The sequence below is a fragment of the Streptomyces sp. M41 genome, assembly GCF_043673425.1.
GTDB lineage: Bacteria > Actinomycetota > Actinomycetes > Streptomycetales > Streptomycetaceae > Streptomyces.
In genome coordinates, this window is record NZ_JBIMKE010000004.1 from 114460 (window position 1) to 171563 (window position 57104).

Below are 57104 nucleotides of genomic sequence, written 5' to 3' on the forward strand. Positions count from 1 at the left end.
CTTGGCGGCGATCTTGGCGATCGGGAAGCCGGTCGCCTTGGAGGCGAGCGCCGACGACCGCGACACGCGCGGGTTCATCTCGATGACGATCACACGACCGTCCTCGGGGTTCACCGCGAACTGGATGTTGCAGCCGCCGGTGTCGACGCCGACCTCGCGGATGACGGCGATGCCGATGTCGCGCAGGACCTGGTACTCGCGGTCGGTGAGCGTCATCGCGGGCGCGACGGTGATCGAGTCACCGGTGTGCACGCCCATCGGGTCGAAGTTCTCGATGGAGCAGACGACCACGACGTTGTCGTGCTTGTCGCGCATCAGCTCCAGCTCGTACTCCTTCCAGCCGAGGATGGACTCCTCCAGGAGCACCTCGGTGGTGGGCGAGAGCGTGAGGCCCTGACCGGCGATGCGGCGCAGCTCCTCCTCGTCGTGCGCGAAGCCGGAGCCGGCGCCGCCCATGGTGAAGGAGGGGCGGACGACGACCGGGTAGCCGCCGAGCGTCTCGACGCCCGCGAGGACGTCCTCCATGGAGTGGCAGATGACCGAGCGGGCGGACTCACCGTGGCCGATCTTCTGGCGTACGGCCTCGACGACCTCCTTGAAGAGGTCGCGGTCCTCGCCCTTGTTGATGGCCTCGACATTGGCGCCGATCAGTTCGACGCCGTACTTCTCGAGCGTCCCCGCCTCGTGCAGCGAGATGGCCGTGTTGAGGGCCGTCTGGCCGCCCAGGGTGGGCAGCAGCGCGTCGGGGCGCTCCTTGGCGATGATCTTCTCGACGAACTCGGGGGTGATCGGCTCGACGTAGGTGGCGTCGGCGATCTCCGGGTCGGTCATGATCGTCGCCGGGTTGGAGTTCACGAGGATGACCCTGAGGCCCTCGGACTTGAGGACCCGGCACGCCTGGGTGCCGGAGTAGTCGAACTCGGCGGCCTGGCCGATGACGATCGGGCCGGAGCCGATGACCAGGACGGACTGGATATCGGTGCGCTTAGGCACGCTGGCCCTCCATCAGGGATACGAAGCGGTCGAACAGGTAGGCGGCGTCGTGCGGGCCGGCTGCCGCTTCGGGGTGGTACTGGACGCTGAAGGCCGGCTTGTCGAGGAGCTGGAGCCCTTCCACCACGTTGTCGTTCAGGCAGACGTGGGAGACCTCGGCGCGGCCGAAGGGGGTGTCGGAGACCTTGTCGGTCGGGGCGTCGACGGCGAAGCCGTGGTTGTGCGCGGTGACCTCGACCTTGCCGGTCGTGCGGTCCTGCACGGGCTGGTTGATGCCGCGGTGGCCGTACTTCAGCTTGTAGGTGCCGAAGCCGAGCGCGCGGCCCAGGATCTGGTTGCCGAAGCAGATGCCGAAGAGCGGGGTGCCGCGCTCCAGGACCGCCTGCATCACGGAGACCGGGTGGTCGGCGGTGGCCGGGTCGCCGGGGCCGTTGGAGAAGAACACACCGTCCGGGTTCACGGCGAAGACGTCCTCGGCGCTCGCCGTCGCGGGCAGCACATGCACCTCGATGCCGCGCTCGGCCATGCGGTGCGGGGTCATGCCCTTGATGCCGAGGTCGACGGCGGCGACGGTGAACTTCTTCTCGCCGATCGCCGGGACGACGTACGCCTCCTTGGTGGCGACCTCGGCGGAGAGGTCGGCGCCCTTCATCTCGGGGGCCTGGCGGACCTCGGCGAGCATGGTGCCCTCGTCGGGCAGGGCGTTGCCGGAGAAGATGCCGACGCGCATGGCGCCGCGCTCGCGCAGATGGCGGGTGAGGGCGCGGGTGTCGATGCCGGAGATTCCGACGACGCCCTGGGCGCGCAGCTCGTCGTCCAGGGAGCGCCGGGAGCGCCAGTTGGACGGCACGCGCGCGGGGTCGCGCACGACGTAGCCGGCGACCCAGATCTGCTTGCTCTCCGGGTCCTCGTCGTTGACGCCGGTGTTGCCGACGTGCGGGGCGGTCATCACGACGACCTGGCGGTGGTACGACGGGTCGGTGAGGGTCTCCTGGTAGCCGGTCATGCCGGTGGAGAACACGGCCTCGCCGAAGGTCACCCCCACGGCCCCGTAGGCACGGCCGCGGAAGATGCGGCCGTCCTCCAGGACGAGTACGGCGGGAGCCGCCTTGTGCCTCTGGGAGGCGGTCCCCTGGATGGAGGTCGTCATCGTTCGGCGCCTTCCGTGCTGTTGGTGTTGATCATGGAGTTAATGACGTCGACCCACTCGTTGTGCTCCGCCGCGTGGTCGGAGCGGAAGCCGGAGTCGATCAGCCGTTCGCCGTGCGCCCAGGTCACGACGAGCAGTCCGCCCTCGGTCAGGACCTTGCCGGCGATGCCCTTGTCGAGCCGGGCCTCGCGCAGCCGGCCGGCCGGGACGAAGAAGTCGGCCGCGCCGGGGCGTACGACGTCCAGTCCCGCGTCCGTCAGCGTGAGCTCGACCCGGCTGCGGGTGCCGAGGCCGTGGGCCACGATGCGGTCCAGCCACTGACCTGCCGTGGTGGAGCCGTGGTAGCGACCGCTCATGCTCAGTCTGGCGGGGCCGGGGTCGTCCGGCGCGCTGGGCAGCTCGGGCAGGTCGCCCTGGAGGGTGCCGCGCCACTTCCAGCCCTCGCGCATCAGCCAGTAGACGAGCGCGACGAAGAGAGCGAGTCCGACGACCCAGCCGATGCGCGCGGCCCAGTCGGTCACGTCGGCCGACTTCTGTTCGGCCGCGAGTCCGGTTCCGGCTGCGAGCAGTGTTGCAGGTGTCACGTGAGCTTCCCGTCGACGAGCGTGGCCTTGCCCCGGAGCCACGTGTGCGTGACACGGCCCGGCAGCTCACGCCCCTCGTACGGAGTGTTGCGGCTGCGCGAGGCGAAGCCCGCGGGGTCCACGGACCCACGGTATTCCGTGTCGACGAGCGTGAGGTTGGCGGGCTCACCAGCCGAGACGGGACGGCCGTGGCCCTTCGCCTGCCCGATCTCGGCGGGCTTGGAGGACATCCGCTCGGCGACCCCGGTCCAGGTGAGGAGCCCGGTGTCCACCATCGTCTCCTGGACCACTGACAACGCGGTCTCCAGGCCGACCATGCCCATGGCGGCGGCGGCCCACTCGCAGTCCTTGTCCTCGTGCGGGTGCGGGGCGTGGTCGGTGGCGACGATGTCGATGGTGCCGTCGGCGAGAGCCTCGCGCAGCGCCATCACGTCACGCTCGGTGCGCAGCGGCGGGTTCACCTTGTAGACCGGGTTGTAGGTGCGCACCATCATGTCGGTGAGGAGCAGGTGGTGCGGGGTGACCTCGGCGGTGACGTCGATGCCGCGGGACTTGGCCCAGCGCACGATCTCCACCGAGCCGGCGGTCGACAGGTGGCAGATGTGGACGCGCGAGCCGACGTGCTCGGCGAGCAGCACGTCCCGGGCGATGATCGACTCCTCGGCCACCGCGGGCCAGCCGCCGAGACCCAGCTCGGCGGAGACGACACCCTCGTTCATCTGGGCGCCCTCGGTCAGCCGCGGCTCCTGCGCGTGCTGGGCGACGACACCGCCGAAGGCCTTCACGTACTCCAGGGCGCGGCGCATGATCACGGCGTCGTCCACGCACTTGCCGTCGTCGGAGAAGACGGTGACGCCGGCGGCCGACTCGTGCATGGCGCCCAGCTCGGCGAGCTTCTTGCCCTCCAGGCCGACGGTGACGGCGCCGATGGGCTGCACGTCGCAGTAGCCGCCTTCCTGGCCGAGCCGGTAGACCTGCTCGACCACGCCGGCGGTGTCGGCGACCGGGAAGGTGTTGGCCATGGCGAAGACGGCCGTGAAACCGCCGGAGGCAGCCGCGCGCGTGCCGGTCAGCACGGTCTCGGAGTCCTCGCGTCCGGGCTCGCGCAGGTGGGTGTGCAGGTCCACGAGCCCCGGCAGGAGCACCTTGCCGGCCGCCTCGACGACCTGGGCGCCCTCGGCGCTCAGACCGGTACCGACCTCGGCGATGGTCCCGCCGTCGATCAGCACGTCCTGCGGCTCGCCGCCGAGCACCTTCGCACCACGGATCAGGATCTTGCTCATCTGCTTACTTCTCCTCGGTACGGGATTCAGAGGCGGGCGCGGAGCGCCTCGTTGCAAGGGCGGTGGTGGGCGACGGGTGGGCGGCGGCCGGTTCGTTTCCGCCGAGCAGCAGGTACAGAACGGCCATCCGGATGGAGACTCCGTTTGCGACCTGCTCGATCGCGGTGCAGCGTTCCGAGTCGGCGACCTCGGCGGTGATCTCCATGCCCCGCACCATCGGGCCGGGGTGCATCACGATCGCGTGCTCGGGCATCCGGGCCATACGGTCGCCGTCGAGGCCGTAGCGCCGCGAGTACTCACGTTCGGTCGGGAAGAAGGCGGCGTTCATGCGCTCGCGCTGCACGCGCAGCATCATCACCGCGTCGGACTTGGGAAGGACTGCGTCGAGGTCGTACGACACCTCGCAGGGCCAGGTCTCCACGCCGACCGGCACCAGGGTGGGCGGCGCGACCAGGGTGACCTCGGCGCCCAGGGTGTGCAGCAGGTCGACGTTGGAGCGGGCGACCCGGCTGTGCAGGACGTCGCCGACGAGCGTGATGCGCCGCCCCGCGAGGTCCTGCCCGAGCCCGGCGTCCCGGCCCACGAGCCGGCGGCGCATCGTGAAGGCGTCCAACAGGGCCTGGGTGGGGTGCTGGTGGGTGCCGTCGCCGGCGTTGATGACGGCGGCGTCGATCCAGCCGGAGTTGGCGAGGCGGTACGGCGCTCCGGAGGCACCGTGCCGGATGACGACGGCGTCGACGCCCATGGCCTCCAGGGTCTGGGCGGTGTCCTTCAGGGACTCCCCCTTGGACACGCTCGACCCCTTGGCCGAGAAGTTGATCACATCCGCGGACAGCCGCTTCTCGGCCGCCTCGAAGGAGATCCGCGTGCGGGTGGAGTCCTCGAAGAAGAGGTTCACCACCGTGCGACCGCGCAGGGTCGGCAGCTTCTTGATCGGCCGGTCGGCGACCCTGGCCATCTCCTCGGCGGTGTCGAGGATCAGGACGGCGTCGTCGCGGGTGAGGTCGGCGGCCGAGATGAGATGACGCTGCATCTGTCAGGCTCCGTAAGGCAGTTCAGTCAGGAGAATTCGGGTGGCACGCGCGCGTGGAAGCGCGCCGAGCGGGCGCACGGCAGCGCCGCACACCTGCCGCGTGCTACTGGGGCTGCTTCGCACCGAGCAGCACGGTGTCGCGACCGTCCTCCTCGGCGAGCTGGACCTTGACCGTCTCCCGCAACGACGTGGGGAGGTTCTTGCCGACGTAGTCGGCACGGATGGGCAGTTCGCGGTGGCCGCGGTCGACGAGGACCGCGAGCTGGACCGCGCGCGGACGCCCGATGTCGTTCAGGGCGTCGAGGGCGGCACGGATGGTGCGGCCGGAGAAGAGGACGTCGTCGACGAGGACGACCAGGCGGCCGTCGATGCCGTCGCCGGGGATCTCCGTGCGGGCCAGCGCACGCGGCGGGTGCATGCGCAGGTCGTCGCGGTACATGGTGATGTCGAGCGAGCCGACCGGGATCTTCCGCTCGGTGATCTGCTCGAGCTTGGCGGCGAGCCGCTGGGCGAGGAAGACGCCGCGGGTCGGAATACCGAGGAGCACCACGTCGTCGGCGCCCTTGGCGCGCTCGACGATCTCGTGGGCGATGCGGGTCAACACCCGCGCGATGTCAGGGCCTTCGAGAACGGGCCGGGCATCGGACGCTTGCGTGTCCTGTTGCCTGTCCATACGAAAGGGACCTCCTTCTCCGCCTCACGGGACGGACCTTAAAGGACGTCTGGTTTGCGCCATCCACCGTAGCAGGCCGAGGAGACCCCTCCGTTCACCCCCTTGGCCTAATCGGCCACCGATAGCACGGAAGCGTCGGTGTGGACCATTCGGCTTGACGCACCAGAGTCACGCTGCGTAACCTCACAGTGAGTTACCAGCCGCGCGGCCTGGAACCCAAAATCCAGTCGCGTCGACACAGTGTCCGGGGAGCTATATGTCCAGCGAATACGCCAAACAGCTCGGGGCCAAGCTCCGGGCCATCCGCACCCAGCAGGGCCTTTCCCTCCACGGTGTCGAGGAGAAGTCCCAGGGTCGCTGGAAGGCCGTGGTGGTCGGTTCGTACGAGCGCGGTGACCGTGCCGTGACCGTGCAGCGCCTAGCCGAGCTGGCGGATTTCTACGGCGTTCCGGTGCAGGAACTGCTGCCGGGCACCACGCCGGGCGGGGCCGCCGAGCCGCCGCCGAAGCTGGTCCTCGACCTGGAGCGACTGGCCCACGTGCCGGCCGAGAAGGCGGGACCCCTCCAGCGGTACGCGGCGACGATCCAGTCGCAGCGCGGTGACTACAACGGCAAGGTGCTCTCGATCCGCCAGGACGACCTGCGCACACTCGCCGTCATCTACGACCAGTCGCCCTCGGTCCTCACCGAGCAGCTGATCAGCTGGGGTGTGCTGGACGCCGACGCGCGTCGTGCGGTCACCCACGCCGAGGAGAGCTGAGCGCTCACCGCGAGTCGACCCACTCCGCAGAAACGTGCCGCCGGGGTGGCCGGAACTTTACGGTTCCGGCCACCCCGGCGGCGTTCTGCGGGCCTGGTGGGGCCCCGATGGGCCCCTGTGGCCCACATACGCCGGAGGGCCCGCAGCGTGGATGCTGCGGGCCCTCCGGCGATTTCCAGGACTCAGGACTCAGGCCTCAGGAACAACTCAGGCCTCAGGAACTCAGGCTTCCTCGCGTCGCAGCGAGGGCTTGAGGTCCTTGAGCCGGCCGAGCAGGCCGTTGACGAACGCGGGCGACTCGTCCGTGGAGAACTCCTTCGCCACTTGCACCATCTCGTCGAGAACGACCGCGTCCGGGGTCTCGTCGACCCAGATCAGTTCGTACGCGCCGAGACGCAGGATGTTGCGGTCCACGACCGGCATCCGGTCTAGCGTCCAACCGACGGAGTACTGCGCGATCAGCTCGTCGATGCGCTTCGCGTGCCCCGCGTAGCCCTCGACCAGCTGCATCGTGTACTCGCTCACCGGCGGCTGCCGGGTGTCGGTCCGGGAGAGCCGGATCCAGTCCGCGAGGACCGTCAGGACGTCGGCGCCGCGCTGGTCTGCCTCGAAGAGGATCTGGAAGGCGCGCTTGCGGGCCGTGTTGCGGGCAGCCACGGTTAGCTGTTCACCCGGCCGAGGTAGTCGCTCGTACGGGTGTCGACCTTGATCTTCTCACCGGTGGTGATGAAGAGCGGGACCTGGATCTGATGACCGGTCTCCAGGGTGGCGGGCTTGGTGCCGCCGGTGGAGCGGTCGCCCTGGACGCCCGGCTCGGTCTCCTGGATGACGAGCTCGACGGCGGCCGGCAGCTCGACGAAGAGCACCTCGCCCTCGTGCTGCGCGACGGTGGCGGTGAAGCCCTCGATCAGGAAGTTGGCGGCGTCGCCGACGGCCTTGCGGTCGACCATGAGCTGGTCGTAGGTCTCCATGTCCATGAAGACGAAGTAGTCGCCGTCCATGTAGGAGAACTGCATGTCGCGCTTGTCGACAGTGGCCGTCTCGACCTTGACGCCGGCGTTGAAGGTCTTGTCGACCACCTTGCCGGACAGCACGTTCTTGAGCTTGGTGCGCACGAAGGCCGGGCCCTTGCCGGGCTTGACGTGCTGGAACTCGACGACGGACCAGAGCTGGCCGCCTTCGAGCTTGAGCACCATGCCGTTCTTGAGGTCGTTCGTGGAAGCCACGGTTGCGGAATCTCCTGGACTGACGTGGACGACCCCGGCGCACGCGCGTAGCCGATGAGCTAGAGCGCGAGCAGCTCCTTGGTCGTGATGGTGAGTAGCTCGGGTCCGCCGTCCGCCTCGGGGCGGACGACGAGCGTGTCATCGATCCGGACGCCGCCCCGGCCCGGGAGGTGGACCCCCGGTTCGACGGTGACCGGCACGCAAGCGTCCAGTTTACCCATGGCCGCGGGACCCAACTGAGGGTCCTCGTCGATTTCGAGCCCGACGCCATGACCGGTGAGGGCCGGCAGCCCCTCGTGGTACCCGGCGGAATCCAGCACCTGACGTGCGGCACGGTCCACGTCGCGGTAGGCGACGCCGGGCGCCAGGGACTCCCGTCCGGCGCGCTGAGCGGCGAAGACGAGGTCGTACAACTCGATCTGCCAGTCGGCGGGAGAGGTGCCGATGACGAATGTACGGCCGATCTCGCAGCGGTAGCCGCGATACGTGGCCCCCAGACAGACGGAGAGGAAGTCGCCCTCCTCGACCCGGCGGTCGGTGGGCCGGTGGGCTCGTCGGCCGGCGTTCGGGCCGGTGGCGACGGACGTACGGAAGGCGGGGCCGTCGGCGCCGTGATCGACCAGGCGTCGTTCGAGCTCCAGTGCGAGGTGACGTTCCGTGCGGCCGACGAGGATGGATTCGAGGAGTTCCCCGAGGGCCTGGTCGGCGATCTCGGCACCGATCCTGAGGCAGGAGATCTCCTCCTCGTCCTTGACCACCCGGAGCTGCTCCACGGCTCCGCCGAGGTCGGACAGACGCAGGAGCGGGACGACCGAGCGGATGGCTCTGTGACGGGCCACGGTCAGGTGGTGTTCCTCCACGGCGAGGCAGGCCCCGCCCTGAGCGGCGGCGAGGTCGGCGGCGGCGACGGCGGGGTCTCCGGCGCCGGGGAGGGCGTGGATCCGCAGGCTCTCGTCCGGGCGGCCCTCACCGGGCCGGTCGTCGGGCGGGCTGGTGCACACGAGCAGGTCTTCGGTCTTGCCGAGAAGCAGCACGGAGCCCTGCGGGGCGGCGCCCGCGAGGTAGCGGACGTTGGCGGGGCGGGAGATCAGCGCGGTGGCGCTGCCGCCGGCTTGGCAGCGGTCCCTCAGCCGGGATCGGCGGGTGGCGTACGCCTCTGACATGACCCGAGCGTATGAGCTCCGCGGGGTTGGCGCCGGTTGAGGGCGGCTGAGTGGGCGGTGGGGTGAGGCGGGGCCGGGTTGGGGGTGGGGGTGGGGTTGTGTTTCGGGTGCGGGTGCGTGGGGCTCGTCGCGCAGTTCCCCGCGCCCCTTGGGGCGTATGCGTGGGCGGCGGCCTGGTTGTGAGGGTGGGTGCGGGTGCGTGGGGGTTGAGCGCGCAGTTCCCCGCGCCCCCGAAGGCGTGGGCGCGAGCGGTGCCCTGGCAGTGAGGGTGGGTTGGGGGTGGTGTGCCGGGCGCGGGTACGTGGGGGCTCATCGCGCAGTTCCCCGCGCCCCTTGGGGCGTATGCGTGGGCGGGGGCCTGGTTGTGAGGGTGGGTGCGGGTGCGTGGGGGTTGAGCGCGCAGTTCCCCGCGCCCCTTAGGGCGTGTGCGTGGGCGGTGTCCGAGTTGGGGCTCCTCGTGTCACCTGCGTGGGCCGGTGCCGCTCGTCACCAGGTCGGTGGGCTGGCGATTGATCTTGCCAGTACGTCGTCCAGGAGCTGGGCCGTCTGAGGGACGTCCAGTTGGGAGTTGTCGATGATCGGGAGGCCGGAGCCGTACCAGCCGGCCATGCGGCCGTGGATGCGGGCGACCTCCTCGTCGGTGAGGCGGCGGTTGCCGGTGCGTTCGGCGTTGCGCTCCAGGACGATCTCCAGGCCCGGGAGCAGGACGACGGGGAGGAGGCCGGGGCCCACGTGGCGCTTCCAGCCGCCGAGGCCCACGACCGGGCGGTCGGGGAAGACCGCGTCGTCGAGGATGCACGAGATGCCGTTGGCCAGGAAGTTGCGCGCGGCGAAGCCGCAGGTGCGGCGGGCCAGGCGGTACTGGGCCTCGGAGTGGTCGTTCCACCCGGACTGGGGGTCGGCGAAGCCCGAACGGACCCACTCGCGCACGTCGTCGAGGCTGATGTGGGCCGTGGGGACCCGGCGATGGTCGGCCCAGTACTTGGCGACGCTCGTTTTGCCGGCGCCGGCCGGTCCGATGAGCAGCACCGCGAGGGTGGTGGTCGTCGGGTCGGGGGCCGCGGCGGCGGGCGGGGTGCTCGGTACGGCGACGGGGCCGCCGGGCGGGAGCGGGACGTGGCCCGTGGTCTCGGGGGCGGGCGGCCCCGAGGCGGGGTGCGTCGCGGGCGGGACCGGGCCGGGGCCGGGGGGTGCGAAGCCCGGTGCTGGAGGTGGCGGCGGGGCGGTGCCCGGGTGCGGGGGAGGTCCCTGGTGCTGGTGCTGGGCAGGCGCCTGGTGCTGGGGTGGCCCCTGGTGTGCGGCGGAGCCGTGCTGTGGGGCAGGTTGCTGGGGCGTGCCCGGGTGGTGCTGTCCCGGGTGTTGTGCGGCCGGTGACCAACCGTGCCCCGACTGGTGGGGCGGCGGCAGCGGAGACCCCACTGCATGCTGCATCCGGTGCCACTCCGTCTCGTCTTACTGGGCCATTGTCGCTGGCAGCAGGGCACGAACCCCACGCGCTACCGAACGGTACCGCCCCCGGCCGCCGTTTGGTGAACGGCCGGAGGCGGCCTTAAGTGCCCATCGCCACAGGCGAATCGGACGGAAGGGTGTTTCGGCGGACTTACTGGCCGACTTCGCCGTACGCGGCGAGAAGGACGGCCGGGTCCGGACCCTCCAGGACGGTCGGCTTGGCCAGGCCGTCCAGGACGATGAAGCGCAGCAGGTCGCCGCGGGACTTCTTGTCCACCTTCATGGTCTGCAGCAGCTTGGGCCACTGGTCGTAGCGGTAGTGCAGCGGCAGTCCGACCGACTGAAGGATCGCGCGGTGGCGGTCGGCCGTGGCGTCGTCCAACCGTCCCGCCAGCCGTCCCAGTTCGGCGGCGAAGTGCATGCCCACCGAGACCGCGGCGCCGTGCCGCCACTTGTAGCGCTCGTTCTTCTCGATGGCGTGGCCCAGGGTGTGGCCATAGTTGAGGATCTCCCTCAGGCCCGACTCCTTCAGGTCCGAGGAGACGACCTCCGCCTTGACCCGGATGGAGCGCTCGATCAGCTCGGCGGTGTGCGGGCCAGCGGGGGTGCGGGCGGCCTCGGGGTCGGACTCGATGAGCTCCAGGATCGCCGGGTCGGCGATGAAGCCGGCCTTGATGACCTCGGCGAGCCCGGAGACGTAGTCGTTGACCGGGAGGGAGTCCAGGGCTGCCAGGTCGCAGAGCACGCCGGCCGGCGGATGGAAGGCGCCGACGAGGTTCTTGCCCTCGGCGGTGTTGATGCCGGTCTTGCCGCCGACGGCCGCGTCGACCATGGCGAGCACGGTGGTCGGGACGGCGATCCAGCGCACCCCGCGCAGCCAGGTGGCGGCCACGAACCCGGCCAGGTCCGTGGTCGCGCCGCCGCCGACACCGACGATGACGTCGGAGCGGGTGAAGCCGGACTGGCCGAGCGCCTTCCAGCAGTACGCGGCCACCTCGGCGGTCTTGGCCTCCTCGGCGTTCGGCACCTGGACGGCGACCGTCTCGTAGCCCTGCTCGGCCAGGTCGGCACGGAGCGCCTCGCCGGTCTCGGCCAGCGCCTCGGGGTGGATGACGGCGACGCGCTTGACCCTGTCCCCGATCAACCCGCCCAGCTCGCCCAGGAGCTGACGGCCCACCAGGACCTCGTACGGGTCGGTGCCCGGGGTTCCGCCGACCTGGATCCGGGTGACTGCCTCGCTCATGCTTCCTTCAACTCCAGTGCGTCCAGGGCTACTTCGGTGACCTCTTCGGGCGTACGGCCGTCGGTGGCGACCACGACCGTGGCGACCTCCTCGTACAGATACCGGCGGGCCTCCATCAGCTCGCGCCACTGCTTGCGCGGGTTGACCGCGAGCAGCGGACGGGCCGCGTTCAGGCCCGTGCGCTTGACCGCTTCCTCGACGTCCATCGACAGATACGCCACCCGCTGCCCGGCGAGCAGCGCCCGCGTGTCGGCGTCGAGGATCGCGCCGCCACCGAGCGCGAGGATGCCGTCGTGCTGGGCCAGCGCACGGTGCACGGCCGCCTTCTCGATCGTCCGGAAGGCAGGCTCGCCCTCGTCGACGAAGATGTCGGCGATGGTCCTGCCCTGCTCGGCGACGATGTCGTCGTCGGTGTCCCGGTAGGAGACCCCGAGCCGCTCCGCCAGCAGCTGCCCGACCGTGGACTTGCCCACGCCCATCGGGCCGACCAGGACGACCAGCGGCCCGCTCATCGGATGGCGAGGTTGTCGAGGTACGAGGTCACGTTCCGGCGGGTCTCGGCCACCGAGTCGCCGCCGAACTTCTCCGCCACCGCGTCCGCGAGCACCAGGGCCACCATGGCCTCGGCCACGATGCCGGCGGCCGGGACCGCGGACACGTCGGAGCGCTGGTGGTGCGCGGCGGCGGCCTCGCCGGTGGTGACGTCCACGGTCTGAAGGGCGCGCGGCACGGTCGCGATCGGCTTCATCGCGGCGCGGACCCGCAGCAGCTCACCGGTGGTCAGGCCGCCCTCGGTACCGCCGGAACGGCCGGAGGTGCGCCGGATGCCCTCATCGGTCCTGACGATCTCGTCGTGCGCCTTGGACCCCGGGATCCGCGCCAGCTCGAAGCCGTCGCCGATCTCGACGCCCTTGATCGCCTGGATGCCCATGAGCGCGCCGGCGAGACGGGCGTCCAGCTTGCGGTCCCAGTGCACGTGCGAGCCCAGGCCGACGGGGACGCCGTACGCCAGGATCTCGACCACGCCACCGAGGGTGTCGCCGTCCTTGTGGGCCTGGTCGATCTCGGCGACCATCGCCTTCGACGCGTCCGCGTCCAGGCAGCGCACGGGGTCCGCGTCCAGCTTCTCGACGTCGGCCGGCGTCGGGTACACGCCCTGCGGCGCCTTCGCCGAAGCCAGCTCGACGACATGGCTGACGATCTCGATCCCGGTCGTCTCCTTCAGGTACGACCGCGCCACCGCGCCCAGCGCCACCCGGGCCGCCGTCTCGCGGGCCGAGGCGCGCTCCAGGATGGGCCGCGCCTCGTCGAAGCCGTACTTCTGCATGCCTGCGAGGTCGGCGTGGCCGGGACGGGGCCGGGTCAGTGGTGCGTTACGGGCGAGCCCCGCGAGGATCTCCGGGTCGACCGGGTCGGCGGCCATGACCTGCTCCCACTTCGGCCACTCGGTGTTCCCCACCATGATCGCGACCGGCGAGCCCAGGCTGAGTCCGTGCCGGACGCCGCCGAGGAAGGTGACCTGGTCCTGCTCGAACTTCATCCGCGCACCGCGGCCATAACCGAGCCGCCGCCTGGCCAGGTGGTCCGCCACCATCTGAGTGGTGATCGGCACGCCGGCGGGAAGGCCCTCCAGCGTCGCGACGAGTGCGGGGCCATGGGACTCCCCCGCGGTCAGCCAGCGCAACCTGCTCAACGGTGCTCCTCGATGCTCGCGCCCTGGTACTGCACTGCGTACGCGCGTCCTCGCGTACGGCGACGGCGCGACCAGGTGCGCGGCCCCGGCCCGCCACCTCCGATCCTCCCACGTCCAGGGCGGCTGCCCGGCCGCCGGTCCATCTGGCGGACGCCGGATGGACAGCCGTGGACCTCGGGAGGGATCAGGCGGGACCGCTGCCCTGCCTCTGCGGCGGGGCGTAGGAGCCGAGGAAGTCCGCGCCGCTCGGCCCGCTCGGCTGCTGCGCCGGCTGCTGGGCCGGCTGCTGGGGAGCGTACGGACCGAGGTAGTCGGCTCCCCTCCCCTGCGCGGGCTGCGTCGCCACGGTGACCGTCTGCCCCTGACGCCTCGCGCGGCGCTGGGCGATCTTGCGCTTCGCCTTGAAGCCCCAGGACCCCACCACCAGGAGCACGATCAGGACCAGCACCGGAATCTGGATCCAGTCCGGCATGAACTGGAGGACAGCTCCGAATATTTCACTCTTGACGGACGCCAACGACACGCCTGTGGACACGGTTTCACGCTCCCCTCTGTGTTGCTCCGCCCCCTGCGGAACCCAGCGGATCTTAGCGGGCCGCGAGTGCGCGCTCTCCCGCTTTTCGCATCGCCTCCAGCGGCGCCGGGGTCCGCCCGGTCATCTGCTCCACCTGGAGCACTGCCTGGTGCACCAGCAGGTCGAGCCCGCTGACGACGGCTCCCCCGAACATGGACCAGCGGGCGGCGAGTTCGGTCGGCCAGGGGTCGTAGAGCACGTCGAAGAGGGTGGTCGGGCGCTCCGGTACGGCCCCGGCGAGGGCGTCCGTCGCACCGGCCGGAGTGGTCGCGATCACCAGCGGGGCGTGCAGGGCCTGACCCGCGTCGGCCCAGTTGGCGGTCCGCACGTCGACGTCGAGGCGCTCGCCCCACTGCCGCATCTCGGCGGCACGGGCGTCGCTGCGTACGTACGCCACGACCTCGCCGGTGCAGACGCGCGCGAGCGCGGCCAGCGCGGACGAGGCCGTGGCACCGGCGCCGAGGATCGCGGCGGAGTCGACCTGTTCGATGCCCCGCTCCCGCAGTGCGGCCACGATGCCGGGGATGTCGGTGTTGTCGCCGATCCGGCGGCCGTCCTCGGTGCGGACGACCGTGTTGACGGCCTCCACCGAAGCCGCCGTCTCGCTGATCTCGTCGAGCAGTGGGATGACGGCCCGCTTGAGCGGCATGGTCAGCGACAACCCGGCCCATTCCGGCCCGAGTTCCCCGAGAAAGCCGGGCAGCGCGAGCTCGTCGACCTCGAACCGGTCGTACGACCAGCCCGTGAGCCCCAGTTCCGCATAGGCGGTGCGGTGCAGCACCGGCGAAAGGGAGTGAGCGATCGGCGAACCGAGCACGGCGGCCCGGCGGGCGTCAGTCCCTGCTCTCATTGAACTTGTCCTTGAGCCTGAGGAATTCGTCGTGCGTCTTGGCGAACTCGGTCTTGTTCACACCGTCGGTCGCCACGAAGTAGAACCAGCCGCTGTCGGTCGGCTTCAGCGTCGCCGTCAGCGCGCCGTCGCCCGGATTGCCGATCGGGCCCGGCGGAAGACCCTTCTGGGTGTACGTGTTGTACGGGTCCTTGTTGCTGTTGATCTCCGACTCGCTGATGTCGATGTTGCTCTCGCCCTGGAGGTAGTTGAACGTCGAGTCGAACTGCAGCAGTCCGTAGGTCTCCGGGTTCGAGCGGTCGAGGCGGTTGTAGACGACCTCCGCCATCTTGCGGTAGTCGTCATTGGTCTTGCCCTCGGCCTGGACGAGGCTGGCGACCGTGATGACCTGCAACGGGCTGTCCAGCTTCAGCGACTTGGCCTTGGCCTCCAGACCGAGCGCGTCGTACTTCTCCGCGGCCTGGGTCACCATCGCCTTGAGCACGGCCTCGGGCTTCATTCCCTTGGCGGCGGGATAGGTCCCCGGGGAGAGGAATCCTTCCAGCGGGTCCTTGATGTCCTTGTCGTCGTCGGCCCAGCTCGGCAGTCCGAAGCTCTTGTACTGCTTTTCGGCGGCCTTCTCGGTGGTGCCTGAGGACAATTCGAGTTGCTCGTCGATCGCTTTGTAGACCGCGATATTGCGGTCGCCGGGCCTGACGAGCACGTTGTTCTGGCTCTTGGGGTCGAGCATCAACTCGACGGCGCTCTCGGCGGACATCTCTTTCTGCAGCAGGTAGGCGCCCGCCTGGATCTTGCCGCCCTCGGGGTTCTGCTCCTGGGCGGCCACGAAGGCGTCGACGCTCTTGACCACTCCGGCGGCCTTGAGCCGGCGGCCGATCTCGGAACCGAGGGCGCCCTTGGGGATCTCGACGGTCACCTTCTCGCCGGTGCCGTCGCCCGCGAAGTCCGGCGCCGAGCCGAAACGATCCTGGTAGAACTGGTACCCGAAATATCCGGCTCCGGCCGCACCCCCGGCGAAGATCAGCGCGACCACCAGACAAGCCATGCCGCTGCGGCGTTTCTTGGGCGGGCCGCCCCGGCCCCTGCGGTCCGAGCGCCCCCGGCCGCCGCCCGAACCGTCGTCGGCGTCGTCCTCGTCGTCGTCACCGCCGCCGGCGAAGAACGCGTGTTCGCCCTGGTCAGGGCCGGGGTCCCAGTCCGTCTCGGGAGGTTCCGGTTCGGTCTGCCGACGGCTCGGCGGCTCCGGCGGCGGGTAGGCCTCGGGTGTGCCGTAGTAGTCGGGCCGCCCGGCGCCGTACGCCGCCGTCTGCTGGCCATAGGGGTCCGAGGGGTCGGGGTACTGGGCGTGCGCCTGCGGTCCGGTCTCCCAGCTGCCGGTGTCGTACGGCTGCTGCCCCTGGCCCGCGTACTGGTGCTGGTCGTACTGCTGCGGGTACTGCTGAGCCTGTCCCTGCTGCGGGTACTGCTGGGCGGCCTGTCCCTGCTGCTGGTACTGCTGAGCCTGTCCCTGCTGGTACTGCTGCTGCGTCTGGTCGTACGCGGCCTGTCGGCCGTCGCCCCAGTCGCCGTACTGCTGGTGCTGCTGCGGCTGCTCCGGATAGTGCTGCGGCCGGCCTCCGTAGGCAGCCTGCTGACCCGTGTGGGCCTGCTGCTGCCCTTCCCATCCGCCGTCCCCGTACAACGGGTCCTCCGGATGCCACGGTTCGGAGCCTTGGCCCCGGCCATACTCAGTCATCGATCCCCTAGAGCCGCGAGGCGGCGGTCACGCGGCTGGCGTGATCCGGCTCCCGTCCGCCTCTCTTTGTGCGTCGGCTGTTCGAACACCGGCGCATCGCGCGGAACGTTACCGTATCGCGATCAGATGACCACTTAGACGCCCTCGCCCGGAGCTTTACCTGACACCCGTTCGGATTCGAGCGCCTGCTGCAAGATGATCACAGCGGCTGCCTGGTCGATCACGGACCGGCCCTTCTTGGACTTCACGCCCGAAGCGCGCAGTCCCTGACTGGCCGTCACGGTCGTCATCCGCTCGTCCACGAGCCTGACCGGCACGGGCGCGATCATGCGGGCCAGGTCCTGCGCGAAGGCCCTGACCTTGACCGCGGCCGGGCCCTCGCCCCCCTTGAGGGAGCGAGGAAGGCCGACGACGACCTCGATCGGCTCGTACTCCTCGACGAGTTGCCCCAGCCTGCGCTGAGCCGCCGGGACGTCCCGGCCCGGCACCGTCTCCACCGGGGTGGCGAGGATCCCGTCGGGGTCGCAGGAGGCGACCCCGATACGGGCGTCTCCGACATCGATCGCGAGGCGACGGCCCCGGCGCATGCCCGGGCCGTCGCCACTCGCCTGACTGTCGGCGCTCACTTGGCCGTGTCCGCCACGAGCCGCTCGACGGCCTCGACGGCCTCGCCGACCGCGGCCGGGTTCTGGCCGCCGCCCTGGGCGACGTCCGGCTTGCCGCCTCCGCCGCCGCCGAGCGTCTTGGCGGCCGTACGGACCAGGTCACCGGCCTTGAGGCCGCGCTCACGGGCCGCCTCGTTGGTCGCGATGACGGTGAGGGGCTTGCCGTTGTTGACCGTGAAGAGGGCCACGACCACGGCCCGGCCGCCCTGGATGCGACCACGTACGTCGAGGACCAGCTTGCGCAGGTCGTCGGCCGTGGTGCCGTCCGGGACCTGACCGGTGACGACGGCGATGCCCTGGACGTCCTTCGCGGACTCGGCGAGACCGGCCGCGGCCTGGAGCACCTTCTCGGCGCGGAACTTCTCGATCTCCTTCTCGGCGTCCTTCAGCTTGCCGAGCATGGCGGAGACCTTCTCCGGGAGTTCCTCCGGACGCCCCTTGATCAGCTCCTGGAGCTGCGCGACGACCGTGTGCTCCCGGGCGAGGAAGTTGTAGGCGTCCACGCCGACGAGGGCCTCGATACGGCGCACCCCGGAGCCGATCGACGACTCGCCGAGCAGCTTGACCAGACCGAGCTGGGCGGTGTTGTGGACGTGCGTGCCGCCGCACAGCTCCTTGGAGAAGTCGCCGATGGTCACGACGCGGACCCGCTCGCCGTACTTCTCGCCGAACTCGGCGATGGCGCCCTGCTTCTTGGCCTCGTCGATGCCCATGACCTCGGCGTGCACATCGAGGTCGCGGGCGAGCACCTCGTTGATCTTCTGCTCGACGTCGGTCATCACCGCCGTCGGCACGGCGGACGGCGAACCGAAGTCGAAGCGGAAGCGGCCGGGCTGGTTCTCGGAACCGGCCTGGGCGGCCGTCGGGCCGAGGGCGTCACGCAGGGCCTGGTGGGTGAGGTGCGTGGCCGAGTGGGCGCGGGCGATGGCCCGGCGGCGGAGCCCGTCGATGGAGGCGTGGGCCTTGGCACCGACCGTCACCTCGCCGACCTGGACGACGCCCTTGTGGACGTACACGCCCGGCACCGGCTTCTGGCAGTCGCGGATCTCGATGACGGCACCGGTGTCGACCTTGATGCGGCCGGTGTCGCCGATCTGGCCGCCGCCCTCGGCGTAGAACGGGGTGCGGTCGAGGACGATCTCGACCTCGTCGCCCTCGGTGGCGGCCGGGGAGGAGGCGCCGTCGACGAGGATGCCGACGACGGTGGACTCGCCCTCGGTGTCGCTGTATCCGATGAACTCGGTCTCGCCGGTCTTGTCGGCGATCTCGCGGTAGGCGCCGGCACCGGCGTGGCCGGTCTTCTTGGCCTGGGCGTCGGCCTTGGCGCGCTCGCGCTGCTCCTTCATCAGGCGCCGGAAGCCGTCCTCGTCCACGGACAGCCCCTGCTCGGCGGCCATCTCCAGGGTGAGGTCGATGGGGAAGCCCCAGGTGTCGTGGAGCAGGAACGCCTTGTCGCCGGGCAGGACCGTGGCGCCCGCGGCCTTGGTGTCGCTGACGGCGGTGTCCAGGATGTTGGTACCGGCCTTCAGCGTTTTGAGGAAGGCGTTCTCCTCGGCGAGGGCGACCTTCTCGATGCGCTCGCGGTCGGTGATGAGCTCGGGGTACTGCTGGCCCATCATGCCGATGACGACGTCGATGAGGTCCTTGACGACCGGGCCGGTGGCGCCGAGCAGACGCATGTTGCGGATGGCGCGGCGCATGATGCGGCGCAGGACGTAGCCGCGGCCCTCGTTGCCGGGGGTGACACCGTCGCCGATCAGCATCACGGACGTGCGCATGTGGTCGGTGACCACGCGCAGGGAGACGTCCGAGGCGTGGGCGTCGCCGTACGCGACACCCGTCAGCTCGGTGGCCTTGTTGATGACCGCCATGGAGGTGTCGATCTCGTACATGTTCTGCACGCCCTGCAGAATCATGGCGAGGCGCTCCAGGCCGAGGCCCGTGTCGATGTTCTTGCTCGGGAGCTCGCCGAGGATCTCGAAGTTGTCCTTGCCGACGCCCTGGCCGCGCTCGTACTGCATGAAGACGAGGTTCCAGATCTCGACGTACCGCTCGTCGTTGACGGCGGGGCCGCCCTCGACGCCGAACTCGGGGCCGCGGTCGTAGTTGATCTCGGAGCAGGGGCCGCAGGGGCCGGGGACGCCCATCGACCAGTAGTTGTCCTTCATGCCGAGGCGCTGGATGCGCTCCTTCGGCACGCCGACGACGTCGTGCCAGATGCGCTCGGCCTCGTCGTCGTCCTTGTAGACGGTGATCCAGAGCTTCTCCGGCTCCAGGCCGTAACCGCCCTTGTCCTGGGGGCTGGTGAGCAGCTCCCAGGCGAGCTTGATGGCGCCTTCCTTGAAGTAGTCGCCGAAGGAGAAGTTGCCGCACATCTGGAAGAACGTGCCGTGCCGGGTGGTCTTGCCGACCTCTTCGATGTCCGGCGTGCGGACGCACTTCTGGACGCTGGTGGCACGGTCGAAGGGCGGCTTGACCTCACCCAGGAAGTAGGGCTTGAAGGGCACCATGCCGGCCGGGACGAGGAGCAGAGTCGGGTCGTCCGCGATGAGCGACGCCGAAGGGACGACGGTGTGCCCGCGCTCCTCGAAGAAGCTCAGCCAGCGGCGGCGAATCTCGGCCGACTCCATCAGTGGTCCTCATTCCGGTTGTACGGGTACGTCTGGTACGTCGAGCCCTCGACGTACTTCGGGTTGTTGCGGTTCTCGATGGCGGCGTACCGCCGGGGCGCGGGAAGTTCGGAGTCGTCGCCGATCCCAAGGGCGTCGCCCAGCTCGGCCTCCCGCGCGGCCATGTTGTCCCGGACGTCGAGCGCGAAGCCCACCGCGCGGTCCTTGATGCGGTGACCGGCCTCGAGCGCCTTGTTCGCCGCGGTGGCGGCCAGGCTCTCCGGCGTCAGCTGCTTCAGCTTGCGGTTGACCTTGGTGGTGGCCCAGACACCGGCGGCGACGCCCGTGCTGAACCAGAAGGTGCGGCGGAACATCGCTGGCTCTCAGTCCCTCTTCCCTCGGGAGTTGCGCCGAGAGACCGTGCGGCCCACGATCACGGTACGCCTCGACGCCTTGGCGGGCACGTCGTCCTTTCGGCCGCCCAGGGCCCGGCGGACGCCGTAGCCGAAGGCCGCGACCTTGACCAGGGGGCCGCCGAAGGTGGAGGCGACGGTGGTCGAGAGCGCGGAGGCGTTCGACGTGACCTCCTGGACGTCGGAGGCGATGGCGTCGACGCGGTCGATCTGCGTCTGCGCGGAGCGCACCGCCGTGGAGGCCTCTGCCAGGAGGGGGACGGCCTGGTCGGTCACGTCCGCGACGAGTTTGGTGGTCGCCTTGAGCGTCTGGGCCAGCCTCGCCAGCGCGACGGCGAGGAAGGAGACCAGGATCGCCCAGAAGACGGCCACCAGGATCCCGGCAACCTCTCCACCGGACACTGTGTGCACCCGCTCCCTGAAACGTGCCTCTGCATCGGTCTGCGCATCGGTCTGCATCGAAAAAGTCGTGCACCGAGCCTATCGCGCCGGGGATGGCGCTCCGCACCGGATTACCGCCCGTGTGGAGCCTGGTTGCGAGAAGCGATTGTACGGAGTGATTACGGTTCAGTACGCTCCGTATCCCATGCGGGATCAACAGCGCGCCCACTCCCCCGAGTCCGGCATCGCGCCCTTGGAGCTCAGCACGTTCGTGGGCCGCTCGGCCGAACTCGCCGAGCTGGCCGGGGCGCTCGACACCGCGCGGCTGGTGACGGTGACCGGGGCCGGCGGCGTCGGCAAGTCACGGCTGGCGGCACGTGCGGCGGCCCGATGCGCGCCCCGCGACGGCGTGTGGCACGTGGAGCTGGCACCGGTGCGCGACCCGGAGTTCGTCGACTACGCGGTCGTCGAGGCGCTGGGCCTGACGGACCATACGACGCGGCTGCCCCGCGAGACGCTGCTGACGCATCTCGAAGGGCGGCAACTCCTGCTGGTCCTGGACGGTTTCGAGCACCTGGTGGACGCCTGCGCCGAGCTGGTGACCCGGCTGCTGCGCCGGGTCCCGGGGCTGCGGGTGCTCGCCGTGGGCCGTAGACCGCTGGGCGTCGCGGGTGAGCAGCTGCTGCCGCTCGCGCCGCTGGGCGAGGACGAGGCCGTGGAGCTGTTCGTGGACCGGGCGGCACGGTGCGGGGTGGCCGTGCGGGACGAGGCGGACGTACGGGAGGTGTGCCGGCGGCTGGACGGGGTGCCGCTCGCGATCGAGCTGGCGGCGGGGCGGCTGCGGATGCTGTCCCCGCGGCAGGTGCTGGAGCGGTTGGACGACCGGTTCCGGCTGCTGACCGGGGGCGGGCGGGACTGGCTGCCGCGTCATCGGACGCTGCGTACGGCGGTCGGCTGGAGCCATGAACTGTGCACGCCCGAGGAGCGGTTGCTGTGGGCACGGCTGTCGGTGTTCGCGGGCCGGTTCGATCTGGACGCGGTGGAATACGTGTGCGCCGGGCACGGGCTGCACTGCGACGACGTCCTCGACGTGCTCGGCGAGTTGCTCGCGCAGTCCGTGGTCACCCGCGAGGAGACCCCGGTCGGCGTGCGCTACCGCATGCTGGACACGCTGCGCGCGTACGGTGCCGAATGGCTGGAGGCGACCGGGGACGCGGCCCGGCTGCGGCGCCGGCACCGTGACTGGTATCTGGGTCTGGCGACCTGGTGCGAGCTGGACTGGTTCTCGTCGCGGCAGGACGAGGTGGCCGCGCGCGTGGAGGCGGATCTGCCGAATCTGCGCTGCGCCCTGGAGCAGTGTCTGAGCGAGCCGGAGGACGCGCATCTGGGCCAGTACCTCGCGGGTTCCCTGTGGTTCTACTGGGTGGGCTGCGGCCGGCTGTCGGAGGGCCGGCGCTGGCTGGAGCAGGTCGTGGCGCTGGACTCCGGTCATGAGCGGTCCCGGCTGAAGGCGCTGTGGGTGCTCGGCTATGTGGCGATCCTCCAGGGCGACACGACAGCCGCGCTCGGGGTGCTGCTGGAGTGCCGCGAGGAGGCGGAACGCGCCGCGGACCCCTTGGCGGTGGCCTACGCCGAGCACCGCACGGGCTGCCTGGCGTTGATCTCGGACGACATGGAGCGCGCGGAGACGCTGCTGCGCTCGGCGCTCGGCCGCTATGAGGAGATCGGTGAGCTCAACAGCAATGTGCTGATGGGCCGGGTGGAGCTGGCGATGACGCGGGCGTTCCAGGGCGATCTGCCGGGCGCGGTGCGGCTGTGCGAGGACGTGCGCCTGGTGTGCGAGGACCAAGGCGAGCGCTGGGCGCGCTCCTATGCGCTGTACGTCCTGGCGTACGCCGCCTGGGCGGACGGCGATCTGCCCGGTGCCCGCTCCTTGCTGACCGACTGCCTCGAAAGCGCCCACGCCTTCCGCGATCTGCTCGGCTCGGTGCTGGCGGTGGAGCTGCTGGCCCTGGTCACACAGGCGGAGGGCGATGCCGTGGAGGCCGCGGTGCTCCAGGGCGCGGCGGCGCGGATGTGGCCGTCGGTGGGGCTGCCGCTGTTCGGCTCGGCGTGTTTCGACGCCCCGCACAGGCTGTGCGAGACGGCGGCGCGGGAGCGGCTCGGCGACGACCGGTACGAGGAGTGTGTACGGCAGGGTGCGGCGCTCGGCCGGGAGGCGGCCGTGCGCCGGGCGCTCGGGCAGCTGGGGTCGGACGGAGTTCCGTCGCCGCGGGGGCCGGTCACGCATGTCACGGCGAGCGGGGCCATGCGAAAGCCCGCCGCCTCCCCCACCCGCAAGGGCGGGGAGACGACGGGCTGAGGCGCAGGAGTCCTACGACCGCTGAAGGATCAACGGGCGTAGTACTCGACGACGAGCTGCTCGTCGCAGATCACCGGGATCTCCTTGCGGTTCGGCTCACGGTCCAGGCGGAACGCCAGGGCCTTGAGGTTCACCTGGAGGTAGCGCGGGGTCTCGCCGTCGGGGGCGAAGCCACCCTCGCGGGCGATGGAGAAGAGGGTCTTCTCGCGGCTGCGCTCGCGGACCATCACGACGTCGTCGGGACGGACGCGGAACGACGGCTTGTCGACCTTCTGGCCGTTGACCTCGATGTGGCCGTGCACGACCATCTGACGGGCCTGGTAGATGGTGCGGGCGATGCCCGAACGCAGGACCAGGGCGTCGAGACGGCGCTCGAGCTCGATGATCAGGGCCTCACCGGTCTTGCCCTGAACCTTGGAGGCACGCTCGTAGGCGCGGACGAGCTGACGCTCGGACACGTCGTACTGCGCACGCAGACGCTGCTTCTCCAGCAGACGGACCTTGTAGTCCGAGTTCTGCTTGCGGCCACGGCCGTGCTCACCCGGCGGGTAGGGACGGGCCTCGAAGTACTTGACGGCCTTCGGGGTCAGCGCGATACCGAGGGCACGCGACTTCTTGACCTTGGGGCGGGACTGGTTCGCCACTTGATCTTCCTTGTCTGTTTTTCTTCGGCTGCCTCAGGGTTACGGGAGGTCGCAATCCGCAGCCGGGGAATCCCGACAGGTCCGCGAGGGACGTGTCAGGCAGCCGCTCCCCTGGTCTGGGCACATACGTGCAGCACACGAACGGCCCACCGACCGCTCCCGGGATTCCGGGTGGTGGTGGGCTGCCCGCGACACCTACGACGGTGCGCGACGCTCCTGGATCGAAAGATCCGGCTGGATGTCCCGTCTGAGGCGCCGGCCAGGTGGCCGGACACGGGACGCAGCACTGGGGCGAAGTCTACAGGGTGCTCAGGGCCGCCTGCGACCGAGGTGTTTCCTGGTCCACTCCACGGCGTCCGCGTACCGAGCCTCGCCGCCGTGCCGGGTCGGGCTGTAGTACTCGCGGTCCTTGAGGGCGTCCGGCGCGTACTGCTGCTCGGCGATGCCCTCCGCCAGGTCGTGCGGATACACATACCCCTGTGCGTGTCCCAGCTTTTCAGCTCCCTTGTAGTGCCCGTCCCGCAGATGGGGCGGCACGGGACCGGCCAGCCCCTTGCGTACGTCGTCCAGGGCGGCGCCGATCGCGGTGGTCGCGGCGTTGGACTTGGGGGCGAGGGCGAGGGCGATGGTGGCGTGGCTGAGGGTGAGGGCGGCCTCGGGGAAGCCGATCATGGCGACGGCCTGGGCGGCGGCGACGGCGATCGGCAGGGCGTTCGGATCGGCGAGGCCGATGTCCTCGCTGGCCGAGATCATCAGGCGGCGGGCGATGAACCGGGGGTCCTCGCCGGCCTCGATCATGCGGGCCAGGTAGTGCAGAGCGGCGTCGACGTCGGAGCCTCGGATGGACTTGATGAGGGCGCTGGCCACGTCGTAGTGCTGGTCGCCGTCGCGGTCGTACTTCACGGCCGCGCGGTCGACGGTCTGTTCCAGCGTCTGCAGGCTGACCTCGGTCTCGCCCTGGTCCAGGGCGGCTCCGGCGGCGGCCTCCAGGGCCGTCAGCGCGCGGCGGGCGTCGCCGCCGGCGATCCGCAGCAGGTGCTCCTCGGTGTCCTCGGGGAGTGCGACGGCGTCCTTCAGGCCGCGCTCGTCGCTCAGCGCCCGCTTCAGCAGGCCCCTGACGTCGTCGTCGGTGAGGGGTTCGAGGGTGAGCAGGAGGGAGCGGGACAGCAGCGGGGAGATGACCGAGAAGTACGGGTTCTCGGTGGTCGCCGCGATCAGGGTCACCCAGCGGTTCTCGACGGCCGGGAGCAGGGAATCCTGCTGGGCCTTGCTGAAGCGGTGGATCTCGTCGAGGAAGAGGACGGTCTCCTTGCCGTAGCCACCGGTGGCGCGGCGGGCGCCGTCGATGACCGCGCGGACCTCCTTGACGCCGGCGGTGATGGCGGAGAGCTCCACGAAGCGCTTGTTGGTGGCCTTGGAGACGACGTAGGCGAGGGTCGTCTTGCCGGTGCCGGGCGGGCCCCAGAGGATCACCGAGGACGGCCCGGCGGGGCCGCCGCCGGACTCACCGACCAGTCTGCGCAGGGGGGAGCCCGGCTTCAGCAGATGCTGCTGGCCCACGACCTCGTCGAGGGTGCGCGGGCGCATCCGCACCGCCAGGGGGCTCCCGGCGGGGTCCTTCTCCTGGCGTTCTTCTGCGGCGGCGGTGAACAGGTCGGGCTCCACGTGAGAAACCCTAAATCACCGCACTGACATCGACGTCGGGCGGATCAGGAGGTGGCCCAGAGCGCGCTGCCCCAGCGGGTGAGGATCAACATCGCGATGACGCCGCAGTGGGTCACCGGGAGGACCCAGGTGAACTCGGCCAGGAAGCTCTTCAGCGGGCGCGGGGCCGGCAGGAAGCCGTTACGGACGTTGAAGGAGGTGACGTACCAGAACATCGTGAGCGTGGCGACCCAGGCCAGGCAGCACCACAGGCACAGCGCGTTGATGTTGTAGAGCGACTGGTACATCAGCCAGGTGCAGAAGGCGACACCGAAGAGCGTGCCGAAGTTGAACGTCAGCCAGTACCAGCGCGGGAAACGGGCCCGGGCGAGCAGGCTCATGCCGACGCAGACGACGATGCCGTAGCAGACGAGGCCGAGCACCGGGTTGGGGAACCCGAAGACGGACGCCTGCTTGCTCTCCATGACGTCCGCGCAGGCGACGATCGGGTTGATGCCGCACGAGGGCGTGTAGGTCTCGCCCGCGAGCTTGGCTTCGAGGATCTTGAACTTGTCGACCGTGATGACCCACGCGGCGAGCACGCCGGCCGCGCCGGTGATCACCAGCATCAACGCGAACGCACGGCCGGCGCCCACCGATCGCTGCGCCGCTTCGGCGCGCTCCGGCTCGGGCTCGGTGGAGACGTCCTGGACTGTCGTCTTGCTCATCACGCCGATTCCGTCACTTGAGACTTGGAGTTTCTCCGGGCAGGCACATTGTGCCGCACACGCGGGCCTGCTCTCAGTTCGCTGGACATAAGGAAATACGCGCGACTGAGTAAAGTCGCTCGGTTTCGGACACCGGCAAACGATGAGGCGGGGACCGAACGGCCCCCGCCCCATGTGAGTCAGCCGGACTCAGCCCAGGCGTGCTTCCAGCTCCGCCACGATCTCGTTGACGCCGATGGCCGTCTGCTCGCCGGACTCCATGTCCTTGAGCTGGACGACACCCTCGGCGAGGTCGCGTTCGCCGGCGACGACCGTGTACCGGGCACCGCTGCGGTTGGCGTTCTTCATCGCGCCCTTGAGGCCCTTGCCGCCGTAGGAGAAGTCGGCCGCGATGCCGTTCTTGCGCAGCTCGGTGACCTTGGCGAACAGGATCCGGCGGGCCTCCTCGCCGAGCGGGACGGCGAACACGCTGGTGGACGCGGGGAGTTCGAGCTCGACGCCCTCCGCCTCCAGGGCGAGGACCGTGCGGTCGACGCCGAGGGCCCAGCCGACGGACGGGAGCTCGGGACCGCCGATCATCTCCGACAGGCCGTCGTAACGGCCGCCTCCGCCCACCGCGGACTGGGAGCCCAGACCGTCGTGGACGAACTCGAAGGTCGTACGCGTGTAGTAGTCCAGGCCGCGCACCAGCTTGGGGTCGTCCTCGAAGGTCACGCCCGCCGTGGTGATCAGCTCGCGCACCTCCTCGTGGTACGCCTTGCAGGCGTCGCAGAGGTAGTCGCGCAGCAGCGGGGCGTCACCGAGCTGCTTCTGGACCGACTCGCGCTTGTCGTCCAGGACGCGGAGCGGGTTGATCTCGGCGCGGCGGCGCGTGTCCTCGTCGATGTCCAGGCCGCTCAGGAAGTCCTGGAGGGCGGCGCGGTAAACCGGACGGCACTCCTTGTCGCCCAGGCTGTTGAGCAGGATGCGGAAGTTGCTCAGGCCCAGCGAGCGGTACGCCTGGTCCGCCAGGATGATCAGCTCGGCGTCGAGCGCCGGGTCCTCGGCACCGATCGCCTCGGCGCCGACCTGGGAGAAGTGCCTGTAGCGGCCCTTCTGGGGGCGCTCGTAGCGGTACTGCGAGCCCGAGTACCAGACCTTCACCGGCAGGTTGCCCGCCTTGTGCAGGTTGGCCTCCAGGACCGCGCGCAGCACGGGAGCCGTCGTCTCGGGGCGCAGGGCGAGCTTGTCGCCGCCCTTGGTTTCGAAGACGTACATCTCCTTCGTCACGATGTCGGTGGACTCACCGACACCGCGTGCGAACAGCTCGACGTTCTCGAAGCCGGGCGTCTCGATGTAGCCGTAGCCGGAGCCCCGCAGCGGCGCGGCGATCGCCTCGCGCACGGCCAGGAACTTGGCGCTCTCCGGCGGCAGCAGGTCGTACGTGCCCTTGGGGGCCTTGAAGGTGCTCACGGAAGTCTCTCGTCACATTCCTCGTCGGGGAGCGGGCTGTGCTCCCTGGCCGGCGGCCACCTGCCGCAGATACGGGTTGGTGGCGCGCTCCTGGCCGATGGTCGTCTGGGGGCCGTGGCCGGACAGCACCACGGTCGAGTCGTCGAGCGGCAGGCACACGCGGGCCAGCGAGTCGAGGATCTCGGCCGTGTCACCGCCGGGCAGGTCGGTGCGTCCGATGGAGCCGGCGAACAGCAGGTCGCCCGAGAAGAGGATCGGCGGGATGTCCGCCGCCTCGGGCAGGCCGAAGGTCACCGACCCCTTGGTATGGCCCGGCGCGTGCGAGACGGTGAGCTCCATCCCCGCCAGCGCCAGCTTCGCGCCGTCGGTGAGCTCCTTGACGTCGTCCGGTTCCCCGACGGTCAGCTCGCCCAGCAACTGCATGCCGATGGAGCGGCCGAGCGCCTTCTCGGGGTCGCTCATCATGTACCGGTCCTCGGGGTGGATCCAGGCCGGTACGTCGTGTGCCCCGCACACCGGGACGACCGAGGCCACATGGTCGAGGTGGCCGTGGGTCAGGACGACGGCGACGGGCTTGAGCCGATGCTTCTTGAGTGCTTCCTCGACTCCGGGGGCCGCTTCGTGGCCCGGGTCGATGATCACGCACTCCTCACCGGCGGCGGGGGCGACGAGGTAGCAGTTCGTCCCCCAGGCCCCGGCGGGGAACCCGGCAATGAGCACGATCGTCCTTCGTTGTGTCGGTTCGGGTGACAAGTCGGTGGGCAGCGCCTGAGGTCAGAGCCTACCGGCGCTGCCGATTCCTCAGCGAACCCATATACGGTACGGGGCACACGCAGGCGGTCGGCTCATTGGGCGCACGCGTACCGGTCGACACACACGACGCATGAGGAGAGAACCCGGTGGTCAGCCAGGAACAGCGGCGGCGTCAGCTCGCTCGGGAGAAGTTCTTGCGGCAGCAGCAGCGGCGCACGGCAGCCCGGCGCAAGTCGCGCATGCGCAACTCGGTGATCGCGTCGGTGCTCGGGGTGATCGTCATCGGCAGCCTCGCGCTCTACACCACCGGGGCCCTCAAGGACAACGGTTCCAAGCAGGAGAACGCCAACTCCGAGGTCAGCCCCACCCCGCCCAGCAAGGCTCCGGACCCGTGCGAGAAGCCCGCCGAGGGCAAGGTCAGGACGGCGACCTGGAAGAAGGAGCCGGCGTTGACCGTCGACAAGTCGGCGAAGTACACGATGAAGCTCGCGACGACGTGCGGTGACATAGACATCGCGCTCAAGGCGTCGGCCGCGCCGCACACGGTGAACTCCTTCGAGTTCCTCGCCGGCAAGCGCTACTTCGACCACTCCAAGTGCCACCGGCTCACCACCAAAGGCATCTTTGTGCTGCAGTGCGGCGACCCGACGGGCACCGGCACGGGCGGTCCCGGCTACAACATCCCGGACGAGAACCTGAAGGACAAGAGCCTCAAGAACAACATCTATCCGGCGGGCACCATCGCGATGGCGAACACCGGGCAGAAGAACTCCGGCGGCAGCCAGTTCTTCCTGGTGTACCAGGACAGTCAGCTTCCGCCCAGCTACACACCGTTCGGTACCGTTTCCGAATCCGGCATGAAGGTACTCAAGAAGATTGCCGGGGCTGGTGAGAGCACCGGCGCGGGTGACGGGGCACCCAACGCGACGGTCGTGATCAACAGGGCGACGGTCACGAAATCCTGACCGCCAACTGCGAAATTTCGGTCGCGCGGGATGCGGACAGGCCACCCGCCGGTCGCCTATGTTGGCCGTGACGAAACTGTGGACGATGCCCGGGGGAACACAAGCCCCACGCAGGCATCATGTGGAGGAGGCGCTGTGAGCAGCGACCCGTGGGGCCGCGTCGACGAGACGGGGACCGTGTACGTGCGAACGGCCGACGGCGAGCAGGTCGTCGGTTCCTGGCAGGCCGGCTCCCCTGAGGAGGCGCTGGCCTACTTCGAGCGCAAGTACGAGGGCCTGGTTGTCGAGATCGGCCTCCTCGAGAAGCGAGTGAAGACCACCGACCTGTCGGCGAAGGACGCCCAGACCGCGATCGACCACATCCGTGAGCAGGTCGACGCCCACCACGCGGTCGGTGACCTGGACGCCCTCAAGACCCGCCTGGACAAATTGGTCGAGACGGTCGACAAACGCCGAGAGGAGCGCAAGGCGCAGCGCGCCAAGCAGTCGGACGAGGCGCGTCACGCCAAGGAAGCTCTGGTCACCGAGGCCGAGGAGCTGGCGCAGTCCGACCAGTGGCGGGCCGCCGGTGAGCGGCTGCGGTCCCTGGTGGACACCTGGAAGAGCCTGCCGCGGCTCGACCGCAAGTCCGACGACGAGCTGTGGCACCGCTTCTCGCACGCCCGGTCGGCGTTCTCCAAGCGCCGCAAGGCACACTTCGCGCAGCTGGACGCGCAGCGCGAGGAGGCTCGTAAGACCAAGGAGCGGCTGGTCGGCGAGGCCGAGGCGCTGTCCGGGTCGACGGAGTGGGGGCCGACGGCCGCGCGCTACCGCGAGTTGATGGCCGAGTGGAAGGCCGCGGGCCGCGCCCAGCGCGAGCACGAAGACGACCTGTGGAACCGCTTCCGCGGCGCCCAGGACATCTTCTTCGCCGCGCGCAGCTCGGTGTTCGCCGAGCGCGACGCCGAGCAGGCGGAGAACCTCAAGCTGAAGGAGGAGCTGGCCGAGGAGGCCGAGAAGCTCCTGCCGATCGGCGACCTCAAGGGCGCGCGGGCCGCCTTCCGCTCGATCAACGAGCGCTGGGAGGCCATCGGCCATGTGCCGCGGGACGCCCGCCCGAAGGTCGAGGGCCGGATGCACACCGTGGAGCGGGCCATCCAGGAGGCCGAGGAGTCCGAGTGGCGCCGGACCAACCCGGAGGCACGCGCGCGTGCCGAGGGGCTCACCGGTCAGCTCCAGGCCGCCGTGGACAAGCTGCGGGGCCAGATCGAGCAGGCGCGCGCCCAGGGCAACAACTCCAAGGCCGACAAGCTGGAGCGTGAGCTCGAGGGCCGCCAGGCGCTGCTGGACCAGGCGCTGAAGGGCCTCCAGGAGTTCGGCGGCTGACAAGCGGGCACGACCGCTTCGACGATCCGACGACTGCTTCACGACGAGAAGGGCCCCGCACCTCGTGAGGCGCGGGGCCCTTCTCGTCGTGCGTTCGCTTTCGCTACGCCCGGCTGCGCGCCGATGTCACGCGGTACACGTCGTACACGCCCTCCACTCCCCTGACCGCCTTCAGGACATGCCCGAGGTGCTTCGGGTCGCCCATCTCGAAGGTGAAGCGGGAGGTGGCGACGCGGTCGCGGGAGGTCTGGACCGCCGCGGAGAGGATGTTGACGTGCTGGTCGGACAGGACGCGGGTGACGTCGGAGAGAAGCCGGGAGCGGTCCAGGGCCTCGACCTGGATGGCGACCAGGAAGACCGAGGACTGGGTGGGCGCCCACTCGACCTCGAGGATGCGCTCGGGCTCGCGGGACAGTGACTCCACGTTCACACAGTCGCTGCGGTGAACCGATACTCCGCTACCCCGGGTGACGAAACCGATGATCGGATCGCCGGGTACGGGCGTACAGCAGCGGGCCAGTTTGACCCACACGTCCTCGACGCCCTTGACGATGACGCCCGGGTCGGCGCTGGAGCGGCGCTTACGGCTGCGGCTGCGGGTCGGCGGGACCGACTCGTCGATCTCCTCCGTGGCGGCTTCCTCGCCGCCGAGGGCCTGGACCAGTTTCTGCACGATGTTCTGCGCGGAGACATGGCCCTCGCCGATCGCCGCGTACAGCGCGGAGATGTCCGCGTAGCGCATCTCGTGGGCGAGCGTGACGAGCGAGTCGCCGGTGAGGATGCGCTGGATCGGCAGGTTCTGCTTGCGCATCGCGCGGACGATGGCGTCCTTGCCCTGCTCGATGGCCTCGTCGCGGCGCTCCTTGGAGAACCAGGCCCGGATCTTGTTGCGGGCGCGCGGCGACTTCACGAAGCCGAGCCAGTCGCGGGAGGGGCCCGCGCCGGCCGCCTTGGAGGTGAAGACCTCCACCAGATCGCCGTTGTCCAGGGTGGATTCGAGCGGCACGAGACGGCCGTTGACCCGCGCTCCTATGGTGCGGTGGCCGACCTCGGTGTGGACGGCGTACGCGAAGTCGACGGGGGTGGCGCCGGCCGGGAGCGCTATGACATCGCCCTTGGGGGTGAAGACGAAGACCTCGTTGCGGGACAGGTCGAAGCGCAGGGACTCCAGGAACTCGCCCGGGTCCTCGGTCTCCTTCTGCCAGTCGAGGAGTTGGCGCAGCCACGCCATGTCGTTGAGGTGGTCGTCCTTGCCCTTGCCGGAGGACTTGGGCGCGTCGGTGCGGATCTTGGAGGCGCCTGCGACGGCTTCCTGCTTGTACTTCCAGTGCGCGGCGATGCCGTACTCGGCGCGGCGGTGCATGTCGAAGGTTCGGATCTGGAGTTCGACGGGCTTGCCGTTGGGGCCGATGACCGTCGTGTGCAGCGACTGGTACATGTTGAACTTGGGCATCGCGATGTAGTCCTTGAACCGGCCGGGGACCGGGTTCCATCGCGCGTGCACGGTGCCGAGGGCGGCGTAGCAGTCGCGGACCGTGTCGACAAGTACACGAATCCCCACCAGGTCGTAGATCTCCGCGAAGTCACGGCCGCGGACGATCATCTTCTGGTAGACGCTGTAGTAGTGCTTGGGGCGGCCGGTGACGGTCGCCTTGATGCGGGCGGCCCGCAGGTCCTGCTGGACCTCGTCGGTCACTATGGCCAGATACTCGTCACGCTTCGGTGCCCGCTCGGCCACCAACCGGACGATCTCGTCGTACATCTTGGGGTAGAGGATCGCGAAGGCGAGGTCCTCCAGCTCCCACTTGATGGTGTTCATGCCCAGGCGGTGGGCGAGCGGCGCGTAGATCTCGAGGGTCTCGCGCGCCTTCTTCTCCTGCTTCTCGCGCTTGAGGTAGCGCATGGTGCGCATGTTGTGCAGGCGGTCGGCGAGCTTGATGACCAGGACGCGCGGGTCCTTGGCCATGGCGACGACCATCTTGCGGACGGTCTCGGCCTGCGCGGCCTCGCCGAACTTGACCTTGTCGAGCTTGGTGACGCCGTCGACGAGCAGCGCGACCGAGTCGCCGAAGTCGCGGCGGAGCTGGTCGAGGCCGTACTCGGTGTCCTCGACGGTGTCGTGCAGCAGGCCCGCCATCAGGGTGGCCGGATCCATGCCCAGCTCGGCGAGGATGGTGGTGACCGCCAGCGGGTGCGTGATGTAGGGGTCGCCGCTCTTGCGCTTCTGGCCGCGGTGCCAGCGCTCGGCGACCTGGTACGCCTTCTCGATCTGGCGGAGGGTGGCGGTCTCGATCTTCGGGTCGTTGCTGCGGACTATGCGGAGCAACGGCTCCAGGACCGGGTTGTACGGGTTGGAGCGCTGGACGCCGAGGCGGGCGAGGCGGGCACGGACGCGGTTGGAGGAGCCGCTGCGGGCCGGCTGACCGGGGGCCGGGCGGGCCGGGGGGTTGACGGGCCGCTCGGCAGGGGCGGGCTTGGGTCGCGTCTGCTCGGCCGGCTTGTCGACGGGCGCCGACTGGGCATGCTCGACCGCCCCGCGGGTGTCGTTCTTCGCGTGCGACGCGTTGGGCGCGGGCTTCGCCGTGGACGCCGAGGCGGACTCGGGCTTGGCGGCGGTCAGGTGCTGGGCCTCGTCTGGCAAGAGGGCTCCTCGTGCGCGATCCGGGTCCCCCGGTCAGGCTCCGGAGACCCCATGGTAGCGATCCTGCGGCTCAGGATCGCCTTCAGGCCGATGTGAGGGCCGTCTACCGGAGAAACGCGAGGGGCCGCCCTCGGATTCCTGAGCGGCTCTCGGTGCGGTGCGGCGGGGGGCGGTGAAAGCGTTTCCTCCCGCCTGCCATAGGGGGTGCGCGAACACGAGGAGCGGGGCTGTCAGGGGGCTGAGGGCGCGCATTTCGAGCCAGGTGGTGACTTTTGCGAAAGGCAGCGCTTCAATGCGCGGGCTGGGGTCGGACTACGGCGCGGGTGGGATGGAGGCCGGGCCGGTCGGCGGGAACACGTCCTCGACATGCGTATGCCGCGCGCCTCGGTACGAGGTGCGCGGCATACGCTGCGGCGTCTTACGCCCGCCTTGCGGGGCGTGCGGGTCAGACCGTCAGGAGTGACTTCAGCGGGGCTCCGGCGAGGGCCGGTTCCAGGCGGGCACGGCCGGCCAGGAAGCCCAGTTCCATCAGGACCGCCAGCCCCGCCACCTCGGCGCCGGCCCGGCGGATCAGCTGGATCGAGGCTTCCGCGGTGCCGCCCGTCGCCAGGACGTCGTCGACGACCAGGACACGGTCCCCCGCGGCGAGATCCTCGGCGTGCACCTCGATCTCGGCGGAGCCGTACTCCAGGTCGTACGCCTGGCTGAGCGTCGCCCCGGGGAGCTTGCCCGCCTTGCGAACCGGGATGAAGCCGATGCCCGCGCGGACGGCGACGGGGGCGCCGAGGATGAAGCCCCGGGCCTCCAGGCCGACGATCTTCGTGGCGCCGGTGTCGGCGGCGATCTCGGCGAGGGCGTCGGTGAGCGCCGTGAAGGCCGCCGGGTCCGCCAGGAGCGGGGTGATGTCCTTGAACATCACGCCCGGCTCCGGGTAGTCCGCCACGTCCCGGATACGGCTGAGCAGCAGCTCCTTGATCTCGGTCATCGGCGCTTGCCCGAGGGGCGACCGCGGCCCCGGCCCCGGGACGCGGGCTGGTTGCGCGGACCGACGACCGCGGGGGCGGCGTCCTCCGGCTCGTCGTCGAAGGAGTCGTCGCTGACCGGGGAGTCCGGCGCCTCGCCCTGGGCGCCGCCCTGGGCGCGCTTGGCGAGCACCCGCTTCTTCAGGGCCTTCATCTGCGGCTCGAGCTCCTTGAGGTCGGCGACGAGCGGCGTGGCGATGAAGATCGAGGAGTACGCGCCGGCGGCGAGGCCGACGAACAGCGACAGCGAGATGTCGTTGAGCATGCCGGCGCCGAGGAAGCCGCCACCGATGAACAGCAGGCCCGCCACCGGCAGCAACGCGACGACCGTGGTGTTGACGGAGCGGACCAAGGTGCTGTTGATCGAACGGTTGGCGATGTCGCTGTAGGTCCAGCGGGTCTGCTTGGTGATGTCCTTCGTCTGCTCCTTGAGGCTGTCGAAGACGACCACCGTGTCGTAGAGCGAATAGCCGAGGATCGTCAGCAGACCGATCACGGTGCCCGGCGTGACCTCGAAGCCCACGAGGGCGTAGATGCCGACCGTGATGGTGATGTCGTGGATCAGGGCGACGAAGGCGGCGAGCGCCATGCGCCACTCGAACGCGATCGCCAGATAGATCACGACCAGGACGAGGAAGATGCCGAGGCCCTGCCATGCCTTGTTGGCGATCTGTTCACCCCAGCTGGGGCCGACCAGCTCGCCCGTGACGTCGTCCTCCGGGACGCCCAGCTTCTCGGCCAGCTCCGCCGAGACCTTGTTGGCCTGCGTGGTGTCGATGCCCGCGACCTGGATCCGCAGCGTGGACTCGTCGCCGCTGCCGAGCTTCTGGACGATCGCGTCGTGGCCGGACGCCTCTTCGGCGTACTCCTGGGCCTGGGACACCGAGACGCTGGTCTTCGGGGTGTTGAAGACCGCTCCGCCCTGGAACTCGATGCCCATGTTCAGTCCGCGCACCGCCAGGCCGACGATGGCCGTGATGGTGATCAGGATCGACAGGCCGTACCAGATCTTGCGGTTGCCGACGAAGTCGTAGCCGACCTCGCCACGGTGCAGTCGGGCGCCGAGGTTGCCGAGCTTCGACATCTCACGCCTCCTTCGTCTCGATGGGGGCGGAGGGGCGGCGGGTGCGGCGCAGCGGTGGCCTGGCACCCAGTCGCTTGGGGTCGAGGCCGGACCACTTGTGGCCGCTCGCGAAGAACTTCGTGCGCGCCATGAGCGTCAGCAGGGGCTTGGTGAACAGGAACACCACGACGACGTCGAGGAGGGTGGTCAGGCCGAGCGTGAAGGCGAAGCCCTGGACCTTGCCGACGGTGACGATGAACAGCACCGCGGCGGCGAGGAACGACACGAAGTCGGAGACCAGGATGGTGCGCCGGGCGCGCGGCCAGGCACGCTCGACGGCGGGGCGGAGGGTGCGGCCCTCGCGGATCTCGTCTCGGACGCGTTCGAAGTACACGATGAACGAGTCCGCCGTGATGCCGATGGCGACGATGGCACCGCAGACCGCCGGCAGGTTCAGCGCGAAGCCGATGGCCGGGCCGAGCAGCGACATGATCGTGTAGGTCAGGGCCGCGGAGACCAGCAGCGAGAGGATCGCGATGAACGACAGCCCGCGGTAGTACACCAGCAGATAGATGATGACCAGGGCCAGGCCGATCGCGCCGGCGATCAGACCCGCCTTGAGCTGCTCGCCGCCGAGCGCCGGGGAGACCGTGGTGACGCTGTCCTCGCTGAAGGTCAGCGGCAGGGCGCCGTACGACAGCATGTTGGCCAGGCTCTCGGACGACTCCTGGTCGAAGCTGCCGGAGATCTCGGCGCTGCCGCCGGTCAGGGCCTCCGAGACACGGGGGTCGGAGACGACCTCGCCGTCCAGGACGATGGCGAACTGGTTCTGCGGCGGCTGGTTCTTGGCCAGCTTGCCGGTGATGGAGGCGAACTTGTCGCCGCCCTTGCCCGTGAACTTCATGGTCACGGTCCAGCCGGCGCCGGTCTGGGTGTCGAAGACGGCCTTGGCCTCGTCCACGTCCGTGCCGTCGACCTCGGCGGGGCCGAGGATGTACTTCTGCCACTGGCCCGACGAGTTCTGACCGCAGGCGACGGTGGAGTCGGTGGGCTTGGCACCGTCACCGGCCTTGGCCCGGACCGCTTCCTTCGTGCAGTCCAGCTTGGCGTACTGCGCCTGGAGATCGGCCGCGGCCTTGTCGCCGGAGGGGCTGCCGCTCGCCGACGGGGAGGCGCTGGAGTCGCCGCTCTTGGACGGCGTCGGGTCGGCCTTCAGCGCGTCGGTGACCGCGCGGCCCTGCTTGGTGGCGGTGGCCGAGGGAGTGCCGGAGGGGGACGAGGAGGAGGTCGCCTTCTCGCCGGAGTCGCCCGACGGAGTGCCGGTGCTGGTCGGCGAGGGGGTGGGCGCCGTGCCGCCGCCGGCCAGCTCGGTGGCGAGGACCGGCCGGAAGTACAGCTTGGCGGTGGTGCCGACCTGCGCGCGGGCTTCCTTGGAGTTCGTGCCCTTGGGGATGTTGACGATGATGTTCTTGTCGCCCTGGGTCTGAACCTCGGACTCCGAGACACCCAGACCGTTGACCCGGCGTTCCATGATCTCGACCGCGGTGTTCATGTTGGTCTTGTTGATCGCGGATTCCTGGCCGGGTTCGGCTTCCGCACGCAGCGTGATGCTGGTGCCGCCGGCCAGATCGATACCGAGCCGCGGAGTGGTGTGCCCCGCGGCGAACATCCCTCCGGTGAGCGCCGCGATGGCGATCAGGATGAGGGCCAGCGAGCGCCCTGGCTTGCTCTGGGCGCTCGCGTTCCGGCCCTTCTTAGGTGCTGCCACCTTCTCGTACTCCCTCTCGGGCCGCCTCGCTCCGGATCAACGGGCGGGTGGCCATGACATGGTGTCGGGGTCCCGTGCGAGCTCAGCATGCCCGAGGGCGCGCAGGCCTGGCCCGCGCGCCCCGGAACATGGCTACTTCGCGCCGGAGTCGCCCTCTGACTTCTTCGGCTCGTCGTCCGTCTTCGCCTCGGCGGACACGGCGTCGGACGGCTCCTCGGCCTCGGCCTTCACGTCCTTCTTGCCGAAGTCGACAGGCTTGTCGTCGGAGGCGTCAGCGGCGGGCTCGTCGGTCCCGGTGAGGGAGGAGGCGTCGTCCGGGACGACGTCGGACTTCAGGTCGTGCTCGATGCCGTGGACGATGCGGTTGTACTCGTCGTCGGAGAGGACGGCACCGATGGCGTTCTTGGCGAAGAGGAGCTCCACGCCCGGGCCGGCGTCGAGGAGGACGGTGTCGTCGCTGACCTCCTTGACCGTGGCGTACATGCCCCCGATGGTGCGGACACCGGATCCGGGCTGCATCTGGTTCCGCATGTCGGCGGCCTGCTGCTGCTTCTTCTTGGCCGACCGGGTCATCAGGAACATGGCCCCGATGAGCACGATGAACGGGAGGAGGGTCACGAGACTCACGGGTCGGAACTTCCTTCACACGACCGCGATGGTGAGCGGCCTGATGGTTGGGGGATTGTCTGCCGCCGACAAAGGCGGCATCGGCGGAGTCTAGGCGAGTCTCCGCGCATGGAACAACGCTCAGCATGGCACTGGGGTTCCCCCTGCGGCCACTGAGCTCGCCGTCACGATGGGGTCACGCCCCGAACAAGTCCTGTTGTCCGCTTCCTGCAGCCGAGCCGGGCGGGGTCAGGCCGAGATGCGCCCATGCGGCAGGCGTGGCGACCCGGCCGCGCGGTGTACGGGCGAGCAGGCCCTCTCGTACGAGGAACGGCTCGGCGACCTCCTCGACCGTCTCGCGCTCCTCCCCCACCGCGACCGCGAGCGTGGACAGCCCGACCGGGCCGCCGCCGAACAGCTTGAGCAGGGCTTCCAGTACGGCGCGATCGAGCCGGTCGAGGCCGCGCGTGTCCACCTCGTAGACGGCGAGGGCGGCCGAGGCGATGTCCTTGGTGATGATGCCGTCGGCCTTGACCTGGGCGTAGTCACGGACACGGCGCAGCAGGCGGTTGGCGATGCGGGGGGTGCCTCGGGAGCGGCCGGCGATCTCGGCGGCGCCGTCGGCCGCGATCTCGACGTCGAGAAGGTTCGCCGAGCGGTGGATGACGCGCTCGAGCTCCGCGGGCTCGTAGAACTCCATGTGCGCGGTGAAGCCGAAGCGGTCGCGCAGCGGGGGCGGCAGCAGACCCGCGCGCGTGGTGGCGCCGACCAGGGTGAAGGGAGGCAGCTCCAGCGGGATGGCGGTGGCGCCCGGGCCCTTGCCGACGATCACGTCGACCCGGAAGTCCTCCATCGCCATGTACAGCATCTCCTCGGCGGGCCGGGACATGCGGTGGATCTCGTCGAGGAAGAGGACCTCGCCCTCCTGGAGGGAGGAGAGGATCGCGGCGAGGTCGCCGGCGTGCTGGATGGCCGGGCCGGAGGTGATGCGGATGGGGGCTTCCATCTCGGCCGCGATGATCATCGAGAGGGTGGTCTTGCCGAGGCCGGGGGCGCCGGACAGCAGCACATGGTCGGCGGTGGCGCCACGCGCGCGTGCGGCGCGCAGGACGAGGTCGAGCTGTTCGCGGACCTTCTCCTGGCCGATGAACTCGCCCAGGTCCTTGGGGCGCAGCGCGGCCTCCACGGCCTGGTCCTCACGGTCGGCGACAGAGCCCACCAGCCGCTCCTCGGCGGACCCGGCGAGCCGCTCGGGGCCGGGGGTGTCGGTGGTGTCGTCCCAGTTCATTGCGTGTGCCTCGCGGGTCGCGGTGGATGTCGTACGAGGGTGTGCCGTACGGCGGCGGGCCGTACGTGCGTCTGTCGTGCGGGTGTCTTATGCCGGGGTCGTCGGTCTGGCGGTCAGCGCGCTCTGTTCAGGGTCTGCAGGGCCGCCTTCAGCAGCGGGCCCACCTGGGGGGTGCCCTCGGTCGACTCGGCCTGCGGGGCGACGGCGGTGACGGCCTCGTCGGCCTCGCGGGTCGCGTAGCCGAGGCCGATCAGGGCGGCGTGCAGCTGGTCGCGCCAGCCCTGGGTGACGGGGGCGCCGACGGCAGGCTGTCCGAGGGGTTCGCCGAGCCGGTCCTTGAGCTCCAGGAGCAGCTTCTGGGCGCCCTTCTTGCCGATGCCGGGGACGGCGGTGAGGGCCTTCTCGTCGGCGGTGGCCACGGCTCGGCGCAAGGCGTCGGGCGAGTGCACGGCCAGCATCGCCTGGGCCAGGCGCGGGCCGACGCCGCTCGCGGTCTGGAGCAGCTCGAAGGTCTGCCGCTCGTCGTCGTCGGCGAAGCCGTACAGGGTGAGGGAGTCCTCGCGGACCACGAGCGAGGTGTGCAGCTTGGCGGGCCGGCCCATGCGCAGGCCGGACAGGGTGTTCGGCGTGCACTGGACGGCCATGCCGACTCCGCCCACCTCGACGACCGCGGTGTCCGGAGCGAGTGCGGCCACTGTGCCGCTGACGAAGGCGATCATGCCGTACGGCCTTTCGGTGCTTTGGCGGTGTGCAGGGCGACGGCCTGCTGGAGTCGGTTCTGCGCGGGCGCGCGCCAGATGTGGCAGATGGCGAGCGCGAGGGCGTCGGCCGCGTCGGCGGGCTTGGGCGGGGCGGTGAGTCCGAGCAGCCGGGTGACCATGGCGCCGACCTGGGCCTTGTCGGCACGACCGCTGCCGGTGACGGCGGCTTTTACCTCGCTGGGGGTGTGCAGGGCGACGGGGATGCCGCGGCGGGCGGCGCAGAGCATCGCGACGGCGCTGGCCTGGGCGGTGCCCATCACCGTACGGACGTTGTGCTGGCTGAACACCCGCTCCACGGCGACGAATTCGGGCCGGTGCTCGTCCAGCCACTGCTCGATGCCCTGCTCGATCGCGACGAGGCGGTGGCCCAACTCGGCGTCCGCGGGCGTGCGGACGACGCCTACGCCGAGCATGGTGAGCGGGCGCCCGGCGACGCCCTCGACCACGCCGACACCGCACCGCGTCAGCCCCGGGTCCACCCCCAGTACGCGCACCGCGCCCCCTCCTTCGATCGCCTGTTTGTGCAGGCTATCGGGTGCCACCGACAACGCCGGTAACCGACGCCCGGCAAAGCGACGGGCCGACGGGGGTGTCCCGTCGGCCCGTTGAGACCGTGCAGCTCGCGGCGGCGGTTACGCGTCGACCTTCTCCATGACCTCGTCGCTCACGTCGAAGTTGGCGAAGACGTTCTGCACGTCGTCGCTGTCCTCGAGGGCGTCGATCAGCTTGAAGATCTTCTTCGCGCCCTCCTCGTCCAGCTCGACCTGCATGGTCGGGACGAAGTTGGCCTCGGCGGAGTCGTAGTCGATGCCCGCGTCCTGGAGGGCGGTGCGGACCGCGACCAGGTCGGTGGCCTCGCTGAGCACCTCGAAGGACTCGCCGAGGTCGTTGACCTCTTCGGCACCGGCGTCGAGGACGGCGCCGAGCACGTCGTCCTCGGTCAGCTCGCCCTTGGGGACGATGACGACGCCCTTGCGGTTGAACAAGTACGCCACCGAGCCCGGGTCGGCCATGGAGCCGCCGTTGCGGGTCATGGCCACGCGGACGTCGGAGGCGGCGCGGTTGCGGTTGTCGGTGAGGCACTCGATGAGCACCGCGACGCCGTTCGGGCCGTAGCCCTCGTACATGATCGTCTCGTAGTCGGCGCCACCGGCTTCGAGACCGCCGCCGCGCTTGATCGCGGAGTCGATGTTCTTGTTCGGAACCGACTGCTTCTTCGCCTTCTGGACGGCGTCGTAGAGCGTCGGGTTGCCGTCCAGGTCGACACCGCCCATGCGGGCCGCGACCTCGATGTTCTTGATCAGCTTCGCGAAGAGCTTGCCGCGCTTGGCGTCGATCACGGCCTTCTTGTGCTTCGTCGTAGCCCATTTAGAGTGGCCGGACATCTGCCTGTCTCCTTCGCGTAACCCTCTACATAACGAACGCCAGAGATCCTACAAGGACTCGGCTGTCCGGTTCGCGCGCACCATGTCGGCGAACAGGCCGTGCACGCGGTGGTCTCCGGTCAGTTCCGGATGGAACGACGTGGCCAGTGCGCTGCCCTGGCGGACCGCGACGATGTGGCCGTCGTGCTCGGCGAGGACCTCGGCCTCGGCGCCGACGGACTCGACCCAGGGGGCGCGGATGAAGACACCCTCCACAGGATCGCCCGCGATGCCCCGCACGTCGACCGCCGCTTCGAAGGACTCGTTCTGACGTCCGAAGGCGTTGCGGCGAACGATCATGTCGATGCCGCCGATCGTCTCCTGGCCCGAGCGCGGGTCGAGGATCTTGTCGGCGAGCATGATCATGCCGGCGCAGGTGCCGTAGACGGGCATGCCGGCTCGCACACGCGCGCGCAGGGGCTCCATCACGCCGAAGAGCACGGCCAGCTTGGAGATGGTCGTGGACTCGCCGCCGGGGATGACGAGGCCGTCCACCTCGGCGAGTTCCTCGGGGCGCCGCACCGGCCTGGCCACGGCGTCGACCGCGGCCAGGGCGATGAGGTGCTCCCGTACGTCGCCCTGGAGCGCCAGGACGCCTATGACGGGGGTGTTGCTCATGGGATGCAGTGCCTTACCAGCCGCGGTTGGCGTAGCGCTCGGTCTCGGGGAGGGTGTCGCAGTTGATGCCGACCATGGCCTCGCCGAGGTTGCGGGACGCGTCCGCGATGATCTTCGGGTCGTCGTAGAAGGTCGTCGCCTTCACGATGGCGGCGGCGCGCTTGGCCGGGTCGCCGGACTTGAAGATGCCGGAGCCGACGAAGACGCCCTCGGCGCCGAGCTGGCGCATCAGCGCGGCGTCGGCCGGGGTGGCCACGCCACCGGCGGAGAACAGCACCACCGGGAGCTTGCCGAGCTCGGCGACCTCCTTGACCAGCTCGTACGGGGCACGCAGCTCCTTGGCGGCGGCGTACAGCTCGTGGTTGTCGAAACCGCGCAGCTTGGCGATCTCGTTCTTGATCTGGCGCAGGTGGCGGACGGCCTCGACGACGTTGCCGGTGCCGGCCTCACCCTTGGAGCGGATCATGGCCGCGCCCTCGGCGATGCGGCGCAGGGCCTCACCGAGGTTGGTGGCACCGCAGACGAACGGCGTGGTGAAGGACCACTTGTCGGAGTGGTTGACCTCGTCGGCCGGGGTGAGGACCTCGGACTCGTCGATGTAGTCGACGCCGAGGGACTGCAGGACCTGGGCCTCGACGAAGTGGCCGATGCGGGACTTGGCCATGACCGGGATCGAGACGGCATCGATGATGCCCTCGATCATGTCCGGGTCGGACATGCGGGCCACGCCGCCGTCCTTGCGGATGTCGGCGGGCACCCGCTCCAGGGCCATGACGGCGACGGCGCCCGCGTCCTCGGCGATCTTCGCCTGCTCCGGAGTGACGACGTCCATGATGACGCCACCCTTGAGCTGCTCGGCCATGCCGCGCTTCACGCGGGCGGTGCCGGTCTCGGGAGCCTGGTTTTCGGAGATGGACACGGGTGACCTCACACGGTGAAGAAGGGTTACTGCAAGCACCGAGGAAACGGGAGCGGACCAGGCCACAGCAAGGGCCAATGACAAGCCGGTGGATCCTTTTCCGGCTCGATGGCGTGAACGCGCTGGTCAGGCGGCCCGGTCGGCCAGTGCGGCGGGCGGCTCGTCGTCCATCTCGAAGGCCATCGGGAACGGAGCGTGTCCGGCCAGCCGGAACCAGCGGACCTTGCGGTGCCGGCGCAGCGCCCTGGCCGCCCGTACGGCGTCGTTGTGGAAGCGTCGGGCCATCGGGACCCGGCGCACCGCCTCGGTCAGCTCACGGGCCGCTTCCTCGCCTCCTGGTGCCTCGCGCACCGCGTCCATCTGCTGGGCGTCGGCGAACACGGCCCGCAGCGCCTGGCTCAGCTCGCTCTCGGAGACCTCCCGGTGCTCCTCCTCGGCCTGCCGGGCGGCGTGGGCGGCCTCGTACAGGACGATCGACGCGGCCGGGTCCAGGACGCCGGAGGTGGCCACCTCCTGGGCCACCGAGGCGCGGCGGAGCAGCTGGGCGTCGAGGGCGGCGCGGGCCGCGTCGATCCTGGCGTGCAGCCGGTCGAGGCGGCCCGCGGTCCAGCTCAGGTAGAGGCCGATCGCGACGAGCGCTACGAGGATCCAGATGAGGGTTGCGGTCACGGGCGGAGCCTAGTCCTGAGGAGCGGGGCGGGGGTCGAGCGGGGCGTTCGTGAGCGGCGGGGGGCGGTGAGTGACCGTCAGGGGCTGCCGTTGGCCTGGCCCGTCATGAGGCTGCCGTCGGCCTGGCCCGTCACGGGGCTGCCGCATGGCCTGCCCGGCAGGGGCCCGTCACTCGCGGCGCCCCGGACCTCGCTTCGGCCCCTGAAGGGCTCTCAGTCCCGCGCCAGCCGCAGTCTCGCCCGCAGGCCGCCGCCTCCGGTGCCCTCGTCCGCGGCGACCGCCGCCGCGCCCGCCGTCACCGTCTCGTAGACCGACAGGATGTCCGCGCCGACGGTCGACCAGTCGAACCGGCGCACGTGCGCGCTCCCCCGCTCGCGCAGTTCCGCCCGGCGGTCCGGGTCCTCCAGGAGGCGTACGGCCGCCTCCGCGAGGGCGTCGGCGTTCTCGTTGGCGAAGAGTTCGCCGGCGGTGCCGTGGTCCAGGACCTGGGCGAAGGCGTCCAGGTCCGCGGCGAGGACGGGTGCCCCGGCCGACATGGCCTCCACGAGGATGATGCCGAAGCTCTCGCCGCCGGTGTTGGGAGCGACGTACAGGTCGACGCTGCGCAGCAGACGCGCCTTGTCCTGGTCGCTGATCATGCCGAGGAACTCGACCCGGGAGCGCAGCTCGGCCGGCAGCGACTCGACGGCCTCCTCCTCGTCGCCCCGGCCGGCCACCAGGAGCCTGGTCTGCGGGCGGGCGGCGAGGATCTTCGGCAGCGCCCGCATCAGGACCGGCAGCCCCTTGCGGGGTTCGTCGATGCGGCCGATGAAGCCGATCGTGTCGCCCTGCCACTGAGGCTCGGGGTCGGCCTTGGCGAAGAAGTCGACGTCGACGCCGTTGGGGATGACCACGGCGTCGCCGCCCAGGTGTTCCACCAGCGTGCGGCGCGCGTACTCGCTGACCGCGATCCGGGCGCTGATCTTCTCCAGGGCCGCCTGGAGGATGGCGTACGCCGCGATCATCGCCCTGGACCGGGGGTTCGACGTGTGGAAGGTCGCCACGATCGGTCCCTGGGCCGCCCAGCACGTCAGCAGGCCGAGGGAGGGTGACGTCGGCTCGTGGATGTGGATGACGTCGAACGCGCCGTCGTGCAGCCAGCGGCGGACCCGGGCTGCCGAGAGGAAGCCGAAGTTCAGGCGGGCGACCGAGCCGTTGTACGGCACGGGGACCGCGCGACCCGCCGAGACCACGTAGGGCGGGAGCGGGGTGTCGTCGTCGGCGGGGGCGAGGACGGACACCTCGTGGCCGAGCCGGATGAAGTACTCGGCGAGGTCGCGGATGTGGAACTGGACGCCTCCTGGGACGTCCCAGGAGTACGGGCAGACGATGCCGATCCTCACGCGGGTCCCTTCGTGGGGTCCAGATCAGCGAGCCACAGGCGCTGAAGCATGTGCCAGTCCTCCGGATGCTCGGCGATCCCCGAGGCGAAGGCATCGGCCAGCGCCTGTGTCATGACAGACGTCTTCTCGGCCCGGGTACCTGACTCCGGCACCTCGACCGGGGCATGGACCCGGCCCCGCATGACGGGTGAGTCGTCGTACCAGAGCGTGACCGGGAGCAGCAGCGCGCCGGTCTGCTGGGCGAGCAGCGCGGGTCCGGCGGGCATCCGGGCCGTGGCGCCGAAGAAGTCCACCTCGACGCCCGAGGCGGACAGGTCGCGGTCGGCGACCAGGCAGACCAGGCCGCCGTCGCGCAGCCGCCTGGCGAGCGTGCCGAAGGCGGTGCCGCCGCTGTGCGGCAGGACCTCCATGCCGAGGCCCTCGCGGTAGGCGACGAAACGGTCGTACAGCGTCTCGGGCTTGAGGCGCTCGGCGACCGTCGTGAAGGGCGTCTGCAGTGCGGTGGTGACCCAGGCGCCCGCGAGGTCCCAGTTGGCCAGGTGCGGCAGGGCGAGGATGACGCCCTGGCCGGAGGCGAGGCCGTCGGTCAGGTGGTGGACGTCCTTGGGGTCGAAGCCGTTCCTTATGCGCTCGGGGCTCCAGGCGGGCAGCCGGAAGGACTCCATCCAGTAGCGCAGATACGAGCGCATGCCCGCGCGCGAGAGCTCGGCGAGGCGCTCGGGACTCGCGTCGGGCACCACGCGCGCGTAGTTGCTCTCCAGCCGCTTCACGCCCTTGCCGCGCTGTTTCCAGGCGAGGTCGGCGATGGTGCGCCCGAGCCGCACGGCCACCGGTTCGGGGAGCTTCTTCACCGTGCCCCAGCCGATCCCGTACAGGGCGTCCGTGAGCCGGTCCTGTGCACTCACTTGGCTGCCTCGCTCCCATGAGAGGCGCTCTGCGGCTTGTCCTGCGCGGTCTCGGCGGTCTCGGCGGCCTCGGCCTCCGCGGATTCCCGGCGGACCGTGACGACGCGCTGGATCAAGGTGACGAGGCTGCCGACGGCGACGATCCACAGGGCGACGGGCAGCAGGTACTGGATGCCGGGTACCCCGAACTTGTGCAGGCCCGCGAATCCGGCGGCCACCAGCGAGATCACCAGCCGCTCGGCGCGCTCGACGAGCCCGTTGACGGCGACCGGCAGACCGATCGACTCGCCGCGGGCCTTGGTGTACGAGACCACCTGGCCGCTGGCCAGGCAGAAGATGGAGACGGCGCACAGGACGAGGTCGTCGCCCCCGCCCGCGTACCAGAGGATGAAGCCGCCGAAGATCGCGGCGTCGGCGACCCGGTCGAGCGTGGAGTCCAGGAAGGCGCCCCAGCGGCTGGAGCGGCCGAGCTGGCGGGCCATGTTGCCGTCGACGAGGTCGGAGAACACGAACAGCGTGATCACGACCGTGCCCCAGAAGAACTCGCCCATGGGGTAGAAGACCAGCGCGCCCGCGACCACACCGGCCGTGCCGATGAGCGTGACCGTGTCGGGGCTGACGCCCCGCCGGATCAGAAACGCGGCGAACGGTGTGAGGACACGCGTGAAGAATGCACGCGCGTACTTGTTCAGCATGGCCTTCCCGAGGGTCGGTGTGGCGCCGTGCGGCCCTGGTGGCCACCGGCTGGCCCATCGTAGCCACGCGCGCGTGCGGGCGACCGCCGGGCACTCCTGGACGGCGTGAGCGGTCCGGTCCGGCGTCGCCGGGCGGCGCGATCACGTCCGCCGTATGGACGCACCGTGACGGGAGTGGAAAGCTCGAAGGACCGCGGGCGTCATCGGAGCCGCCATCGCTGGGGGCACCTCCCGGGCGGAGCCCGGGGGAGGATCCGTATGCCCGCGCCCACAGGACCTCACCGTGCACGGGAGGCAGGATCATGGGCGACAAGGCGAACGCACACCCCGGAGCCGCCGGCAGGGCTACGGCGGCCGACCACCCCGCGTCCGTACGGAATGTGGTGCTGGTCGGCCACTCCGGATCGGGCAAGACGACATTGGTGGAGGCCCTCGCGCTGACCGCGGGGGCGGTGAACCGGGCGGGCCGCGTGGAGGACGGCGGCACCGTCTCCGACTACGACGAGATAGAGCACCGGCAGCAACGCTCGGTGCAGCTCTCCCTGGTGCCGGTCGAATGGGACGGCATCAAGGTCAACCTTCTGGACACCCCCGGATACGCCGACTTCGTCGGGGAGCTCAGGGCCGGTCTGCGAGCGGCGGACGCGGCCCTTTTCGTCGTCTCGGCCTCGGACGGCGTGGACGGCTCCACGCGCATGGTGTGGGAGGAGTGCGCGGCGGTCGGCATGCCGCGCGCGATCGTCGTCACGCACCTGGAGGCCGCGCGGGCCGACTACGAGGAGATGACACGGATCTGCGCGGACGCCTTCGGCGGGGACGACCCCGACGCGGTGCTCCCGCTGTATCTGCCGCTGCACGGCCCGCAGGCCCCGGACGGGCACGCCCCCGTGACCGGGCTGATCGGGCTGCTGTCGCAGAAGCTGTTCGACTACTCCTCCGGGGAGCGCAAGGACTCCGACCCCGGCGAGGACCAGCTGCCGGAGATCGAGGAGGCCCGTAACCGGCTGATCGAGGGGATCATCGCCGAGAGCGAGGACGAGACCCTCATGGACCGCTATCTGGGCGGCGAGCAGGTCGACGTCAAGACGCTGATCGAGGACCTGGAGCGGGCCGTCGCGCGCGGCACGTTCTTCCCCGTCCTCGCCGCCGCTCCGGCCGCCGACGGTGCCCGGCAGGGCCTCGGCACGGTCGAGGTGCTGGAGCTCATCACCCGCGGCTTCCCCACCCCCCTGGAGCGCCAGGCGCCGGCTGTGACGACGGTCGACGGCAAGCCGCGCGAGCTGAAGCTGTGCGACCCGGACGGGCCGCTGGTCGCCGAGGTCGTGAAGACCGCCTCCGACCCCTATGTCGGCCGGATCTCGATGGTGCGCGTCTTCTCCGGGACCCTGCGCCCCGACCAGACGGTCCATGTCTCCGGGCACGGCCTGGAGGACCGCGGCCACGAGGACCACGACGTCGACGAGCGGATCGGCGCCCTGTCCGCGCCCTTCGGCAAACAGCAGCGCACGCTCAGCCATGCCATCGCGGGCGACCTGGCGTGTGTGGCGAAGCTGAGCCGCGCGGAGACCGGGGACACGCTGTCGGCGAAGGACGACCCGCTGCTGATGGAGCCCTGGCAGATGCCCGACCCGCTGCTGCCGCTCGCCATCCAGGCGCACAGCAAGGCGGACGAGGACAAGCTGTCGCAGGGCCTGTCCCGGCTGGTCGCCGAGGACCCGACCATGCGCCTTGAGCAGAACCAGGCGACCCATCAGGTCGTGCTCTGGGCCCTGGGCGAGGCGCATGCGGACGTCGCCCTCGAGCGGCTGCGCAGCCGGTACGGGGTGCAGGTCGACGTCGTGCCGCACAAGGTGTCCCTGCGGGAGACCTTCGCGAGCGGGTCGGCGGGGCGCGGGCGGCATGTGAAGCAGTCCGGCGGGCACGGGCAGTACGCCATCTGCGAGATCGAGGTGGAGCCGCTGCCGGGCGGCTCGGGCATCGAGTTCGTCGACAAGGTGGTCGGCGGCGCGGTGCCACGGCAGTTCATCCCGTCGGTGGAGAAGGGCGTAAGGGCCCAGGCGGCCAAGGGAGTCGCGGCCGGCCATCCGCTCGTGGACATCCGGGTCACGCTGCTCGATGGCAAGGCGCACTCGGTGGACTCCTCCGACGCCGCGTTCCAGACGGCGGGCGCGCTCGCACTGCGGGAGGCGGCGGCCGACGTCAAGATCCATCTGCTGGAGCCGGTGGCCGAGGTGTCCGTCCTGGTCGGGGACGAGTACGTCGGCGCGGTGATGAGCGACCTGTCCGGCCGACGCGGGCGGGTCCTCGGCACGGAGCAGACCAGTGGTGGCCGCACGGTCATCAAGGCCGAGGTGCCCGAGATCGAGATCGGGCGGTATGCGATCGACCTGCGGTCGATGTCGCACGGCACGGCACGGTTCAGCCGGCGTTACGCGCGGCACGAGCCGATGCCGCAGCAGATCGCGGAAAGGATTCGTGAAGAGGCGCGCGCCGCCTCGTAGTTGGCGCCCGGCGCCGACAAGTCGCGTTTACGGAACACTCCCCTCCGGTCGGCGGGCGGCTTGGGCCGTCCGCCGACGCGATGTCGGTGGCGGGAGTTACGCTGATCATCGATCGCCTTGGTGGCTGATCATCGATCAACAGGTGTGCGCAGTACGGAAGTCGGGAAGGCCGCAGAAGCGACAGTGCGGCGATCGGGGGCGGGAATGACCGTTGACAGCGGTTACGCGGACATCTTCGGTCCGCAGGTGCCGCGCACGGCCGGTGAGGGGCAGACGGCGACGTATGCGCTGGCCTCGGCGGCCTATCGGGACAATCCGTTTCAGGACATCAAGAAGGCCGACAACGAATGGCACCAGACCGACGTCAAGGAAGGCCGCACGTGGGCCAGGATCTTCCGGCCCAATCTTGGTGAGGCCTTCTCACGGGCCGTCGTCGACCGCATGCTGGGCAGTGGCCGCAAGCCGCTGATCCAGTCCTTCGGAACCGAACCGCAGGTCGTCGTCGAGCACTGTCTGGCCGCCAACAACATCCGCAAGGCCCGCGACCGGATGCTCAGCGCCATCGTGGTCGTCTGCGGTGTGCTGTTCCTGCCCGGCCTGCTGGTGTGGCTGCTGATCTTCCAGCTGCGCACCACGATCAGCAAGGCGACCGACCAGCGGGGCGGTGCGCTGGCCACCGTGCTGCTCGTCGCGGCGGGCGCGCTCGCCGTGATCTTCCTGATCCGGATGCCGTTCGGCGGTTTCTACGCGTGGTACGCGCGCGCCTGTGTCGTCATGCCGGTGATCGGCTGGTTCTGGGCGAAGCAGGTCTGCGAGCGCACCGCGCGGGACCTGCGGGAGCGGTGGGACAGCCTGCTGGCCGGCAGCAGCGTCGGCGCGAAGGTGCCGGAGGCGGTGCCGACCAGCCCCAGCGAGACCCAGGCCGAGCAGCTGCGCCAGTCGCTCGCCAAGCTCAGCGCCGAGCAGCAGTCGAACTCCGTGTTCTACGCCGGCCCCAAGGGGGTACTCGGCATGGGCACCCGCTGGGGCAGCTGGCAGCTGGCCGAGAACCTCTCCCCGGCCGACCCCGGCCGGGAGATCCACCCCTTCCGCAGCTGGGACGTGATCCGCTCGATCCACGACCAGTTGCGCATGCTGGAGCGCGGCCCGCTGAACACCGGCGGCTTCCCCAAGCCGTCGATACGGCACTGGGTCGTCACGCCGATCGCCGAGGGCGCGAAGGCGGTGTCGCGGCCGGAGGGCACGGACGTCGAGGCCTACCAGGTCAAGCAGCACGCGATACAGGACATCTGCAACAAGCAGCAGTTCGGCAGCGGTGACCGGCACTACCTGGGCGTCCAGTGGACGCTCTGGGACGGGCAGTTGATCATCACCATGCTGATCACGGTGACCGTGCTGCACGAGACGTTGCGCATCGAGGTCACCGGACATGCGCTCGGCCCGGTGAACGGGCTGTTCCAGGAGAAGCCCGAGGCACCGTCGAAGGAGGTCGCCAAGTCGCTGAAGCCGTGGGAGACCCGCAAGGTGAAGCTCCCGCTGGTGAACAGCGACGAGGTGGTGCGCTTGGCGGTCCGGGCCCCGATCTCCTGGTATCCGCCGCTGCTGAACTGGCTCGGCGGGACGATGGGGCTGCCCGAGCCTTTCGGGCTGCGGCACGCGTGGGCCGATCAGCCCTGGCGCCACCGGTTCATGGCCGACGACGCGCTGCGCGCGGCCACGCCGGTGCTGCGGGTGGTGCACACCGCGGCGATCAAGGTGCTGGAGGAGAACGGCGTGGACACCGAGAAGTTCGGTGCGCGGTCGGCGTTCCTGAGCACGGCGGTGCAGGATCCGATGCCGCGGAAGGCGGACGTGTACGACGCGTAGTACGCCGGTCGGTGAGGGGAGTCGGGTGGGAGAGCCCGGTGGGACGAGCCGGGTGAGACGAGCCGGGTGATGTGTGCGGGTTCCGGGTGGCCGTCCTGAGGCCGCGCCCCCGGACCCTCAGCGCCCTGACCCGCTGCGGCCCCGGCGGGCCTCGCCTCAGGCGCCGGGCGGCGTGCCGGGGCCGGACAACATCGGACCGGACAACATCAGACCGTCGGCCACGCCTCCGCCAGCATCTTCCTCGTGTCCGCCAGGAGCTGCGGCAGCACCCTCGTGTGCCCCACGACCGGCATGAAGTTCGTGTCGCCGCCCCAGCGCGGGACGATGTGCTGGTGCAGATGGGCCGCGATGCCGGCGCCGGCGACCGTGCCCTGGTTCATGCCGATGTTGAAGCCATGGGCGCCGGAGGCGGTGCGCAGGGCCGTCATCGCCTGCTTGGTCAGGGCGGCGAGCTCGACGGTCTCCGGTTCGGTGAGGTCGGTGTAGTCGGCGACATGGCGGTAGGGCACGACCATCAGGTGGCCGCCGTTGTACGGGTAGAGGTTGAGGACCGCGTACACCTGCTCGCCGCGCTTGACGACCAGCCCGTCCTCGTCGGACTTGGCCGGGATCGAGCAGAAGGGGCAGCCGTCGTCCGCGCCGGGACCGGTCGGCTTGTTCTCACCCTGGATGTAGGCCATCCGATGGGGCGTCCACAGACGCTGGAACGCGTCCTGGATCCCCACTCCCCACTGCTGCTCCGGCTCACTCGTCATGCGTGCAGCATATGGCTTCGTCCGTTCGCGGCGTGTCGCCGGGGCGACGGGAGGCCGGCCACCCGCCAAGCTGGCCAGGTGGACGACGACAGCCCTTCCGCCCGCTGGGAGCAGCGCACCGAGATCCCGCTGTTCCTCGCGTCACTGGTCTTCCTCGCGCTGTACGCCACCCGCGTCCTCGCCGACGGCCTGCCGACGGGATGGCGGACCCTGTGCTGGGTCACGATGGTCGTGCTCTGGATGCTGTTCGCGGTCGACTACCTGATGCGCTGGCACCTCAGCGGGCAGCGCTTCCCGCGTTTCGTCAGGACGCACTTCCTGCACACGGTCGTCGTCATCCTGCCGCTGCTGCGACCGCTGCGGATCGTTCCGCTCTACGACGCCATCCAGCACCGGCAGGGGGAACCCCGGCTCTCCCTGCACGCACGCGTGATCGCCTACGCGAGCCTGTCGACGCTGCTCCTCGGCTTCGCCGGCGCCCTCGCGGTCTTCCAGCAGGAACGCGGCGCGCCGGGCGCCACCATGCGGACGTTCGGGGACGCGGTGTGGTGGGCCGCCTCGACCCTCAGCACGGTCGGCTACGGCGACATCACGCCGGTGACCACGGGCGGCCGGGCGATCGCGATGGGGATGATGGCCGGCGGGCTCGCCCTGCTCGGCGCGGTGACGGGATCGTTCTCGTCCTGGCTGCTTCAGATCTTCTCCCGCGAGAGCGACAAAAGGCCCCCGGAAAGCTGAGCTTCCGGGGGCCTTCGCGGCCATGTGCGGCCTTGAAGCGGGTGGATCAGACCTGCGCCCGCTCCTCGACGACCTGCGCGATCTTCGCGATGGCGTCGTCGAACGGGATGCCGTTCTCCTGCGAGCCGTCGCGGTAGCGGAAGGAGACGGCGTTGTTGGCCATGTCCTCGTCGCCCGCGATGACCATGAAGGGCACCTTCTGCTTCTGGGCGTTGCGGATCTTCTTCTGCATGCGGTCGGAGGACGAGTCGACCTCGACGCGCAGGCCCTTCTTCTTGGCAGCCGCGGCGAACTTCTCCAGGTAGTCCACATGCCCGTCGCCGATCGGGATGCCGATCGCCTGGACCGGGGCCAGCCAGGCCGGGAAGGCGCCCGCGTAGTGCTCCAGGAGCACGGCGAAGAACCGCTCGATGGAGCCGAACAGCGCGCGGTGGATCATGACCGGGCGCTGCTTGGAGCCGTCTGCGGAGGTGTACTCCAGATCGAAGCGCTCCGGCAGGTTGAAGTCGAGCTGGATCGTCGACATCTGCCAGGTGCGGCCGATGGCGTCCTTGGCCTGGACGGAGATCTTCGGGCCGTAGAAGGCCGCACCACCCGGGTCCGGGACCAGCGGCAGGCCCTGCTTCTCGGCGACCTGGCGCAGGGTCTCGGTCGCCTCCTCCCAGGCCTCGTCCGAGCCGACGAACTTCTCCGGGTCCTTGGTGGACAGCTCCAGGTAGAAGTCGGTCAGGCCGTAGTCCCGGAGCAGGCCGAGGACGAAGGTGAGCGTCCGGTCGAGCTCGTCCGACATCTGCTCGCGGGTGCAGTAGATGTGCGCGTCGTCCTGGGTGAAGCCACGCGCGCGCGTGAGGCCGTGCACGACGCCCGACTTCTCGTACCGGTACACGGTCCCGAACTCGAAGAGGCGCAGCGGCAGTTCACGGTAGGAACGCCCGCGCGCGTCGAAGATCAGGTTGTGCATCGGGCAGTTCATGGGCTTGAGGTAGTAGTCCACGCCCTCGTCGAGCTGCATGGGCGGGTACATGCCCTCGGCGTACCAGTCCAGGTGGCCCGAGGTCTCGAAGAGCTTCCCCTTGGTCGCGTGCGGGGTGTAGACGAACTCGTAGCCCTCCTCCTCGTGCCGGCGGCGCGAGTAGTCCTCCATCACGCGGCGGACGATGCCGCCCTTGGGGTGGAAGACCGCGAGGCCGGAGCCAATCTGCTCCGGGACGGAGAACAGGTCGAGTTCGTTGCCCAGCTTGCGGTGGTCGCGCTTCTCGGCCTCGGCGAGGAAGTCCAGGTGCGCCTTCAGCTCGTCCTTGGACGGCCAGGCGGTGCCGTAGATGCGCTGGAGCATCGGGTTCTTCTCGCTGCCGCGCCAGTAGGCGGCGGCGTTGCGCATCAGCTTGAACGCCGGGATGTTCCGGGTGGTGGGCAGGTGGGGACCGCGGCAGAGGTCCTTCCAGCACAGGTCGCCGGTCTTGGCGTCCAGGTTGTCGTAGATCGTCAGCTCCCCGGCACCGACCTCGACGTCCGCGCCGTCGTCGGAGGAGGCGGCGCCCTTGAGGCCGATCAGCTCCAGCTTGTAGGGCTCGGCGGCGAGCTCCTCGCGGGCGGCTTCGTCGGTCACGACGCGGCGGGAGAAGCGCTGCCCGCGCTTCTGGATCTCCTGCATCTTCTTCTCGATGGCCTTGAGATCCTCGGGCGTGAACGGCTTCTCGACGTCGAAGTCGTAGTAGAAGCCGTCCTTGACGGGCGGGCCGATACCCAGCTTGGCCTCGGGGAAGAGCTCCTGCACGGCCTGCGCCAACACATGCGCGGTGGAGTGGCGCAGGATGTTCAGACCGTCCTCGGAGGAGATCTCGACGCCCTCGACCTGCTCGCCGTCGGAGAGCACGTACGACAGATCCTTGAGCTCGCCGGCCACGCGCGCGGCGATGATGGAGCGCTCACCGGCGAAGAGGTCGGCGGCCGTGGTGCCCGTCGTCACCACGCGCTCTTCCCGCTCGGAATCGCGTTGGATGATCACACGGACGTCTGACACGGTCTCTCCTGACTGAAGGTGGAATACGGCGCCATACCAGGAGCGCGCGCATTACGCGATCGTACCGACCTCGGACGGCCGACCGCGAAACGGTTTCACCCTCAGCCCGCTCAGTCCCCGCAGCTCCGAACCCTCCCGTTCAATCCCCGCCCTCCCTTTCTCCCCTTACGCCCCATCATCCCCTTCTCCCCTTTCCTCCCCTCCGTCCCTTTCCTCGCAGCCGAACGTCTCCTCGAAGAAGGCGGTGACGTCCGCGGTTTCCTGGAGCGACTTCATCAGCCGGTCCCGCTCGGCCTCGTCCACCTGCACCGGCGCGACCCCCGAGACCCCGGTGAGCCTGCGGAAGCCGCCCCGGCTCTCCAGCCGCCCGTGCACCCGCACCGGCAGCCCGACGAGGTGCGCGTGCCCGGCGATGCGGTAGGCCTCCTCGTCCAGGGTCAGCCGGATGTGCGGCACCTCGGCGCCCGCGATGACACGCAGCCGTACGGTGCCCTCCCCGCGCGTGCCCGACCTGCGCATCCGTACGACCGCGCCGGTGATCCGGACGGGCACGGACGGTTCCTCGCGCAGATAGCGGGCCCCGGCCTCGCGCAGCACCGGAAGGTCGCCCGGAGAGAACTCGACGCTCTCGCCGCCGGCCGCGCAGTCCGCGGGCACCCCGGCCGCGGGCGCCCATTCGACGGCGATGCGCGCTCCTTCGGTGCCGCTCACCAACGCCACCAGCGCTTCGGTGAGCTCTCGGCTGACGCCCGCCTCGACGGCGCCGTCGAAGGCGTCCATGCCGCCGGTGGCCCGCCGGTAGTCGATGGCCTCGCGGGCCGCGTACAGGGCCTGGTGCAGACGTACGGCGAGCGGGCGGCCCGTGCCGACGGGCACGAAGGCGGTGAGGCGGTGGCCGTCGGCCGCGGAGCCGACGAGGACGTTCTCCAGCAGCGCGGCGGCCGGGCGGCGGTGCCGGGCGCCGTGATAGCCGGCACGCGCGCGGGTGGCGAGCGCGGCGGCGAAGAGGGTCCGACGGGCGGCGGCACGCAGCTCTTCCTCGATGCCCCAGGGCGCGGCACCGGCCGGCTCACCGGGGGCGTCCCGCCACCAGCGGACCTCGTCGCTGGGTACGGCGAGCCCGACGAGCACCTCGCGCGCGGAGGGCACGCCACTGCGGGCGAGGGCGAGGAGGGCCTCGCCGAGCAGGTCGTCGCTGTCGGGGAAGGCACGGGACTCCGGCACGAGCAGACTGGTGCCGGTGCCGCCCGGCCCGGGCGGGGTCCAGCGGCCGTAGCGCCCCGGGGCTCCCCCGCGCCGCTGCCAGCCGTGCCGGTGCAGCAGGGCGCCGAGGACGGCCGGGTCGACGTCGGCGGGCTCGGGGGGACGTTCCCAGGAGGCGTCGGCCGCGTGTGGCCGGACGGGCCGCAGCGGTTCCTCCAGCGGGCGGTGGGTCATGGTCTGCCTCCCGTCCCGACCCGCGTCATGATCTCGCAGAGCGCCCGGTCGTCGAAGATGCGTGACGTCGGTATGCGCACGCTGGTCCGGCGCCGGCCGGTGACCGGATGGCCGGCCAGGTTGACCCAGTAGCAGCAGTGCCGCAGATCGAGCCGGTCGTGGCCGGCCCGCAGCCACTGCTCCTGGGACCGGGGCACGATCATCACGACCAGGATCTTGTGCACCGAGACCGGCGTGCGGGCGAGCTTCGCCAGGTGGCCGTTGTCGAGCGTGAAGGAGAAGAACCGGCCGGGCGGGTGCGGCGGCAGCTGGTAGGTCGCCTTGAGCTGCACCTTGATGGTGACCTCGTCGTCGACGGTGTGGCCGGGCGCGCTGTGGCTGACGTGCCAGTCGATGCCGTTGTCCGGGAACGGCTGCGACAGCGAGCACCCGGCCGCGGCGGCGACCGCGTGCAGGTAGCCCACCTGAAGTGTCTCCATGCACGCGGTGGTGGCGAGTGAACCACGATGGGGGCCCGTCCGTTCGGGCAGCAGCCCGCCCCGCTCGGGCTGCGCTATCGCCATGACGAACAGCCTTCCAAGCCAAGTGAATCCCCGTTGCGGACCGCTGAACTGCAAAGACCCGCACTCCTGTTGTGTCCTTCCGGCGTACGGCGCAAACGGTCCGGGTATCACCAAACGGGCAGAAGACGGTACGTCAGCTGCCGTGGGTGAACGAGGGGTTGTGTAGGTATGGCGTGCTGGTATGAGGGCCCGCTGGCGGCATTCGACACGGAGACGACAGGCGTGGACGTCGAGACCGACCGGATCGTTTCGGCGGCCGTCGTCGTCCAGGACGCCCCGGGCACCCGGCCACGGGTGACCCGGTGGCTGGTGAACCCGGGTGTACCGGTGCCGGAGGCGGCGACAGCGGTACACGGACTGACGGAGGAACATCTTCAGCGCAACGGCCGCTGGCCTGCGCCGGTGATGCATGAGATAGCCGCCGAGCTGGCGGAACATGCCGCCAGGGGACGGCCGGTGGTGGTGATGAACGCGCCGTTCGATCTCACCCTGCTGGACCGGGAGTTGCGTCGGCATCGGGCCTCGTCGCTCGACCGCTGGTTCGAGGCGACACCGCTGCTGGTGCTCGATCCACGTGTCCTGGACAAGCACTTGGACCGCTACCGCAAGGGTCGCCGCACCTTGACGGACCTGTGCGCGCACTACGAGGTGACGCTGGACGGCGCGCACGACGCGGCGGCCGACGCGCTGGCGTCGCTGGAGGTCGTACGAGCGGTGGGGCGCCGTTTCGCGGCCCGCCTCGAGCGCCTGTCCCCCGCCGAGCTGCACACGTTGCAGGCGGTGTGGCACGCGGCTCAGGCGCGGGGCCTTCAGGCGTGGTTCGCCCGCAGCGGCAGTGAGGAGGCGGTGGACCCGGCGTGGCCGCTGCGTCCGGACCTGCCCGCGGCGGCTGCCTGAGCGGTCGGGCGGTCGCGCGCACAAAAAAGCCGGTCCGCTGCGGCGGACCGGCCTTTCCCGGTGGGCGATACTGGGTTCGAACCAGTGACCTCTTCGGTGTGAACGAAGCGCTCTCCCACTGAGCTAATCGCCCGGGAACGCACTGAACAATACAGGTCCCGGCGCGTTTCCTT

At 70.2% G+C, this 57104-nt stretch carries 53 protein-coding genes and 1 tRNA gene (2 of these 54 only partly in view); 8 read left to right on the forward strand and 46 right to left on the reverse strand.

All coding sequences use genetic code 11. The features are described 5' to 3' along the window. The 6 genes from carB to pyrR form a co-directional block, all read right to left on the reverse strand. A protein-coding gene (gene carB, locus ACHBTE_RS07025) for a carbamoyl-phosphate synthase large subunit (RefSeq protein WP_394722586.1) crosses the window boundary here: on the reverse strand, positions 1-993 show its start. It extends 2316 nt beyond the left edge of the window; 993 of the gene's 3309 nt are visible here — the first part of the coding sequence; its start codon is at positions 991-993; its stop codon lies beyond the left edge, outside the window. Further along, a complete protein-coding gene (carA, locus tag ACHBTE_RS07030) occupies positions 986-2143 on the reverse strand; it encodes a glutamine-hydrolyzing carbamoyl-phosphate synthase small subunit (protein WP_394722587.1) in 1158 nt (385 codons plus the stop codon). The genes carB and carA overlap by 8 nt, the downstream gene beginning before the upstream one ends. Continuing rightward, on the reverse strand, positions 2140-2727 hold the full coding sequence (locus ACHBTE_RS07035) for a hypothetical protein (RefSeq protein ID WP_394722588.1): 588 nt from the start codon (positions 2725-2727) through the stop codon (positions 2140-2142). Before ACHBTE_RS07035 ends, carA begins: the two co-directional genes overlap by 4 nt. Next, entirely contained in the window at positions 2724-4010 is a 1287-nt protein-coding gene (locus ACHBTE_RS07040; RefSeq protein ID WP_394722590.1) for a dihydroorotase, read from the reverse strand. The genes ACHBTE_RS07035 and ACHBTE_RS07040 overlap by 4 nt, the downstream gene beginning before the upstream one ends. Before the next feature lie 4 nt (positions 4011-4014). Continuing rightward, entirely contained in the window at positions 4015-5043 is a 1029-nt protein-coding gene (locus ACHBTE_RS07045) for an aspartate carbamoyltransferase catalytic subunit (protein ID WP_394722591.1), read from the reverse strand. Positions 5044-5146: 103 nt separating this feature from the next. After that, positions 5147-5716: a bifunctional pyr operon transcriptional regulator/uracil phosphoribosyltransferase PyrR gene (gene pyrR / locus ACHBTE_RS07050; protein WP_394722592.1), complete on the reverse strand. Its 570-nt coding sequence runs from the start codon at positions 5714-5716 to the stop codon at positions 5147-5149. Positions 5717-5972: 256 nt separating this feature from the next. Between pyrR and bldD the strand changes: the two genes are divergently transcribed. Further along, complete coding sequence (gene bldD, locus ACHBTE_RS07055) at positions 5973-6476, forward strand: transcriptional regulator BldD (RefSeq protein WP_019757325.1); 504 nt, start codon at positions 5973-5975, stop codon at positions 6474-6476. A 222-nt stretch (positions 6477-6698) separates the two neighbouring features. Here the strand turns inward: bldD and nusB are convergent, their stop codons facing one another. The 14 genes from nusB to ACHBTE_RS07125 all read right to left on the reverse strand — a co-directional run bounded on the left by nusB (position 6699) and on the right by ACHBTE_RS07125 (position 20507). Beyond that, complete coding sequence (gene nusB / locus ACHBTE_RS07060; RefSeq protein ID WP_394722594.1) at positions 6699-7133, reverse strand: transcription antitermination factor NusB; 435 nt, start codon at positions 7131-7133, stop codon at positions 6699-6701. 2 nt (positions 7134-7135) lie between these two features. After that, a complete protein-coding gene (efp, locus tag ACHBTE_RS07065) occupies positions 7136-7702 on the reverse strand; it encodes an elongation factor P (RefSeq protein WP_030048852.1) in 567 nt (188 codons plus the stop codon). A 59-nt stretch (positions 7703-7761) separates the two neighbouring features. Then, the gene (locus ACHBTE_RS07070) at positions 7762-8865 is read right to left on the reverse strand and encodes an aminopeptidase P family protein (RefSeq protein WP_394722595.1); all 1104 of its coding nucleotides are present in this window, start codon (positions 8863-8865) and stop codon (positions 7762-7764) included. Between the two features lie 486 nt (positions 8866-9351). Then, on the reverse strand, positions 9352-10296 hold the full coding sequence (locus tag ACHBTE_RS07075) for an AAA family ATPase (RefSeq protein ID WP_394722596.1): 945 nt from the start codon (positions 10294-10296) through the stop codon (positions 9352-9354). 169 nt (positions 10297-10465) lie between these two features. After that, the gene (gene aroB / locus ACHBTE_RS07080; protein WP_394722597.1) at positions 10466-11557 is read right to left on the reverse strand and encodes a 3-dehydroquinate synthase; all 1092 of its coding nucleotides are present in this window, start codon (positions 11555-11557) and stop codon (positions 10466-10468) included. Further along, a complete protein-coding gene (locus tag ACHBTE_RS07085) occupies positions 11554-12069 on the reverse strand; it encodes a shikimate kinase (protein WP_394722598.1) in 516 nt (171 codons plus the stop codon). Before ACHBTE_RS07085 ends, aroB begins: the two co-directional genes overlap by 4 nt. Continuing rightward, positions 12066-13250 carry a chorismate synthase gene (gene aroC / locus ACHBTE_RS07090; RefSeq protein WP_394722599.1) on the reverse strand — a complete coding sequence of 395 codons (1185 nt, stop codon included), beginning with the start codon at positions 13248-13250 and terminating at the stop codon, positions 12066-12068. The genes ACHBTE_RS07085 and aroC overlap by 4 nt, the downstream gene beginning before the upstream one ends. Before the next feature lie 184 nt (positions 13251-13434). Beyond that, the gene (locus ACHBTE_RS07095) at positions 13435-13722 is read right to left on the reverse strand and encodes a hypothetical protein (protein WP_394722600.1); all 288 of its coding nucleotides are present in this window, start codon (positions 13720-13722) and stop codon (positions 13435-13437) included. A 115-nt stretch (positions 13723-13837) separates the two neighbouring features. After that, positions 13838-14674 carry a shikimate dehydrogenase gene (locus ACHBTE_RS07100; RefSeq protein ID WP_394722602.1) on the reverse strand — a complete coding sequence of 279 codons (837 nt, stop codon included), beginning with the start codon at positions 14672-14674 and terminating at the stop codon, positions 13838-13840. After that, positions 14658-16409, reverse strand: coding sequence for an endolytic transglycosylase MltG (gene mltG, locus ACHBTE_RS07105; protein WP_394722603.1), 1752 nt, complete (start codon positions 16407-16409; stop codon positions 14658-14660). Before mltG ends, ACHBTE_RS07100 begins: the two co-directional genes overlap by 17 nt. Positions 16410-16543: 134 nt before the next feature. Beyond that, positions 16544-16996 carry a Holliday junction resolvase RuvX gene (ruvX, locus tag ACHBTE_RS07110; RefSeq protein ID WP_394722875.1) on the reverse strand — a complete coding sequence of 151 codons (453 nt, stop codon included), beginning with the start codon at positions 16994-16996 and terminating at the stop codon, positions 16544-16546. A gap of 35 nt (positions 16997-17031) precedes the next feature. Further along, a complete protein-coding gene (gene alaS / locus ACHBTE_RS07115) occupies positions 17032-19704 on the reverse strand; it encodes an alanine--tRNA ligase (protein WP_394722604.1) in 2673 nt (890 codons plus the stop codon). Next, positions 19704-20057 (reverse strand): hypothetical protein, encoded by a 354-nt coding sequence (locus ACHBTE_RS07120; RefSeq protein WP_394722606.1) that lies wholly within the window; start codon positions 20055-20057, stop codon positions 19704-19706. The genes alaS and ACHBTE_RS07120 overlap by 1 nt, the downstream gene beginning before the upstream one ends. Positions 20058-20066: 9 nt before the next feature. Next, positions 20067-20507: a DUF948 domain-containing protein gene (locus ACHBTE_RS07125; protein ID WP_394722607.1), complete on the reverse strand. Its 441-nt coding sequence runs from the start codon at positions 20505-20507 to the stop codon at positions 20067-20069. Between the two features lie 175 nt (positions 20508-20682). Between ACHBTE_RS07125 and ACHBTE_RS07130 the strand changes: the two genes are divergently transcribed. After that, on the forward strand, positions 20683-22839 hold the full coding sequence (locus ACHBTE_RS07130; protein WP_394722608.1) for an ATP-binding protein: 2157 nt from the start codon (positions 20683-20685) through the stop codon (positions 22837-22839). A 29-nt stretch (positions 22840-22868) separates the two neighbouring features. On the opposite strand, the gene rpsD is transcribed toward ACHBTE_RS07130, so the two are convergent. From rpsD to ACHBTE_RS07155, 5 genes are all read right to left on the reverse strand, one after another. Next, positions 22869-23483 carry a 30S ribosomal protein S4 gene (gene rpsD / locus ACHBTE_RS07135; protein WP_129796831.1) on the reverse strand — a complete coding sequence of 205 codons (615 nt, stop codon included), beginning with the start codon at positions 23481-23483 and terminating at the stop codon, positions 22869-22871. Between the two features lie 309 nt (positions 23484-23792). Beyond that, positions 23793-25148: a replication-associated recombination protein A gene (locus ACHBTE_RS07140; protein ID WP_394722609.1), complete on the reverse strand. Its 1356-nt coding sequence runs from the start codon at positions 25146-25148 to the stop codon at positions 23793-23795. A 44-nt stretch (positions 25149-25192) separates the two neighbouring features. Beyond that, entirely contained in the window at positions 25193-25855 is a 663-nt protein-coding gene (locus ACHBTE_RS07145) for a vitamin K epoxide reductase family protein (protein WP_394722610.1), read from the reverse strand. Positions 25856-26044: 189 nt separating this feature from the next. Then, positions 26045-27307: a histidine--tRNA ligase gene (gene hisS / locus ACHBTE_RS07150; protein ID WP_394722612.1), complete on the reverse strand. Its 1263-nt coding sequence runs from the start codon at positions 27305-27307 to the stop codon at positions 26045-26047. A gap of 12 nt (positions 27308-27319) precedes the next feature. Continuing rightward, complete coding sequence (locus ACHBTE_RS07155; protein WP_394722613.1) at positions 27320-28027, reverse strand: MBL fold metallo-hydrolase; 708 nt, start codon at positions 28025-28027, stop codon at positions 27320-27322. Positions 28028-28206: 179 nt separating this feature from the next. Here ACHBTE_RS07155 and ACHBTE_RS07160 point away from each other — a divergent pair, with 179 nt between their 5' ends. Further along, positions 28207-29025 (forward strand): peptidylprolyl isomerase, encoded by an 819-nt coding sequence (locus ACHBTE_RS07160; RefSeq protein ID WP_394722614.1) that lies wholly within the window; start codon positions 28207-28209, stop codon positions 29023-29025. A gap of 135 nt (positions 29026-29160) precedes the next feature. Beyond that, positions 29161-30390: a DUF349 domain-containing protein gene (locus tag ACHBTE_RS07165; RefSeq protein WP_394722616.1), complete on the forward strand. Its 1230-nt coding sequence runs from the start codon at positions 29161-29163 to the stop codon at positions 30388-30390. 103 nt (positions 30391-30493) lie between these two features. Here the strand turns inward: ACHBTE_RS07165 and relA are convergent, their stop codons facing one another. The 15 genes from relA to pgsA form a co-directional block, all read right to left on the reverse strand. After that, the gene (gene relA, locus ACHBTE_RS07170; protein WP_394722617.1) at positions 30494-33031 is read right to left on the reverse strand and encodes a GTP pyrophosphokinase; all 2538 of its coding nucleotides are present in this window, start codon (positions 33029-33031) and stop codon (positions 30494-30496) included. A gap of 445 nt (positions 33032-33476) precedes the next feature. After that, on the reverse strand, positions 33477-34016 hold the full coding sequence (locus ACHBTE_RS07175) for an adenine phosphoribosyltransferase (RefSeq protein ID WP_394722618.1): 540 nt from the start codon (positions 34014-34016) through the stop codon (positions 33477-33479). Next, positions 34013-35137 (reverse strand): protein translocase subunit SecF, encoded by a 1125-nt coding sequence (gene secF / locus ACHBTE_RS07180; RefSeq protein WP_394722619.1) that lies wholly within the window; start codon positions 35135-35137, stop codon positions 34013-34015. The genes ACHBTE_RS07175 and secF overlap by 4 nt, the downstream gene beginning before the upstream one ends. Before the next feature lies 1 nt (position 35138). Beyond that, a complete protein-coding gene (secD, locus tag ACHBTE_RS07185) occupies positions 35139-36884 on the reverse strand; it encodes a protein translocase subunit SecD (protein WP_394722621.1) in 1746 nt (581 codons plus the stop codon). Between the two features lie 132 nt (positions 36885-37016). Continuing rightward, on the reverse strand, positions 37017-37511 hold the full coding sequence (gene yajC / locus ACHBTE_RS07190; protein WP_394722622.1) for a preprotein translocase subunit YajC: 495 nt from the start codon (positions 37509-37511) through the stop codon (positions 37017-37019). Between the two features lie 175 nt (positions 37512-37686). Further along, positions 37687-38778: a Holliday junction branch migration DNA helicase RuvB gene (gene ruvB, locus ACHBTE_RS07195; RefSeq protein ID WP_394722623.1), complete on the reverse strand. Its 1092-nt coding sequence runs from the start codon at positions 38776-38778 to the stop codon at positions 37687-37689. A 113-nt stretch (positions 38779-38891) separates the two neighbouring features. Continuing rightward, positions 38892-39497: a Holliday junction branch migration protein RuvA gene (ruvA, locus tag ACHBTE_RS07200; RefSeq protein WP_394722624.1), complete on the reverse strand. Its 606-nt coding sequence runs from the start codon at positions 39495-39497 to the stop codon at positions 38892-38894. After that, entirely contained in the window at positions 39494-40033 is a 540-nt protein-coding gene (gene ruvC / locus ACHBTE_RS07205; RefSeq protein WP_394722625.1) for a crossover junction endodeoxyribonuclease RuvC, read from the reverse strand. The genes ruvA and ruvC overlap by 4 nt, the downstream gene beginning before the upstream one ends. Positions 40034-40171: 138 nt before the next feature. Then, a complete protein-coding gene (locus ACHBTE_RS07210) occupies positions 40172-40924 on the reverse strand; it encodes a YebC/PmpR family DNA-binding transcriptional regulator (protein WP_394722626.1) in 753 nt (250 codons plus the stop codon). A 48-nt stretch (positions 40925-40972) separates the two neighbouring features. Beyond that, positions 40973-41581: a pyridoxal 5'-phosphate synthase glutaminase subunit PdxT gene (gene pdxT / locus ACHBTE_RS07215; RefSeq protein WP_394722627.1), complete on the reverse strand. Its 609-nt coding sequence runs from the start codon at positions 41579-41581 to the stop codon at positions 40973-40975. Positions 41582-41594: 13 nt separating this feature from the next. Further along, positions 41595-42500: a pyridoxal 5'-phosphate synthase lyase subunit PdxS gene (gene pdxS / locus ACHBTE_RS07220; RefSeq protein WP_394722628.1), complete on the reverse strand. Its 906-nt coding sequence runs from the start codon at positions 42498-42500 to the stop codon at positions 41595-41597. A 126-nt stretch (positions 42501-42626) separates the two neighbouring features. Next, complete coding sequence (locus ACHBTE_RS07225; RefSeq protein ID WP_394722629.1) at positions 42627-43169, reverse strand: hypothetical protein; 543 nt, start codon at positions 43167-43169, stop codon at positions 42627-42629. 212 nt (positions 43170-43381) lie between these two features. Beyond that, positions 43382-44551, reverse strand: a complete 1170-nt coding sequence (locus ACHBTE_RS07230) for a glycosyltransferase family 4 protein (protein ID WP_394722630.1) — start codon at positions 44549-44551, stop codon at positions 43382-43384. After that, a complete protein-coding gene (locus ACHBTE_RS07235) occupies positions 44548-45456 on the reverse strand; it encodes a phosphatidylinositol mannoside acyltransferase (protein WP_394722631.1) in 909 nt (302 codons plus the stop codon). Before ACHBTE_RS07235 ends, ACHBTE_RS07230 begins: the two co-directional genes overlap by 4 nt. Beyond that, positions 45453-46151 (reverse strand): phosphatidylinositol phosphate synthase, encoded by a 699-nt coding sequence (gene pgsA / locus ACHBTE_RS07240; protein ID WP_394722632.1) that lies wholly within the window; start codon positions 46149-46151, stop codon positions 45453-45455. The genes ACHBTE_RS07235 and pgsA overlap by 4 nt, the downstream gene beginning before the upstream one ends. Before the next feature lie 302 nt (positions 46152-46453). Between pgsA and ACHBTE_RS07245 the strand changes: the two genes are divergently transcribed. Both ACHBTE_RS07245 and ACHBTE_RS07250 read left to right on the forward strand, forming a co-directional pair. Further along, positions 46454-48652 (forward strand): elongation factor G-like protein EF-G2, encoded by a 2199-nt coding sequence (locus ACHBTE_RS07245; RefSeq protein ID WP_394722633.1) that lies wholly within the window; start codon positions 46454-46456, stop codon positions 48650-48652. Positions 48653-48856: 204 nt separating this feature from the next. Then, the gene (locus ACHBTE_RS07250) at positions 48857-50518 is read left to right on the forward strand and encodes a hypothetical protein (protein WP_394722634.1); all 1662 of its coding nucleotides are present in this window, start codon (positions 48857-48859) and stop codon (positions 50516-50518) included. Between the two features lie 206 nt (positions 50519-50724). Here ACHBTE_RS07250 and ACHBTE_RS07255 read toward each other — a convergent pair whose 3' ends face one another. Then, positions 50725-51273: an HIT family protein gene (locus ACHBTE_RS07255; RefSeq protein ID WP_394722635.1), complete on the reverse strand. Its 549-nt coding sequence runs from the start codon at positions 51271-51273 to the stop codon at positions 50725-50727. A gap of 78 nt (positions 51274-51351) precedes the next feature. Here ACHBTE_RS07255 and ACHBTE_RS07260 point away from each other — a divergent pair, with 78 nt between their 5' ends. Further along, a complete protein-coding gene (locus ACHBTE_RS07260; RefSeq protein WP_394722637.1) occupies positions 51352-52011 on the forward strand; it encodes a potassium channel family protein in 660 nt (219 codons plus the stop codon). A gap of 46 nt (positions 52012-52057) precedes the next feature. On the opposite strand, the gene thrS is transcribed toward ACHBTE_RS07260, so the two are convergent. From thrS to ACHBTE_RS07275, 3 genes are all read right to left on the reverse strand, one after another. Then, complete coding sequence (thrS, locus tag ACHBTE_RS07265; protein ID WP_394722638.1) at positions 52058-54034, reverse strand: threonine--tRNA ligase; 1977 nt, start codon at positions 54032-54034, stop codon at positions 52058-52060. A gap of 165 nt (positions 54035-54199) precedes the next feature. After that, complete coding sequence (locus tag ACHBTE_RS07270; RefSeq protein ID WP_394722639.1) at positions 54200-55471, reverse strand: hypothetical protein; 1272 nt, start codon at positions 55469-55471, stop codon at positions 54200-54202. After that, entirely contained in the window at positions 55468-56034 is a 567-nt protein-coding gene (locus tag ACHBTE_RS07275; protein WP_394722640.1) for a DUF4365 domain-containing protein, read from the reverse strand. The genes ACHBTE_RS07270 and ACHBTE_RS07275 overlap by 4 nt, the downstream gene beginning before the upstream one ends. A 168-nt stretch (positions 56035-56202) precedes the next feature. On the opposite strand from ACHBTE_RS07275, the gene ACHBTE_RS07280 reads away from it, so the two are divergent. After that, a complete protein-coding gene (locus ACHBTE_RS07280) occupies positions 56203-56931 on the forward strand; it encodes a 3'-5' exonuclease (protein WP_394722641.1) in 729 nt (242 codons plus the stop codon). A 61-nt stretch (positions 56932-56992) separates the two neighbouring features. Here ACHBTE_RS07280 and ACHBTE_RS07285 read toward each other — a convergent pair. Both ACHBTE_RS07285 and ACHBTE_RS07290 read right to left on the reverse strand, forming a co-directional pair. After that, positions 56993-57064: transfer RNA gene (locus ACHBTE_RS07285), tRNA-Val, on the reverse strand. A gap of 39 nt (positions 57065-57103) precedes the next feature. After that, a protein-coding gene (locus ACHBTE_RS07290; protein WP_394722643.1) for an SRPBCC family protein crosses the window boundary here: on the reverse strand, position 57104 shows a 1-nt sliver of it. 458 nt of this gene lie beyond the right edge of the window; only 1 of the gene's 459 nt is visible here; its start codon lies off the right edge, out of view — the gene reads right to left on this strand; only part of the stop codon is in view: it crosses the right edge, with 1 base visible at position 57104.

Bases quoted from the DNA above. Each gene is read 5' to 3' on its own strand.
- ACHBTE_RS07045 (WP_394722591.1), bottom strand. From the start codon at position 5,043: ATGCAGCGTCATCTCATCTCGGCCGCCGACCTCACCCGCGACGACGCC.
- mltG (WP_394722603.1), bottom strand. From the start codon at position 16,409: ATGACTGAGTATGGCCGGGGCCAAGGCTCCGAACCGTGGCATCCGGAG.
- ruvX (WP_394722875.1), bottom strand. From the start codon at position 16,996: ATGCGCCGGGGCCGTCGCCTCGCGATCGATGTCGGAGACGCCCGTATC.
- pyrR (WP_394722592.1), bottom strand. From the start codon at position 5,716: ATGGACAGGCAACAGGACACGCAAGCGTCCGATGCCCGGCCCGTTCTC.
- aroB (WP_394722597.1), bottom strand. From the start codon at position 11,557: ATGAGCGAGGCAGTCACCCGGATCCAGGTCGGCGGAACCCCGGGCACC.
- ACHBTE_RS07085 (WP_394722598.1), bottom strand. From the start codon at position 12,069: ATGAGCGGGCCGCTGGTCGTCCTGGTCGGCCCGATGGGCGTGGGCAAG.
- secF (WP_394722619.1), bottom strand. From the start codon at position 35,137: ATGTCGAAGCTCGGCAACCTCGGCGCCCGACTGCACCGTGGCGAGGTC.
- ACHBTE_RS07095 (WP_394722600.1), bottom strand. From the start codon at position 13,722: ATGCCGGACTGGATCCAGATTCCGGTGCTGGTCCTGATCGTGCTCCTG.
- ACHBTE_RS07175 (WP_394722618.1), bottom strand. From the start codon at position 34,016: ATGACCGAGATCAAGGAGCTGCTGCTCAGCCGTATCCGGGACGTGGCG.
- ruvB (WP_394722623.1), bottom strand. From the start codon at position 38,778: ATGAACTGGGACGACACCACCGACACCCCCGGCCCCGAGCGGCTCGCC.
- ACHBTE_RS07120 (WP_394722606.1), bottom strand. From the start codon at position 20,057: ATGTTCCGCCGCACCTTCTGGTTCAGCACGGGCGTCGCCGCCGGTGTC.
- pgsA (WP_394722632.1), bottom strand. From the start codon at position 46,151: ATGCTGAACAAGTACGCGCGTGCATTCTTCACGCGTGTCCTCACACCG.
- ACHBTE_RS07210 (WP_394722626.1), bottom strand. From the start codon at position 40,924: ATGTCCGGCCACTCTAAATGGGCTACGACGAAGCACAAGAAGGCCGTG.
- ACHBTE_RS07250 (WP_394722634.1), top strand. From the start codon at position 48,857: ATGACCGTTGACAGCGGTTACGCGGACATCTTCGGTCCGCAGGTGCCG.
- ACHBTE_RS07100 (WP_394722602.1), bottom strand. From the start codon at position 14,674: ATGAGAGCAGGGACTGACGCCCGCCGGGCCGCCGTGCTCGGTTCGCCG.
- ACHBTE_RS07145 (WP_394722610.1), bottom strand. From the start codon at position 25,855: ATGAGCAAGACGACAGTCCAGGACGTCTCCACCGAGCCCGAGCCGGAG.
- alaS (WP_394722604.1), bottom strand. From the start codon at position 19,704: ATGGAGTCGGCCGAGATTCGCCGCCGCTGGCTGAGCTTCTTCGAGGAG.
- bldD (WP_019757325.1), top strand. From the start codon at position 5,973: ATGTCCAGCGAATACGCCAAACAGCTCGGGGCCAAGCTCCGGGCCATC.
- carA (WP_394722587.1), bottom strand. From the start codon at position 2,143: ATGACGACCTCCATCCAGGGGACCGCCTCCCAGAGGCACAAGGCGGCT.
- pdxT (WP_394722627.1), bottom strand. From the start codon at position 41,581: ATGAGCAACACCCCCGTCATAGGCGTCCTGGCGCTCCAGGGCGACGTA.
- ACHBTE_RS07280 (WP_394722641.1), top strand. From the start codon at position 56,203: ATGGCGTGCTGGTATGAGGGCCCGCTGGCGGCATTCGACACGGAGACG.
- ACHBTE_RS07075 (WP_394722596.1), bottom strand. From the start codon at position 10,296: ATGCAGCATGCAGTGGGGTCTCCGCTGCCGCCGCCCCACCAGTCGGGG.
- ACHBTE_RS07245 (WP_394722633.1), top strand. From the start codon at position 46,454: ATGGGCGACAAGGCGAACGCACACCCCGGAGCCGCCGGCAGGGCTACG.
- ACHBTE_RS07040 (WP_394722590.1), bottom strand. From the start codon at position 4,010: ATGAGCAAGATCCTGATCCGTGGTGCGAAGGTGCTCGGCGGCGAGCCG.
- ACHBTE_RS07130 (WP_394722608.1), top strand. From the start codon at position 20,683: ATGCGGGATCAACAGCGCGCCCACTCCCCCGAGTCCGGCATCGCGCCC.
- ACHBTE_RS07255 (WP_394722635.1), bottom strand. From the start codon at position 51,273: ATGACGAGTGAGCCGGAGCAGCAGTGGGGAGTGGGGATCCAGGACGCG.
- ACHBTE_RS07070 (WP_394722595.1), bottom strand. From the start codon at position 8,865: ATGTCAGAGGCGTACGCCACCCGCCGATCCCGGCTGAGGGACCGCTGC.
- ACHBTE_RS07275 (WP_394722640.1), bottom strand. From the start codon at position 56,034: ATGGCGATAGCGCAGCCCGAGCGGGGCGGGCTGCTGCCCGAACGGACG.
- ruvA (WP_394722624.1), bottom strand. From the start codon at position 39,497: ATGATCGCCTTCGTCAGCGGCACAGTGGCCGCACTCGCTCCGGACACC.
- ACHBTE_RS07270 (WP_394722639.1), bottom strand. From the start codon at position 55,471: ATGACCCACCGCCCGCTGGAGGAACCGCTGCGGCCCGTCCGGCCACAC.